Raw genomic sequence first — 54,972 nt, 5'->3', positions numbered from 1 at the left:
ACATCGCGGCCGGCAAGGCCCGCGTGGCGGCGGCCGAGGCCGCGTTGACCCAGGCGCGCACCGCGGTGGCCGATGCCACGCTGGTCGCTCCCAGCAACGGCATCGTGATCGCCCGCGTGCGCGAACCGGGCAGCATGGTGGCGAGCAGCACGCCGGTCTACAGCCTGAGCCTGCGCGACCCGCTGTACCTGCGCGCCTATGTCGGCGAGGCGGATCTGGGCCGCATCGCACCGGGCACCAAGGTACGCATTCACACCGATTCCTCCGCGACCGTCTATCACGGCCAGATCGGCTTCATCTCGCCGCGCGCGGAATTCACCCCGAAGACGGTGGAGACCGCCAACCTGCGCACCGACCTGGTCTACCGCCTGCGCGTGGTGGTGTCCGACGCCGACGAGGGCCTGCGCCAGGGCATGCCGGTGACGATCGATGTCGACACCGCCGGCAAGCCCGCGCGGGGGCACTGAGATGGGTTCGCAGCCCGCCAGCGTTGCCTCGCAGCCCGGCAAGCACGGTGCCGCGGTGGTGATCGACGGCGTCGGCAAGCGCTTCGGCGAGGTCCAGGCGCTGCGCGGCCTGAGTGCCACGATCCGCTACGGCCGCCTCACCGGCCTGGTCGGTCCCGACGGCGCCGGCAAGACCACGCTGATGCGGATCATGACCGGGCTGCTGGTTCCCGACGCCGGCAGCGTCACCCTGGCCGGCTTCGACGTGGTGAAGGACAACAACGCCATCCATGTCGCCAGCGGTTACATGCCGCAGCGCTTCGGTCTGTACGAAGACCTCTCGGTGATGGAGAACATGCGCCTGTACGCGCGTCTGCGCGGCATGGACGCGGACCGCCACACCGACCTGTTCGCCGAGCTGCTCGAGTTCACCCGGCTCGGCCCCTTCACCACGCGCCTGGCCGGCAAGCTCTCCGGCGGCATGAAGCAGAAGCTCGGCCTGGCCTGCGCGCTGATGGCGCGTCCCAAGGTGCTGCTGCTGGACGAGCCCGGAGTGGGCGTCGACCCGGTCAGCCGGCAGGACCTGTGGCGCATGGTGCAGGCGCTGACCGACGAGGGCATGGCCGTGGTCTGGTCCACCGCCTATCTCGACGAGGCCGAGCGCTGCCAGAGCGTGCTGCTGCTGAACCAGGGGCAGCTGCTGTTCGACGGCCCGCCGCAGACACTGACGGCGCAGCTCGAAGGCCGCAGCTTCCGCCTCGAGAACGTCGGCGCCGAGCGCCGGGCGGTGCTGACCGAGGCGCTCGACCTGCCCAGCGTGAGCGACGGCGTGATCCAGGGCGCCGGCGTCCGCGTCGTGCTGCGCGCGGGCGCCGGCACGGTGCAGGTCCAGTCGCTGGCCGATCGGGTGCAGGTGCGTCTGGCGCCGGTGCCGGCGCGCTTCGAGGACGCCTTCATCGACCTGCTCGGCGGCGGCCCCGGCGGTACCTCGACCCTGGCCGAGCGGCTGCCGCCGGTCGAACTCGGCACGGAAGTGGCCGTGTCCTGCCACCGCCTCACCAAGCGCTTCGACGACTTCACCGCCACCGACGACGTCAGCTTCGAGGTGCGTAAGGGCGAGATCTTCGGCCTGCTCGGCCCCAACGGTGCCGGCAAGTCCACCACCTTCAAGATGCTCTGCGGCCTGCTCAAGCCAAGCGCGGGCGAGGCACACGTGGTGGGCCTCGACCTGCGTCGCGCCACCGGCGCGGCCAAGAGCCGCCTCGGCTACATGGCGCAGAAGTTCTCGCTCTACGGCCTGCTCTCGGTGCGGCAGAACCTGGAGTTCTCCGCCGGCGTGTACCAGCTGGAAGGCGCCACGCGACGCGAGCGCATCGAGGAGATGATCGCCACCTTCGACCTGGGCGACTGGTTGTCCGCCACGCCCGACTCCCTTCCGCTGGGCCACAAGCAGCGCCTGGCACTGGCCTGTTCGCTGATGCACCGCCCGCCCGTGCTGTTCCTGGACGAACCCACCTCGGGCGTGGACCCGATCACCCGACGCGAGTTCTGGACCCACATCAACGGCCTGGCGCGCAAGGGCGTAACCATCATGGTCACCACCCACTTCATGGACGAGGCCGAGTACTGCGACCGCGTGGCCATGCTTTCGCGCTCGCGCCTGATCGCGCTGGACACGCCGGACGCGCTCAAGCGCATGGCGGTCACCCCGCAGCGGAGGGACCCGACCATGGAGGATGCCTTCATCCATCTGGTGCAATCGGCCGACCGCGACATCGAGGCTGCCGCATGAACGCCGCCGCACGCAAGCAACGCGATGGCGCGCTGCCGGCCGGCTCGCGGCGTTTCGACCGGCGGCGGCTGATGGCCCTGGTGGTCAAGGAAAGCCATCAGGCCTTGCGCGACCCCTCGACGCTGCTGATCGCGTTCGTGCTGCCGGTGGTGTTGCTGCTGCTGTTCGCCTACGCGGTGTCGCTGGATGCGAAGAACGTGCGCATCGGCGTGGTCATGGAATCGCCCGGCGCCTCGGCGCAGTCGCTGGGCGCGGCCTTTGCCGGCACGCGTTTCCTGGACGCGCATTTCGTCCATGACCGGCGCGAGGTGGCCGACCAGCTGGTCTCCGGCGCGCTGCGCGGCTACGTGGTGATCCCGCAGGATTTCGAGCAGCGCCTGGCCCGGCGCGGCAGCGAGCCGCTGGTGCAGATCATCACCGACGGCTCCTACCCCAACACCGCCAACTACGTGGAAAACTACGCCCGCGGCGTGGTGCAGTCCTGGCGCGCCGGGCGCGGCGCCGCCGCACCGGCGCAGGCCGTGGTGCTGGAGCCGCGCTACTGGTTCAACCCCGAGCTGGAAAGCCGCCGCGCGCTGATCCCCGGCGCCATCGCCATCGTCATGACCATCATCGGCACCATGCTCACCGCACTGGTGGTGGCGCGCGAATGGGAGCGCGGCACGATGGAGGCGGTGCTGTCCACGCCCGCCTCCGTGGCCGAGATCCTGATCGGCAAGCTCTTGCCCTATTTCGTGCTCGGCATGCTGTCCACGCTGGGTGCCGCGGCACTGGCGGTGTTCGTGTTCGGCGTGCCGCTGCACGGCTCGCTAGCGGCCTTGCTGCTGCTCTCGGCGGTGTTCATGGTGCCGGCGCTGGGCCAGGGACTGCTGATCTCGTCGCTGGCGCGCAACCAGTTCCTGGCAGCACAGATTGCACTGTTCACCGGCTTCCTGCCGGCCTTCATGCTGTCGGGCTTTTTGTACGAGATCGACGCCATGCCGGCGCCGATCCGCGCCGTCACCCATCTGATTCCGGCGCGCTATTTCGTCGAATCGCTGAAGACGGTGTTCCTCGCCGGCGACATCTGGGCGGTATTCGTGCCCAACCTGCTGGCGATGGCGGCGATCGGCGCGGTGTTCTTCGTGCTGGCCAAGCGCGCCACGCGCAAGAACCTGGAGTAGCACCGTGTCCGGTTCCCTGCTCAGCTTCACCCGCCTGCGCGCGCAGTTCGTCAAGGAAATCCTGAGCATCCTGCGCGACCCGCGCAGCCGCATGGTGGTATTCGTGCCGCCGATCCTGCAGCTGCTGGTGTTTGCCTTCGCCGCCACGCTGGAAGTGCGCAACGTCGATATCGCCGTCTACAACCAGGACGCCGGCCGCTGGTCGCACGAACTGGTGCAGCGGCTGGACAGCGCCCGCTTCATCACCCACGTCCGGCAGGTGGACAGCCAGCGCCGGCTGCACGAACTGATCGACCGCGGCGAGATCATCGCGGCGCTGGCCATCCCGGCGGATTTCTCGCGCACGATCGCCGCCGGCGGCAGCGGCCGTGCGCAGGTGCTGGTCGACGGCCGGCGCAGCAACTCCGGCCAAATCACCGTGGCCTATCTCTCGACCATCGCCGCCGAGGTCGGCGCCGCCGTCGTGCCGGGCACGCAGGCGCCGACGCCGGTGGTTGTGCGCCACTGGTTCAACCCGAACCTGGTCTACCGCTGGTTCATCGTGCCCGGCCTGACCGGCATCCTGGCGCTGTTCAGCGCACTGCTCATCACCTCGCTGTCGATCGCGCGCGAGCGCGAACTCGGCACCTTCGACCAGTTGCTGGTGTCGCCCACCTCGACGCCGGAAATCATCATCTCCAAGTCGCTGCCGGCACTGGCGATCGGCACCCTGCTGGGCCTGTTCATGATCAGTGCGGGCGTGTTCCTGTTCGGCATCCCCTTTACCGGCTCGTTCGCCCTGCTGCTGGCGAGCCTGGTGCTGTTCATCCTGTCGGTGGTCGGCATCGGACTGATGATTTCCGCGGTCAGCGCGACGCAGCAGCAGGCCATCCTCGGCGCCTTCGCCATCGGCGTGCCGGCGGTGCTGATGTCGGGCTTCGCCACGCCGGTGGAGAACATGCCGGTGGCGCTGCAATGGATGGCGCAGGCCATCCCGCTCACCCACTTCCTGGTCATCGTCGAAGGCACCTTCCTCAAGGCGATGCCGGCGGCGGACGTCCTCGCCAACCTCTGGCCGCTGGCAGTGATCGCGCTGGTCACGCTGACCCTGGCCACGGCGCTGGTGCGCAGCCGCCTGCAGTGACCACCCCAAGCCATGCATGAAGGAGTTGCCATGACCCGCTCATCGAATCGCCGCTACGGCGCGCGACGCGCGGCAGCCATCGCGCTGGGCACGCTGCTGCTCGGCGCGTGCGCGGCAGGCCCCGACTACCGCGGGCCGCCGAAGGTGGATACCGGCCGCGGCTGGACGCAGCCGGCCGCTTCCGCGCCGACGCCGGCCGGCCTGTCGACCTGGTGGACCACGCTGGGCGACCCGACGCTGGACCGGCTGGTCGCCACCGCGCTGTCGGACAATCTCGACCTGCGCCAGGCGCAGACGCGCATCGCCGAGGAACGCGCCCTGCGCGATCGCGCGGCCGGCGGTTACGCCCCAACCGTCGGCGCTGGCGCCAGCGTGACCCGGCGCCGGCAGAGCAAGAACGGTCCGCTGCCGATCGGCGCCATTCCCGGACTGGCACGGGACCAGACCATCCACGACGCCGGCTTCGACGCGGCTTGGGAAATCGACCTGTTCGGCGCCACCCGGCGCGCGGTGGAAGGCGCCGAGGCGCGCATGCAGGCCGCGCAGGACGATGCCGCCGGCGTGCGCATCAGCATCGCTGCCGAAGTGGCCCGCAGCTACCTCAGCCTGCGCGGCGCGCAACGCGAGCTGGCCGCGCGCGAAGCTTCGGTGCAGGCGCTCGCGCAGACGGCGGACCTGGTCGGCCAACGCTTCCGTGCGGGCGACGCGGCGCAGGCCGATGTCGATGCCGCGCAGGCGCGACTGGACGCCGCCTCGGCCGGCCTGCCTGCCATCCAGGCACGCGCGCGTGCCGCGGCGCTGGGCCTGGGCGTGTTGCTGGGCGCGCCGCCCGAGCGCGAGCTGGCCCTGCTCGACACCGCCGCTGCACCGATCACGCTGGCGCCGATCCCGGTCGGCCAGCGCGCCGACATCCTGCGCCGCCGGCCGGATGTGCGCGCGGCCGAGCGACGCCTGGCTGCACGCACTGCCGACATCGGCGTGGCGACGGCGGAGCTGTTCCCGAAGCTGTCGATCGGCGCCAGCGGCGGCTTCCAGGCGCTGCAGGCGGGCCAGCTGTTCGACTCGGCCAGCCAGCGCTTCTCGATCATGCCGCTGATCTCCTGGCGCGTGTTCGATGGCGGCCGCGTGCGCGCGCAGATCCGAGCCAGCGAGGCACGCGAGCAGCAGGCCGCGCTCGCCTACGAGAAGGCCGTGCTGACCGCGCTTGGCGACGCGGAGCGCGCGCTTGGCGACTACCGGCTGGGCGTGGAGGCGGTACGGCTGCAGCGGACCGCCCTCGACGCCGCGCGGCGCAGCTACGCCCACGCGCAGGCACGCTACGCCGCCGGCGACATCGCGCTGACCGACCTGCTGGCCGAAGAGCGCGTGCTGCGCGACGCCGAAGACGGTTACGCACGCACGCATACCGCCGCGGCGATCGACCTGGTAGCGCTGTTCAAGGCGCTGGGCGGCGGCTGGGATTCCGCCGCCGATACGCGCGGCCAGGGCGCGGCCGAGCCGCAACCACCGGTACGACATGGGGAGCCGAGCCATGGGTGAAAGGTTGCCCCTGCATGGACACCGCCCGTGCGCCGTCGGCGCGCGCCGCGCACGTTCCGGATACTCGCGCTTGGCCCTGTTTGTGTTCCTGCTGATCGCGGCGTTGGCCGGAACGCCATCGTCCCGCGCGCAGGCTGCGGCCGGCGACACGCACCGCCCCCGTGCCGCCGCCCCACGCCAGCTCCAGCTCGACCATGGCCAGCGATGGCCTGCCGATCCCGCGTTGCGCGAAGGCATGCGGCGCATCCGCGCCGTCGCACTGTGGATGCAGGAGGCGCAGGCCGAAGGTGCGCTGTCGACTCGGCAATCCCGCGCCGCCACCGCGTCGATCGAGGACAGCGTGGCCGCCATCGTCGACCACCCACCCCGCAGCGACGGCATGGACGCCAACCTGCGCCTCCTGCTCGGCCGCGTGCTCGCCGCCGACGGGTTGCCGCAACTGCTCGACGCGCTCGAACTGTACCCACGCTATTTCGACGACCCGGACTGGCCGCCAGCACCCGACGCGCCGCCCGCCCAGCGACGGCCCGACGACGCCAGGGAACCCGCCCATGCCGCCCAACCTTGACCCGCTTGAGCGCCGGCCGCGCGCCCTCGCCGGCGCGGCCAGGCCCGCGCCCGGCAAGCCGCCGCACCGTTGAACACACCCGGAGAGCACCCCCATGCACATCACTTTTCTCGGCGCCGCCCGCGAAGTCACCGGCTCATGCTTCCTGGTGGAAACCTCAACGACGAAGTTCCTGGTCGACTGCGGCGTGTTCCAGGGCGGGCGCGAAGCCGCGCAGCGCAACCAGCGGCCGTTCGGGTTCGATCCGCAAACCCTCGACTTCGTCCTGCTGGCGCATGCGCACATCGACCACAGCGGCCTGCTGCCCAAGCTGACGCGCGCCGGCTTTCGCGGCCCGATCCATGCCACCGCCGCCACCGCCGACCTGCTGCAGGTGATGCTGCCGGACAGCGCCCATATCCAGGAGACGGACGCGCAGCGCAGCACCAGCAGGTCACGCGACCCGCGCGCCGCCGCGCCGCTGTACACCCTGCGCGACGCCGAGGCGTGCCTGCGCCAGGTACGGCCGCACGGCTACGGGCGCGAACTGCGGCCGCACGCGGACATTCGCTGCCGCTTCCGCGACGCCGGCCACATCCTGGGCTCGGCGATCCTCGAGGTCTGGGTCGGCGAAGGCGAGCGGACCACCAAGCTGGTGTTCAGCGGCGACCTCGGGCAACCGGGCCGGGTGATCCTGCGCGACCCGACGCCGATCGCCGAGGCGGACATCCTGTTCGTCGAATCGACCTACGGCAACCGCCTGCACAAGGATATTGCCGCGACGCAGGAGGAGCTGATCGACGTGGTCGAACGCACCCTGCCCCGCGGCAACGTGATCGTGCCGGCCTTCGCGGTGGGCCGCACCCAGGAGGTGCTGTACCACCTGCACTACCTGAGCCGGGAAGGGTGGCTGCGCGACCTGCGCATCTTCGTCGATTCGCCGATGGCCGCCGAGGCCACCCGGATCACACGGCAGCACCTGGAGCTGTTCGACGAGAACGCCGTGCGCCTCGCCGGCTGGCACGCGCTCGGCAAGGACCTGCCCTACCTCAACTTCACCGGCAGCGTGGAGGAGTCCATCGCGCTGAACCAGATCCGCTCCGGCGCCATCATCATCTCCGCCAGCGGCATGTGCACCGCCGGCCGCATCCGGCACCACCTGCGGCACAACCTCGGGCGGGCCGAATGCAGCGTGCTGATCACCGGCTTCCAGGCCCAGGGCACGCTGGGCCGGCGGCTGGCCGACGGCACCGACCAGGTGCGGCTCTTCGGCGAGGATATTCCGGTGCGCGCCGCGATCCACACCGTCGACGGCTTGTCCGCGCACGCCGACCGGAACGCGTTGCTGGCCTGGACCGCCAGCTTCGCGCGACCGCCGGCGCAGACCTTCGTGGTCCACGGCGAAGAGGCGGCGGCCCAAGCCCTGGCCGCCGACCTGCGTGCGCGTCCGGGCTGGAACGTGAGCGTGCCCGCGGCTGGCCAGCAGGTGCCCTGGCAGGGCGGCGCCGACGGAGGCCAGGCATGAACGGCAGCGTCGAAAGCAGGCGGCGGGAGGAAGCGATCGTGCACGGCGCAGCCTACCGGCTGGCCCAGGAAGACGCCGAGTTCCTCGCCCGCGACGAACTGCGCGGCATGCGCCTGCAACTGGAACTGCTCAAGCCCGAGGTGGCCCTGCGCGAACACGCCATCCGTTCCACCGTCGTGGTGCTCGGCAGCGCACGCACCTGCGCGCCAGAGCAGGCGCAGGCCGAAGTCGTGCGGCTCGCGGCATGCGCACAGGCCCACCCGGACGAGCCGGGGCTCGCGCACGCGCTCGCCGCCGCCCGGCACCGGCTGACCGGCGCACGCTACTACGAGGAAGCGCGCCGCTTCGCGGAAATCGTCTCGTGCCGTTTCCTGTGCGAGGGGCGCCGGGACTTCGTGGTGGTGACCGGTGGCGGCCCGGGCATCATGGAAGCGGCCAATCGCGGCGCCCACGAGGCGGGCGCACGCTCGATCGGGCTCAACATCACGCTGCCGCGCGAACAGCGGCCGAACAGCTGGATCACCCCGGAGCTGGCCTTCCGCTTCCACTATTTCGCCGTGCGCAAGATGCACTTCCTGATGCGCGCGAAGGCGCTCGTGGCCTTTCCCGGCGGCTTCGGCACGCTCGACGAATTGTTCGAAGTGCTGACCCTGGTGCAGAGCGGCAAGATGCCGCGCCTGCCGATCGTGCTGGTCGGCGGCGCGTTCTGGCGCCGCGCCTGCGACCTGGCGTTCCTGATCGAACAGGGCATGCTCGACGCCCGCGACGCCGAACTGGTCAGCGTGGTCGAAAGCGCCGAGCAGGCCGTGGCCGCCATCCACGCGTTCTACGACGGCAAGCCGCCGGCATGAGCGCGGCTTCCGGCGGCGCAACGCGCCAGGCCGGCCTACCCTCCGGACACCCATCGACACCCAGCCCACAGGAGTACCGCCCATGCCCCTCACGCCACGCACTTCCACACCGCGACGCGTCGCCGCCGTCGCCCTGATGATGGTCGCCGGCAGCCTGCTGCCGGCGGCCGACGCGGCCGATGCGCCGGACCGAACCGCGCCGATGGCGTTGACGACGATCATGCGCGACCTTGGCCACGACATGCAGGGCGCCACCGACGGCATCGCGCGCGAGGACTGGCCCGCGGTGGCGACCGTGGCGACGCGCATCGCCGACCACCCGCAACCGCCGCTGGCGGAGAAGCTGCGCATCCTCGCCTTCGTGGGCAAGGACACCAGCCACTTCCGCGGCTACGACCAACAAGCCCACGACGCCGCGCAACAGCTGGCCATGGCCGCACAGCGGCAGGACGGCATCGCCGCGATCACGGCGTTCGCCAACGTGCAGAGCGCGTGCCTGGGCTGCCACCAGCAATTCCGCAAGCCGTTCCGGGAACACTTCCACGGCCAGCCCTGAACTGCCCGCAAGACCCCTGTGCGCAGCGGCGCCGGCGTCACGCGTAGTCGGGCGCATGCGGCGCAAGGGTCGCGACACGCGGAAGGCTCAGGCTGACCCGCGCTCCGCCCAGGGCGGAGCGGCCAAAGGCGAGCTGGCCGTGGTGCAGGTCGACGATCGCCTGCGCGATCGACAGGCCCAGCCCGCTGCCCTCGCCCAGGCTGCCCTCGGGACGGTGGAAGCGTTCGCCCAGCCGCGAGGTGTCGGTGGACGCAAAGCCGGTACCGTTGTCGTCCACCTCGAGGGTGACCCGGTCGGCATGGCCGCCGACGCGCACGCTGACCCGGCCGTGCTCGGGCACGTGGCGCAAGGCGTTGTCGAGCAGATTCTGCACCACGATGCCGAGCAGGCCGCGGCTGCCCTGCACGAAGTCGTTGCCTTCGTGATCCAGCGACAGCTCGATCGAGCGCGCCGCCGCGCGTTCGCTGACGTCGCACAGGGCGGCTTCGGCCACGCTCGCCAGGCGCAGGCGGCCGGCGTCGTCCAGCTCGGCCAGTTTCTCGACGCGTGCCAGCAGCAGCAGTTGGGTCACCAGCCGCTGCATGCGGTCGAGCGCCTCCTGCGCGCGCTGCAGGTGCCCCGCGCGGGTGGCCGCATCGCCGCCGCGTCCGGCGAGGTCCAGTTCCAGCCGCAGCGCCGCCAGCGGGTGGCGCAACTCGTGGGCGGCGTCGGCGGTGAAGCGGCGCTCGTGCTCCAGGCTGAGCTTGAGGCGATCGACCAGCTGGTCGATCGCCTCGGTGAACGGCGCCAGCTCGACCGGTACGCGTTCGTCGGTGAGCGTGACCGTCATCGGGCTGGCGCCGGCGGACAGGCTGCGGGTCAGCTTGCGCAGCGGTTTCAATCCACTGCGCAAGCCGGCGAACACCGTCGGCGGCACCAGCACCAGCAGGGCGAGCAGGGCCAGCAGCGCCGGCGCCACCAGCTTGCGCATCAGCTCGTCGCGCTCGTCCAGCGGCGCCGCCACCTGGATCCAGTATTGCCGCTGCGCATCCCAGCGCTGGAATACCCGCCAGCGCCGCTGCCCGTAGACGACCGAATGAAAGTGCGCATCGCCCGGATCGAAGCTCAGCGCGGGCAGTTCGGTACTGCGGACCAGCAGCCTGCCAGCGGCATCGCGCACGGTGATGGCGGGCCGATGCGCAGTGGCATCGGAATCCAGTGCCTGCCGGTCCGGCAGGCGCGCCGCCACGCCCGGCGCCGGCGTGGCCGGCATCACCGCGAACACGCTGGCGGCGGTGCGCACCAGCATCTGGTCGAAGATCTCGTCGACCTCGTGCAGGCTGCGCCAGGCCAGCCAACCGCCGGCGGCGCACCACACCAGTACGATGCCGGCCACCAGCCGCAGCACCAGCCGCCGGTTGAGCGAGGGGCGGATCATGCGGCCTGCCCGCCAGGCGGGTCGATCGCATAGCCGATGCCGCGCAAAGTGCGGATCCAGCCCGGCCCCAGCTTGTGGCGCAAATGATGGATGTGCACTTCCACCGCATTGCTGGCCACCTCGCGGTCCCAGCCGTACAGCGCGTCCTCCAGTTGCCCGCGGGAATACGCGCGCCCGGGACGGCGCACCAGCATTTCCAGCAGCGCGTACTCGCGCGCGGTCAGCTCCAGCGCCGCGCCGGCCAGCGTGGCGCTGCGCGCGGCCGGGGTGACTTCCAGCGGGCCAAGGCGTATCGCCGGCTCGATCTGGCCATCGGCCCGGCGCAGCAATGCGCGCAGTCGGGCGGCGAGTTCGTCCAGATGCACCGGCTTGACCACGTAATCGTCGGCGCCGGCATCCAGCCCGGCGACCCGGTCCGACAGTTCGTCGCGGGCAGTCAGCAGCAGCACCGGGGTGGCGTCCTTGCGCCGGCGCATGCCGGCGATGATGGCCGGCCCGCTGCTGCGTGGAAGATTCCAGTCCAGCACCGCGGCGGCGTAGGCGGTGTCGGCCAGCGCGGCGGCGGCCTGGTTGCCGTCGGTGATCCAGTCCACCGCATAGCCGAGCTGGCGCAGGCCATCGGCCAACGCCCGCCCCAGTGCCTGGTCGTCCTCGGCTAGCAGGATGCGCATGGCGTGATTCTATTCAGCGGCCCGCCTGCCAGCCGTGGCTGAGGCAATTCATCGCATCTTCCCGCCGCCGGCATCGTCCTGCTCCAGGGCGCGCTTGCGGCCGTGGATCATCGAGGCGACCAGGTTCTCGCCGTAATGCACGCTTTCGCCCACCGCCGCCAGCACGTGCACGCCGACCAGGGCCAGCACGCCGTAGGCCAGCACCTCATGCAGCTCCTCCAGCCAGCCGGTGCCGAAGAAGGCATCCGTTGTCTGAAGCCAGCCGGTGAGGCCCACCAGCAGCACGCCGGCGAGCAGGGCCAGGATCATCATCGCCGCGCCCGGGTTGTGCCCCAGCTGGCGCCGCGAACGCCCGACCAGGCGTTCGCGCAGGTAATCGCGCACGCGGCGCGGGCCGGGCACCCAGTCGCTGAAGCGCGCGTGCCGCGTGCCGACCCAGCCCCACGCGAAACGCACGGCGAGCAGGGCCAGCAGGGCGTAGCCGATCCCGCGGTGGACCAGCTCGCCGTCCTCGGTGAAGAAATTGGCGAGGAACAGGCCCGCCAGCGACCAGTGAAACACGCGTACCAGCGGATCCCAGACCTTGACCGTGGCGTTCATAGGCCTGTCCTCGCGCGGGTGCATGATCAGCCGCCCTTCTGCTTGACGATGCGGCCGTCGGTGGGGTCGAAGTAGATCTCCACCTTCTTGCCGGCCTTGTCCTTGCCGTAGATCTCGTAGCAGTTGCCCGAGACCTGGAACACCTTGATGGCGTAACCCTGGTCGAGGATCTTCTGCTTCATCGCCGCTTCGGTCAGCCACTGCGCACGCGGTGCGCTGGTGCATTGCGGTGCGGCGAAGGCGGACGCCGACAGCGCGGCCGCGGCAAGAAAGAGCGGTGCAACGAGTGAGCGTTTCATGGTGCGTCTCCGGTTTCGGCATGATTGCCTTGGGTGCCATTGCAGCCGGGACGGCTTATGCCAGTCTTAAGAACCCGGCATCCGGATTGACGCCAGTCAGTACGCCGGCACGGGCTTGATGCGAGAGTCCGGCGAGCTGCATCCCTGAGGAAACATCCGCATGATCATCTACAGCTGCCACGGTGCCGCCAAGCAGGTCACCGGTTCCTGCCACCTGGTCACCTGCAACGACCGCCGCGTGCTGATCGACTGCGGCATGTTCCAGGGCAGCGACGAGGTCGAGCGGGCCAACGCCGAACCGTTCGGCTTCGACCCGTCCGGCATCGACGCGCTGTTGCTCACCCATGCCCACCTCGACCATTGCGGAAGGATCCCGCTGCTGGTGCGCCGGGGCTTCCGCGGCCGCATCCTCACCACCGCCGCCACCCGCGAGCTGGCCCGGGTGGTGATGCTGGACGCCGCCGGCCTGCAGGAAGAGGACGCGCGCCGCGCCCAGCGCAGCAACCGCCGCGGCGAGGCGGTGGCGCCGCCGCTGTATACGCTGGACGACGCGTTGCACGCACTGGATTTCTTCGGCCCGGATGTCGGTTACGGCGAAACCGCGCACGTCGTCGACGGCGTCAGCGCGTGCTTCCTCGACGCCGGCCACATCCTCGGCTCGGCTTCGGTGCTGCTTGAACTGGACGACGGCAGGCAGCGCCGCCGCATGCTGTTCTCCGGCGACCTCGGCAACCCGGGCCGCCCGCTGCTGCGCGACCCGACGCCCGCGCCGGCCGCCGACTACGTGGTGATGGAAAGCACCTACGGCGACCGCCCGCACCGCTCGGTGCCCGATTCCGTGGACGAGATGTACCGGGCCATCCGCGAGACGGTGAACCGCCGCGGCAACGTGGTGATCCCCACCTTCGCGCTGGAACGCACCCAGGAGATCCTCTACTACCTGCACCGCGGCATCGCGGGCGGCGCGATCCCGCAGCACGTGCGGGTGTTCCTGGATTCGCCGATGGCGATCTCCGCCACCGAGATCTTCCGCCGCCACCCGGAATGCTTCGACGACGGCTTCCTGGACGAGCTGCGGCACGGCGACCCGTTCGCCATGCCCGGCCTGCATTTCACCCGCGAGACGGCCGAGTCGATGGCGATCAACAGCGTAGACGGCGGCGCGATCATCCTGGCCGGCTCCGGCATGTGCAACGGCGGCCGCGTGCGCCACCACCTCAAGCACAACCTGTGGCGCGAACGCAGCAGCGTGGTGTTCGTCGGCTATGCCGCCGAGGGCACGCTGGCACGGCGGATCATCGACGGCGCGGCCAGCGTGCGCGTGTTCAACGAGGAGATCCCGGTGCGCGCGCAGGTGTGGACGATCAACGGCTTCTCCGCGCACGCCGACCAGCCCTCGCTGCTGGCCTGGCTGGGCGACGCGCCGCGGCGCAAGGTGTTCCTGGTGCATGGCGAATACGGCCGCGGCATGCAGGCGATGCAGGAGGTGCTGGCCGCGCGCGGCGTCGCCTGCCGGCTGCCCGGCCTGCACGAGCCGATCAAGATCGACTGAGCCACCGGCTGCCGCGGCAACGACCGCGCCCGCCCGCGCCGCGCGCATGCAGGGGCGCCGCCGCCCGGCCGCGCCCGCCATACCCGCCGTCGATGTGGCAATGCTTGACCTGGATCAGATGCGCGGCCCCACGCCGTACCTATAGTCGACCCCGTCCCACGCGCGGCCCTCCGTCAGGGGAGAGGGTCCGGCGGTTTTCGGCGTTGCGCAGCCATGCGTCAAACCAACTCTCGGGGGGTAATCGTGCGATGCAACGGATCACTGATCTGACGATTTCGGTGCTGGCCTGCGTGGCCGCGTTCCTGCTTTCGTGGCCGTTCTGGCGCGATTTCGAATACTGGCCCGAATCGCATGCCGCCTGGCTGGTCTACTTCTGCGTCGGCTTCGCGCTGTCGGTATACGTCTTCTACGTCTTCATCGGCAGCCTGCGCATCCTGTTCCTGCACGACGCCGCGCCGACCCCGGCCGGCGACGACAAGGCGAAGCTGTCATGAGCTGCGGAACCGGCGGCAAGAGTTGCGAAACACCGCGGCGGCGCGGCGCGTTCGTGATGCTGGGCATCATGACGCTGGCCTTCGTCGCGCTGTCCCTGTTCTCCTTCATGAAGTCGCGCGGCCAGGTGACGCCGGACACGGTCAGCTACGGCCCGTACCGGGCCGAGGACGGCAAGCGCGTGTTCCAGGCCTACAACTGCATGGGCTGCCACACCATGGTGGGCAACGGCGCGTACCTGGGCCCGGACCTCACCCGCGAGTACGAGCAGGCCGGCCCGGCGTGGCTGGCCGCGTTCCTGCCATCGGCGGGCAGCTGGCCGACCGCGGCCGCGGTGCGCGCGCAGTTGCAGGATCCGGTGCAGCACGCCGATTCCGGCGCCGGCACGATCGAGGCCTACGAGAGCAAGTTTCCCGACGCCGCGACGCGCGTCGCGCGGCGCGGCGGCAAGCCGAGCAACATGCCCAACCTGCCGCTGACCCGTGACGAGACAGGCCAGCTGATCGCCTACCTCAAGTACACCTCGGCAATGAACACCGAAGGCTGGCCGCCGCGGGTGGAGGCCGAGGCCGGGCCCGACGAGCGCCTGCGGCTGGCGCTTGGCGTGCAGGCGATCGCGCCGGCCGCCGCCGCGCCGGTCGCCCCGCCCGCGGCCGGTCCGGCCGACCCGGTGGCGCGCGGCGCGCAGCTGGCGAAGGACAACGGCTGCACCGCCTGCCATTCGACGACCCGGCAGCGCCTGGTCGGGCCCGGCTGGGGCGGCCTGTATGGCTCGCGGGTCAGCCTCGCCGACGGCAGCAGCGTGGTGGCGGACGACGCCTACCTGGCCGAGTCGATCCGCCAGCCGAACGCGAAGATCGTGGCGGGCTACCCGGCCAGCGTGATGCCCGGCTACGACACCCTGCTCAAGAACGACGAAGTCGACGCGATCGTGGCCTACCTCCACTCCCTGGAGAAGCAGTGATGCAGATCGAATACCAGACGCAGCGGCTCAGCCTGCGCTTCTTCATGCTCATGCTGGTGCTGTTCCTCCTCCAGGTCGGCTACGGCCTGATCCTCGCCACCCAGCACATCGACCCCAGCGTGCAGGCGGGCACGATGAACTTCAACATCGCCCGCGCCGAGCACCTCAACCTGGGCATCCTGTGGATCCTGTGCGGCTTCATCGGCGCGATCCTGTTCGTCGGGCCGCTGCTGGCGCGGCGCGAGATGGTGGCGCCGTGGCTGATCAAGCTGCTGTTCTACGCGCTGATCTTCATCGCCGTGTGGAACTTCTTCACCCTGCGCCTGGCCCAGTACGGCATCGCCGGCTGGTGGCACGGGCAGCCGTGGCTGCAACAGGGGCTGGAGTACCTGGAGGCCGGGCGCATCGCTGGCGTGCTGGTGCTGGTCGGCTTCGCGATCCTCGCCTACGTGGTGCTGCGCACGTTCCCGCCGGTGCGCCAGTGGAACGAGATCCACTGGGGCCTGGGCCTCGGCGTGACCGCGTTGATGGCGGTATGGGTATTCGGGCTGTTCTACGTGGCGCGGCTGGACCTGCAGGAGTACTTCCGCTGGTTCGTCGTGCACTACTGGGTGGAGGGCGTGTGGGAGGTGATCCACATCAGCCTGGTCGGCTTCCTGCTGGTGCTGATGTTCAAGGTCGACATCAAGTCGGTGGGCTTTGCGGTGTTCTGGGGCGTGGCGCTGGTGTGGCTGTCCGGGCTGATCGGCAACGCGCACCACTACTTCTGGATCGGCACGCCGGAGTTCTGGCAGTTCTGGGGTTCGCTGTTCAGCGCGCTGGAGCCGCTGCCGCTGGTGTTCTGCTTCTGGCACATCTACCTCGACGCGCACACCAACCGGCGCCCGCTGGAGAATGCGCCGGCGTTCTACTTCATCCTCGGCTCGGTGGTGCTGGAGCAGATCGGCGCGGGCATCCTCGGCTTCAGCATGACCTTCGCGCTGACCAACGTCTGGTCGCATGGCACCTGGGTGACGCCGGGACACGCCCACCTGGCGCTGTTCGGCACCTTCGGCATGCTGGGCATCGCCGCGGCCTATTACGCCGTGCCGATCATGCGCAAGGCGCCGGACTACGACCAGCGGCTGGGCAAGCTCGGCTTCTGGCTGGTGCTCACCGGCGTGCTCGGCCTGGCGTTCGCCTTCGCATTGGGCGGCACGGTGCAGATCTACGTGTACCGCATCCTGGGCCTGGGCTGGTTCGGCGGCGACGTCTCGCGCGCCATGGGCTTGTTCAAGCTGCTGCTGCCGATGTTCGGCATCGTGTTCACGGTCGGCGCCGGCATACTTGCCTACGACCTCTTCACGCTGGGCCGGCGGGTGCGTGCGCCGGCGGGCACCGACCCGCGCGGCGCCATCCACGGCGAGGTGGCGATGCCGCGCGGCAGCACCGGCTGGGGCCGTCCGCTGAGCGGCTTCGAGGCCGGCATCTGGCTGATGCTGATGTGGGTGTTCGGCGGCGTCATCACGCTCGGCCTGCTCAGCTTCAACCTGCCGCGGGTGCGCGTGCTGGCCGACCCCACCCTGCCCTACCTGCTGGCCGGCGTCGGCTACCCGGGCCTGCTGCTGGTGACGCTGGCCTTCGTCTGGCGCTTCCTGGCCTCGCTGGAGGCACGCGCCTCGCTGCCGGCGCCCACCGTGGTGGCGGTCGATGCGCCGCTGCCGCTGCCCGCACGATCCTGAAGGCGTCGCCGTCGCGGCAAGGCCACCGTCGCCGGTGGCCTTGCCGTCACGACGCGACGCCGCCGCGCGCGCTCAGCCGGCCCGGCGCCCGGATCCCGGCAGCATGCGCAACAGGGTGTTGTCGCGCGTCCAGTAGTGGTGGAACAGCGCGGCCGCGGCATGCAGGCCGACCAGGTAGTAGCCGATCGTGCCGATGGTCTCGTGGATCTCCTTGAGCGAACCGGCCAGCGCCTTGTCCGCGCCCAGCAGCGGCGGCAGCTGCAGCCCGAAGAACGGGACCGGCTTGCCCGAGGCGCTCAGGGTGAGCCAGCCGAGCAGCGGCATGGCCAGCAGGAAGGCGTACAGCGCCAGGTGCATCAACGCGGCCAGGCGCGCCTGCCACGGCGGCAGCGCCGGCCGGATCGAGGGTGCCGCCCCGGCCGCCAGGCGCAGCGCCAGGCGCACGAAAACCAGTGCGAACACGCCCAGGCCCAGCATGAAGTGCCAGGTCTTCAGCGCCTCGCGCAGGTCGCTCCCGCGCGGGTACATGCCGCGCAGCTCGATGCAGGCGTAGACGGCCGCCAGCAACAGCAGCATCAGCCAGTGCATCGCCACCGACGGCGAGCTGTAACGGTCTGTCGTGTTCTTCCAGTTCATGATGCCTCCGCTCGTGCAAGGCCGTGGATCATGCCGGATTCGGGCATGCCGGTCATGGTCCTGACGCCCTCAGTCTGCCGACGCCGGGCTGCCGGCGACTTGAGCGTGGTCAAATGCGCGGCGAGTCGCACATGGCAACGACGCGAACGATTCGCAGCAACCGCCCTGCGCGGTTCGGCCGCACCGGTCGTGGCGCGGCGGAACGGCCTTCCGTGCTAAGTTCGGACGGCACGGATCCAACGGGACGGACCCGTCCGCGAGAACCGTTCCCAATCGAAAAATGATGCCGATGGAACACAGCGCAAACGTCCTCGACCTGAACCTGCTGCGCCGCAGCTGCAGTTCCTGCGCGCTGAACGAGCTGTGCCTGCCCGCCGGCATCGGCCGCGACGACCTGACCCGGCTGGACGGTACCGTCAGGGACAAGCGCATGCTGGAGCGCGGCGGCGTGCTGTACCGCGACGGCGACCCGTTCAAGGCGCTCTACGTGGTGCGGTCGGGCTCGCTCAAGACCTTCGTGCAGAACGAGGCGGGCGACACGCAGATCCTCGGCTTCCACCTGCCCGGCGAAATCATCGGCTTCGACGCGCTGGCCTCGGACCGGCACGCCAGCCAGGCCGAGGCGCTGGAGCGCTCCAGCATCTGCGAACTGCCCTATGCGCAATTGCAGCAGGTCACCAGCGAGGTACCGGCGCTGCACCGCCAGCTGATGCGGGTGATCAGCCGCGAGGTGGTCGAGGAGCACAGGCACCTGGTGATGATGGGCCGGCAGCAGGCGCAAGAGCAGTTGGCGATCTTCCTGAAGAGCCTCGCCGACCGTTACGAACGCCTGCAACGCGACAGCGCCGCGCTCACCCTGACCATGTCGCGCTACGACATCGCCAACTACCTCGGCCTGGTGGTGGAGACGGTCAGCCGCCTGTTCTCGCGGATGGAGGAAATGGGCGTACTCGAGGTCAACCGCAAGGCCGTGCGCATCCTGCGTCCCGACCTGCTCGCCGACCTTTGCCGCAACGGCTACCCGGCCGGCTCCCGGCGGAACGACGCCAGCTGAGCCCCGGTCGCTTGGTTGACCGAGGTCAACAGCAGGCGGCGCGGCGCGGCGTACAACTCGATCCTGCAAGGGACCGCGCCGCGACGGGCAGCCGCCGCGACACGGGAATCGAGCACGATCCATCCGCCATCGGGGCAGATCATGTCCAGCACACACCAGACCGGCCACGGCAGCCCGGCTTTCACGCCTTTCGGCGCCATCGAGGGAACCCATTGGATCGAGACCCTCGCTGACGGCAGCCCGGTACTGGTACGCCCGTTGCGCCCGGACGATCGCCAGCGCGAAACGGATTTCATCAACCGGCTGTCCGGGGAGGCCTGCCGCTTCCGCTTCCTCGGCGGCATGAAGGGCGCCAACCCGGCGCTGATCGACTCGCTGATGAACGTGGACGCACGGCGGCGGCTGGCCTTCGTGGCGCTGGCCCACGACAACGGCGAGCTGCGCGAGGTCGGCGTGAGCCGCTATGCCGCCAGCGCCGACGACAAGCACTGCGAATGCGCGGTGACGGTCGCCGACGACTGGCGCCACCGCGGCTTGGCGGTGCTGCTGATGCGGCGCCTGATCGAGGCCGCGCGCAAGAACGGCTTCCGGCAGATGTTCTCGATCGACGCCGCCGGGAACGAGCCGATGCGCGAGCTGGCCGCCTACCTGGGCTTCACCCGCCGGCTCGACCCGGACGATGCCGCGCAGGTCATCCACACCCTCGACCTCTGAACGCCGCGCCGGCCCCGACCCCCGACCCATCACATGACCAGCCACCAACAAGCCGATCCCTCGACCCGCGTCACGCGCCCCGGCGACATCCTCGCCCTGGCCACCTCGGCCCGGCCATGGAGCCCCGCCGTCACCGCGGGCATGTCGATCGCCGCACGCTGGGGCAGCAACATCACCGGCTGCTTCATCGACCCGGCATTGCGCACGCACGCCGCCGCCGAGCCGACCGTGCTGGGCCTGCTGCTCGAAACGCGCCCCGAATCGGCCGACGAGCTGGCCGCGTTCGGCGCCTTCGCGCGGCAAGCCGGCGTGCACGGCGCCGACTGGATCGTGGCCCGCAGCGGCATCGCCGACACGCTGCGCTGGCTCGGCGCGCGCCACGACCTCGCGGTGATCGAGCGGGACATGGTGCAGGCATCCGGCCTGCTCGACGTCCTCGGCGAGGCGATCCTGGCCTGCCGGATGCCCTGCCTGATCCTGCCCCCCGGCTGGAACCGGGAGATCCGCTTCGAGCGCATCGTGGTCGGCTGCAACGGCAGCATCGAGGCGATCCGCGCGATCCACGCCGCCCTGCCGTTCCTGCGGGTGGCGAAACAGGTCACCCTGGTCGATGGCGACGTGCGCGACGGCGACGAGGGGCGCCCGCGCTTCGATCCGTTCGTCTACCTGCTCCGCCACGGCATCGCCTCGAAGCCGAGCTACGTGCGCTCGTCCTCCGCGATGGCCGGCGAGATTCTGCTGCAGGAAGTGGGGAACATCCGCGCCGACCTGCTGGTCATGGGCGCCTACGGCCGTTCGCGCATGCGCGAACGCGTGTTCGGCGGCGCCACCCAACGGGTACTGGAAGACGCCGCCGTGCCGGTGCTGATGCAGCACTGATCCCGCCCGCGGCGGGTCCGGCGGCCGGCCCTATTCGCGCAGCAGCGTCTGCCCGATCTCGCGCAACCGCGCCGGGTTCAGCAGTTCCAGCTCGCGTCCCTCGATCGAGATCAGCTTCTGCGCGCGGAAGCGGCTGAGCACGCGGCTGACGGTTTCGGCGGCCAGGCGCAGGTAGTTGGCGATGTCGCCGCGCGACATGCTGAGGTGGAAGCGGGTGGCGGAGAAGCCGCGCGCGGCATAGCGCCCGGCCAGGTCGAGCAGGAACGCGGCCACGCGTTCGTCGGCGCTGTGGTCGCCGGCCAGCAGCGAGGCTGTGCCCAGCTCCTTGCTGAGCATGCGGAACAGGTGCTGCTGCACCGCCGGCACGCGCGAGGCCAGCGCGCTCATCGCGGGGAACGAGAAGCGGCAGAAGAAGGTGGTGTCCAGCGCCACCGCGTCGCACGGGAAGTGCTCGGGATAGATCGCGTTGAGGCCGATCACCTCGCCGGGCAGGTAGAAGCCGAGCACCTGCTCGCGGCCTTCCTTGTCGACCATGCGGGTCTTCACGGTGCCGCTGCGCACGGCGAAGATCGCGCGGAACGGGTCGCCGGTGCGGAAGATGTGCTCGCCGGCGCGGAACGGCCCCACGTGCTCGACCAGGCATTGCAGCGCCGCCAGCTCGGGCTTGTGGTAACCCGCCGCGATGCAGGCGCTGGAAAACGCGCAGGTACCGCAGAAATGCGTCTCGTCGCCGTCGTCGGCAATCGGGCTGGGCGGATCGGGCAGGCGACCTGCCGGGTACTTGGATTGCATGATGTCGGCCGTGCCGGTGGAGGCTGCGTTGGTCAGATCACGCGCGAGTATCGCGAGGCCCGGGCATTGTCGCCCAAGTAGGCATCGAAGCACATGGCGATGATACGCAACAGCAGCCGCCCCCGCGAAGTCACCCGGATCTCGCGCGGGCTCTCCAGCACCAGCCCGTCGTCCTGCAGCAGCGCCAGGCGCTGCCGCTCACGCACGAAATACTCGTCGAACAGCAGCCGGTGGCGCGCGCCGAAGGCCTGCTTGTCGAGCACGCCGTGGCACATCAGCTCGTTGATCAGCTCGCGCCGGATCAGGTCGTCCTCGTCCAGCTGCAGGCCGCGCATCACCGGCAGCCGGCCCGCGTCCAGCGCCGCGTAATAGCCGATCAGGTCGCGCGCGTTCTGGCTGTAGCTGTCGCCGATGCGGCCGATCGCGCTGACGCCGAGGCCGACGATGTCGCAGTCGCCATGGGTCGAGTAGCCCTGGAAATTGCGCTGCAGGGTGCCGCTGCGCTGCGCCTGCGCCAGTTCGTCGTCGGCGCGGGCGAAATGGTCCATGCCGATGTAGACGTAGCCGGCCGCGCTGAGCTGCTCCAGCGCGCGCCCGAACAACGCCAGCCGGGTGGCCGCGTCGGGCAGCTCGGACGCCTCGATCTGCCGCTGCGCCTTGAACATCTCCGGCAGGTGCGCGTAGCCGTACACCGCCACGCGGTCGGGATTCAGCGCCGCCACCTGCTCCAGCGTGCGGCTGAAGCCGTCCACCGTCTGCAGCGGCAGGCCGTAGATAAGGTCGACGCTGGCCGAGCGGAACGAGGCCGCGCGCGCCGCCTCGATCACCTCGCGGGTCTGCTCGAAACTCTGGATCCGGTTGACCGCCTTCTGCACCGCCGGGTCGAAATCCTGGATGCCCACCGAGATCCGGTTGAAACCCAGCTCGCCCAGGTGGCGCACGTAGGCGCCGTCGGCAAAGCGCGGGTCGATCTCGATGCCGTATTCGCGATCCGCCTCGTGGCTGAAGCTGAAATGCCGCGCCAGCGACTCCAGCAGCTCGCCCATGTGCGCCGCGTCGAGGAAGTTCGGCGTGCCGCCGCCGAAGTGCAGCTGGCGCACCGGGCGGTCGCGGTCGAACAGCGGCGCGATCAGCTCGATCTCGCGGTACAGCCGTTCCAGGTAGCGGTCCGCCTGGGTCACGTCGCGGGTGATCACCCGGTTGCAGCCGCAGTAGAAGCACGGGCTCATGCAGAACGGCACGTGCACGTACACCGACAGGGGGCGCGGGATCGGCTCCTCGTTGGAGGCGCGGATCACCCCGCGCAGGGCCGCCTCGTCGAAGTCGGCGCGGAACTGCGGCGCCGTCGGGTAGCTGGTGTAACGCGGCCCCGCCACGTCGTAGCGGGCGATCAGCGCCGGGTCGAATTCGGGAGGAGTGATGGGAATGGCCATGGTGGCGAGTCTGTCGACGCGCCTGCCGGCGTGCCTTGATCCGGGTCAATTGCCGCCATGTCGCGGCGAGATGCCGCAGCAACCCGGCGCTGGCGGACTACGGCCTGTACGGGACGACCTGCTGCTCGATCGAACCGAAGATCGAGGCCCCGGCGGCGTCGATGACGTCGATCTTCAGGCGGTCGCCGAACTTCAGGAACGGCGTGGTGGGATGGCCGTCGCGCAGGGTTTCCACGGTGCGCTGCTCGGCCAGGCAGGAGGCGCCCTTGCCGGTGTCCTCGTTGGCGATGGTGCCGGAGCCCACGATGGTGCCGGCGGTGAGCGGGCGGGTCTTGGCCGCGTGCGCCACCAGTTCGGCGAAGCTGAACTGCATGTCGACGCCGCACTCGGCCTCGCCGAACCAGCGGCCGTTGAGCCAGGTGCGCATCGGCAGGTGCAGCTTGTCGCCGGCCCAGGCCTCGCCCAGCTCGTCCGGCGTCGCCAGCACCGGCGACAGCGCCGAGCGCGGCTTGCTCTGCAGGAAGCCGAACCCCTTGGCCAGCTCGGCGGGGATCAGCCCGCGCAGGCTGACATCGTTGATCAGGCCGATCAGCTGGATGTGTCCGGAGGCTTGCGCCGGCGTCGCCGCCATCGGCACGTCGTCGGTGACCACCACCACCTCGGCCTCGAGGTCGATGCCGTAGTCCTCGCTGGGCACCACCACCGGGTCGCGCGGCCCGAGGAAGCCGGCGCTGGTGGCCTGGTACATCAGCGGATCGGTGTAGAACGACTTCGGCACCTCGGCGCCGCGGGCGCGGCGCACGCGCTCGACATGCGGCAGGTAGGCACTGCCGTCGACGAACTCGTACGCGCGCGGCAGCGGCGAGGCCAGCGCGGCCATGTCCAGCGCGAACGCGCCCGGTGCCGTGCCGGCGTTCAATGCATCGGACAGCGCGTTGAGCCTGGGCGCCGCGTTCGACCAGTCGTCCAGGGCAGCCTGCAGCGTCGGCGCGATGCCGGTGGCCTTGGCCGCGCGCGCGAGGTCGCGGCTGACCACGACCAGGGTGCCGTCGCGGCCGCCTTCCTTGAGGGATGCGAGTTTCATCGGGGTGCCTTGTGTCGGGTGCGTGGGTCGGTCGCGTTCACGGCGCGAAGTGCTTGCGGATGTCCTGCCAGCACCGATAGTAATCATGCTGCAATTGCGGCGCGTCCAGCGCCTGCTGCGTGGGGCGGATCACCTTGCGCGTCTCGAACATGAAGGCCATGGTGCCGCCGATCGCGTCCGGCTTCGACAGGTCGGCGTTCGAGGCCTTCTCGAAGGTGGCCGCGTCCGGGCCGTGGGCGCTCATGCAATTGTGCAGCGAGGCGCCGCCGGGCACGAAGCCCTCGGCCTTGGCGTCGTACACGCCGGCGATCAGGCCCATAAACTCGCTGGCCACGTTGCGGTGGAACCACGGCGGGCGGAACGTGTGCTCGGCCACCAGCCAGCGCGGCGGGAAGATGGCGAAATCCACGTTCGCCGTGCCGGGCGTGTCGCTGGCCGAGGTCAGCACGGTGAAGATCGACGGGTCGGGGTGGTCGACGCTGATCGAGCCGATGGTGTTGAAGCGGCGCAGGTCGTACTTGTACGGCGCGTAGCTGCCATGCCAGCCCACCACGTCCAGCGGCGAGTGGCCGATCTTCGCCGTCCACAGCGCGCCCTGGAACTTCGCCACCAGCTCGAACGCACCTTCGACGTCCTCATACGCCGCGTGCGGGGTGAGGAAGTCGCGCGCGTTGGCCAGGCAGTTCGAGCCGATCGGGCCGAGTTCCGGCAGGCGCAGCAGCGCGCCGAAGTTCTCGCAGACGTAGCCGCGGGCCACTCCTGCGCCTCCTGCGCCCGTGGCACTCGCACTTCCGTGTGCATCGGCCGCGCCGTCGGGCAGGTCGACGCGGAAACGCACGCCGCGCGGGATCACCGCGATCTCCTGCGGCTCGATCTCGATCACGCCCAGCTCGGTGGCCAGCCGCAGCCGGCCCTGCTGCGGCACGATCAGCAGTTCGCCGTCGGCGTCGTAGAAGAAGCGCCGCTGCATCGAGCGGTTCGCCGCATAGACGTGGATGCCGATGCCGCCCTGCTCGGCCGGGCCGCCATTGCCGGCCAGGGTGACCAGGCCGTCGACGAAATCGGTCGGCGTTTCAGGCAGCGGCCACGGATCCCAGCGCAGCTGGTTCGGCGTGGCCGGCGCCTCGTCGAAGCGGTTGTGGAAGCTGGCGTGCGCCAGCGGCCGGAACGGCTCGTGCACCGCCGCCGGGCGGATCCGGTACAGCCAGCTGCGCCGGTTCGCATGCCGCGGCGCGGTGAACGCGGTGCCGGACAGCTGCTCCGCGTACAGCCCGTGCGCCACGCGCTGCGGCGAGTTCTGGCCGACCGGCAGCACGCCGGGAATCGCCTCGCTGGCGAACTCGTTGCCGAAACCGGATTGGTAGTTCATGCGTCGTCTTTCCGTCTGGTTGGACGCGTAACGGCATCATCACCGTTCGCGCTGAGCGTAGCTCGCACAGCGAGCGGAGTCGAAGCGCCTTCCCGCACTCGCTGATGCTTGTGCTTTCCTTTGGACAAGAGACTCACCGCCTCCCAATCCCCCACCATGTACGCCTGCTTCTTTGCCCGACTCCAGCCCTTGAGTTTGCGCTCCATGGCCAAGGCCTCGCCCCGAGTTTCGAAGCCCTGTGCATGTACCAGCTTCACCGGACACCGTGTGGCGGTGTATGCACAGCCTCGGCCCGTGTCATGCTGCTCGATTCTTCGATCCAGGTCATCCGTGTGGCCGATATAAAAGCTGCCGTCGGCGCATTCGAGGATGTAGAGAAAGAACTCCATTCCTGATCTCCGGTAGCAGCCGGGCATCAATCCTCAACGACAAATATTCGTTCGGGCCTCGACTGCCCTTCGACTTCGCCGCTGCGCGGCTACGCTCAGGGCGAACGGTGAGGCAAGCCCGTTCGCTCTGGGCTCTTCGACAGGCGCGGGACAGGCGAAGTCGAAGGGCCCCGTTGCGTCACAGCACTCCACGCTTCATCTGGTCGCGCTCGATCGACTCGAACAGCGCCTGGAAATTGCCCTCGCCGAAGCCCTCGTTGCCCTTGCGCTGGATGATCTCGAAGAAGATCGGGCCGATCGCGTTCTGGGTGAAGATCTGCAGCAGCTTGCGTTGCTTGGTCTCCGGGTCGGCGTCGATCAGGATCTTGTTCCTGGCCAGCCGCGGCACGTCCTCGCCGTGGTCGGGGATGCGCAGGTCGATCACGTCGAAATACGTGTCCGGCGTATCGAGGAATTCCACGCCGGCCGCGTGCATCTGCTCCACCGTGGCGTAGATGTCGTCGGTGAAGCAGGCGATGTGCTGGATGCCTTCGCCGTGGTAGGCGTCGAGGTACTCGTTGATCTGGCTCTTCGGGTCACTCGACTCGTTCAGCGGGATGCGTACGATGCCGTCCGGCGCGGTCATCGCCTTGGAAACCAGGCCGGTCTTGGCGCCCTTGATGTCGAAGTAGCGGATCTCGCGGAAGTTGAACAGCTTCTCGTAGTAGTCCGACCACTTCTGCATGTTGCCGAAGTACAGGTTGTGGGTGAGATGGTCGATGAAGGTGAGGCCGAAACCCTTCGGATTCTGCCCGGCGCCCTCGATCGGCGCGTAATCGCCGTCGTAGATGCTGCCGGCGCTGCCATAGCGGTCGACCAGGTACAGCATGCAGTCGCCGATGCCCTTCACCACCGGCGCGTTCACCGCCTTGCTGGCCTCCTTGTCGGTGACCGCCTCGCCGCCGTTGCCGAGCACCGCCTGCAGCACCCCGGCCGCGGGCTTGCGGAAGCGGATCGCGAAGCCGCAGGCGCTGGGGCCGTGCTTCGCGGCGAAATCGGCGGCGAACGAGTCCGGGTCCTCGTTGACCAGGAAGTTCACGCCGTTCTGCCGGTATACCGTGATCGGCCGGCGCTTGTGCTTCAGCACCGCGCTGAAGCCCATGCGTTTGAACAGCGCGTGCAGCTCGCCTGCGCGGCCGGCCGGGGCGGCGAACTCGACGAACTCGAAACCGTCGATCCCCATCGGGTTCTCGAACGTGGTGACCTGCATGCCTGGGTTCGGCTGGGCGTTCATGCGATCTCTCCGGGGGCTACGATGAGGGCAGGCGCGCTGCCAATGCGGGCTTTTGCACAACGCGCGCTAAATTGACGCGTGCTTTCCATGAAGAGTGCCGCCGTGGATGGCTGCTTTTGGCTCTTGCGGTCACGGACGACCGCACAAGTTATAGTTTCGTATGAAACCATTTGCAAGGACCACCGCCGCAATGTCCGCCAAGCACAAGCCCGCTCCCGCCACGGCCGAGCATGCCCCGCTGCAACTGGAACACTTCCTGCCGTACCGGCTGTCGATCCTGTCCAACACGATCAGCCAGACGATCGCCGACGACTACCAGAGCCGCTACGACATCTCGGTGACCGAATGGCGGGTGATGGCCGTGCTGGGGCGCTACGCGGGGCTGTCTGCGCGCGAGGTGGCCGAACGCACGGCGATGGACAAGGTGGCGGTGAGCCGCGCGCTGGCACGGCTGGTCGAGGCCGGCCGGGTCCACCGGGCCACCCACGACAACGACAAGCGGCGCTCGGTGCTCAGCCTCACCGATGCCGGCTGGGCCATGCACGACGAGGTGGCGCCGATGGCCCGCGCGCGCGAGCGCGAAGTGCTGGCCCGGCTCGACGCGGAGGAACGGGCCTGGCTGATGCGGATCCTGGACAAGCTGCAGCCGTGAACCGGCCATGGCGGGAAGCGGGAACGTCCCGGCCTCCCGCCCCGTTCCCCGTCACTTCACCCCGTGCATCAGCCGGTTGATCAGCGGCGCGATCAGGAACAGCAGCACGCCGGCGCCCAGCAGCGACCAGAAGCCGAAGGTGTAGCCGTCCAGCGCCGACTGCACGGTCATCCCGCTCTCGCCGCTGACGTGGCCGGCGAAGATCCCCGACAGGTTGTTGCCGATGCCGGTGGAGAGGAACCAGCCGCCCATGCCGAAGCCAACCAGGCGCGCCGGGGCCAGCTTGGTCACCATCGACAGCCCGATCGGCGACAGGCACAGCTCGCCCACCGACTGGATCACGTAGACCATGAACAGCGTCCAGAACGGGATCTTGCCGGCATCGTTCACCAGGCTCGACAGGGCAAACATCAGCAGCAGGAAGGCGAAGCCGTTGAAGACCAGGCCCAGGCCGAACTTGCGCGGGATCGACGGGTTGCGGCCCTTCATCGCCACCCAGATCCACGCGATCAGCGGCGCCAGGAAGATGATCGCCAGCGAGTTCACCGACTGGAACCACGCGGTGGGGAAGCTGAAGCCGCCGAGCTGGCGGTTGACGATCTGGTCGGCGAGGAAGGTGAACGAGCTGCCGGCCTGCTCGAAGAACATCCAGAACAGCACGTTGAACGCGAACACGATCAGCATGGCGATCACGCGGTCGCGCTGCACCCTGCCCTCGCGGATGCCTTCCACCATCAGCAGCACGGCCAGCGCCACGAACAGCAGGCTCAGCACCCACTGCAGGAAACCCGCGCCCGCGGCGAGCAGGAAGTACACGCCGGGGATGCACACCAGCATGCCGAGCAGCACCCAGGCCACGCGCGCCAGGCTTTCGCCGCCGGCGGGCACCAGCCCCACGCCCTGCAGGCCGCGCCGGCCGATCCAGAACCACACCAGGCTGATCAGCATGCCCACGCCCGAGGCGATGAACACGTACTTGTAGCTCGGCATCGCCTCGGTGCCGAACACGGCCTTGGCCAGGTATTCGGTGATGATCGGCGAGATCAGCGCGCCGGCGTTGATGCCCATGTAGAAGATGGTGAAGCCGCTGTCGCGGCGCTCGTCGCCGGTCCTGTAGAGGCGGCCCACCATGGTGGAGATGTTCGGCTTGAACAGGCCGTTGCCCACGATGATGGTGGCCAGGCCCAGCTCGAACACCTGCTGGCTCGGGATGGCGATCATGAACAGGCCCGCCGCCATCACCGCCGCGCCCACCAGGATCGAGCGCTGGTAGCCGAGCACGCGGTCCGCGATGTAGCCGCCGAAGATCGCCGCGGCGTAGACCAGCGCCAGGTAGGCGCCGTAGGTGCGGCTGGCCGGCTGCTGGCCCGCCCCCTCGCCGCCGAAGAACTGCGCCACGATGTACAGCACCAGCGCCCAGCGGATGCCGTAGAACGCGAAGCGCTCCCAGAACTCGGTCATGAACAGCATCCACAGCGGACGTGGATGGCCGAGACGCTGCGGATACTCGGGTACGGCGGGCGGCGCCGTATCGGTGACTTGACTCATGGATGCTCCCCGGTGGCGGATCGGCACCTCGCGCGCGGACCCGTAAATTCTTTCGGGAAGGTGTAACCGCTGACCGCGGGCCGCGTCAAATGCACTGCAACACGCAGCGCTCGCGTCGCATCGCCAGGCGCGCCGTCAGCGCACCCCGTGCATCAGCCGGTTGATCAGCGGCGCGATCAGCAGCAGCAACACGCCGGCACCGGCCAGCAGCCAGAAGCTGAAGCTGAAGCCGGCAAGCGCCGACGCCGCGGTCATGCCGCTGTCGCCGCTGATGCGTCCGGCCAGCAGGCCCGAGAGATTGCCACCCACCGCCAGCGACAGGAACCAGCCGCCCATCGCCAGCCCGACCAGCCGCGGCGGCGCCAGCTTGGTCACCATCGACAAGCCGATCGGCGACAGGCACAGCTCGCCCACGGTCTGCAGCACGTAGCACAGCGCCAGCGGCCAGAACGGAATCAGGCCGCGGCCGTCGAGCAGGTGCGACAGCCCGTACATCAGCCCCGCGAAGCCCAGGCCGTTGAAGACCAGCCCGAGGCCGAACTTGCGTGGAATCGACGGCTCGCGCCGGCGCGCGGCGAGGAAGGCCCAGACCAGGGTCACCAGCGGCGCCAGCAGGATGATCGCCAGCGGGCTGACCGACTGGAACCAGCCCACCGGGAACTCCCAGCCGCCGAACATGCGGCGATCGACCAGGTTCTGCGCCAGGAAATTGAACGACGTGCCGAGCTGGAAATAGAACATCCAGAACAGCATGTTGAAGGCGAAGATGATCAGCATCGCGATCACCCGCTCCACCTGCACGCGATCGTGGCGCACGCCCTCGACCAGCAGCATCGCCGCCACCGCGGCGAACAGCACGCCCAGCACCCACGACAGGTAGATGGCGCCCACGTACGCCAGCAGCAGGTAGACCAGCGGGACGGACAGCAGCACGCCGAGCAGCACCCACGCCACGCGCGTGCGGCTGGCGTGGCCCGGTGCCGGCCGGCCCACCGCGCCGAGCTGGCGCCGGCCGATCCAGAACCACAGCAGGCTGAGCAGCATGCCCACGCCGGCCGCGCCGAACACCGCCTTGTAGTTCTGCTCCAGCGGCGTATCGGTGAGATAGCCGGCCAGCCAGCCGGTGAACAGCGGCGCCAGCAGCGCGCCGCCGTTGATGCCCATGTAGAACAGGGTGAAGCCGCGGTCGCGGCGCTCGTCGTCGCGCGCGTAGAGCTGGCCCACCATCGTGGAGATGTTCGGCTTGAACAGGCCGTTGCCCACGATCACCAGCGACAGCCCGACCAGGAACAGCCGCTTGTCCGGCAGCATGATCGCGAACAGCCCCAGCGCCATCACCGCCGCGCCGATCAGGATCGAGCGCTGGTAGCCGATCACCCGGTCCGCGATGTAGCCGCCGAAGATGCCCATCGCGTAGATCAGCGCCACCCACGCGCCGTAGATGCCGCTGGCCCAGCCCTGGCCGGACGGGTCGCCGTGGAAGAACTGCGCCACGATGTACAGCGCCAGCGCCCAGCTCACGCTGTAGAACGCGAAGCGCTCCCAGAACTCGGTCATGAACAGCATCCACAGCGGGCGCGGATGGCCGAGCAGCTGCGGGTAGCCGGGTACGCCGGCCTCGATGGTCTGGCTCATGACGTTCCCTGGCGACCCGTCAGCTGCCGAGCACGGTGCGCACGTCCAGCAGTTCCGGGAAGAATTCAAGGTCCAGCGCCTTCTTCAGGAACGCCACGCCGGACGAACCGCCGGTGCCGCGGCGGTGGCCGATGATCCGCTCCACCGTCTTCATGTGGCGGAAACGCCACAACTGGAAGCTCTCCTCCACGTCCACCAGCTGCTCGCACATGTGGTACTCCGGCCAGAACTGCGCGCGCCGCTCGTAGATGCGCTTCAGCGCCGGCAGCAGCGCCTCGTTGCGCCGGTAGGCCCCGGTCCAGTCGCGCTGCAGCAGTTCGGCCGGCACCGCATGGCCGCGGCGCGCCAGGTAGCGCAGGAATTCGTCGTACAGGCTGGGCGCCTCCAGCACCGCGCGCAATTCGGCCTGCGCCGCAGGATCATGCGCGAACACCTTCAGCATGCCGGCATTCTTGTTGCCCAGCATGAATTCGATCGTGCGGTACTGCAGCGACTGGAAGCCGGAGGACGGCCCCAGCACGCCGCGGAACTCCAGGTACTCCGACGGGGTCAGCGTCTCCAGCACCGCCCACTGCTCGAACAGCTGGCGCTGCACCTGCTTCACCCGCGCGAGAATCTTCAGGCAGGCATCGATGTCGTCCAATCGCAGGTGCGCCAGCGCCGCCTTCAACTCGTGGATCAGCAGCTTCATCCACAGCTCGGCCACGTGGTGCTGCACGATGAACAGCATCTCGTCGTGATGCGGCGGCTGGCTCAGCGGCCGCTGCGCGGACAGCAGCGTGTCCAGGCGCAGGTAGCCGCCATAGGTTATCTGTCCGTCGAGGTCGGTCCGGATGCCTGCTTCGAGATCGCGCTGGTTGTCGCTCATGCTGTTCCGTCACCTGCCGAAAGGATCATGGTAGCGGCTGGACGCGCTGCCGGGCCTGATCGGAAGCAGGAATCCCGCGCGCACGCACTCCCGTACGGCCCCGCATGCTGCGCTGTACCTTGCAGCGCAACATGCCTGCCTGCTATCAAGCGCGGTCTTGTCCGGTCGTCTTGTGCCCGCCGCAGGCCCCGGACACCAGTTCCAGGCTTTCCCCATCCTCACTCCGGAGCGAGTCGTGACCATCGCCGCCAAGTTTGAAATCGAATACCTGCAATACCTCGATGCCGAGGGCAAGCAGGTACGTGATGATCTGCCCGAGTTCGCGAAAGACCTCGGCCACATGGTCGAGCTGTACAAGCTGATGCTGTCCACCCGCGTGTTCGACGCCAAGTCGATCGCCCTGCAGCGCACCGGCAAGCTGGGCACCTACGCCAGCTGCCTCGGCCACGAGGCCGCGCACGTGGGCATCGGCAGCGCGATGCGGCCGGAAGACGTGTACGCGCCGAGCTATCGCGAATACGGCGCGCAGCTGTACCGCGGCGTACAGCCGCGCGAGGTGTACATGTACTGGGGCGGCGACGAACGCGGCAACGACTACCAGAAGGAACCGGCGCGGCACGACTTCGCCTGGTCGGTGCCGATCGCCACGCAGTGCCTGCATGCGGCGGGTTCCGCGCTGGCGTTCAAGATTCGCGGCGAGAAGCGCGTGGCGGTGTGCACCATCGGCGACGGCGGCTCGTCCAAGGGCGACTTCTACGGCGCCATCAACATCGCCGGCGCGCAGAATCTGCCGCTGGTGGCGGTGATCGTGAACAACCAGTGGGCGATCTCGGTGCCGCGCAAGATCCAGTCCGGTGCGCCCACGCTGGCGCAGAAGGGCATCGCCGCGGGCCTGTTCTCGATCCAGGTGGACGGCAACGACATCATCGCCGTGCGCAAGGCGATGGAGGACGCGCTGGAGCGCGCCCGCAGCGGCCAGGGCGGCAGCGTGCTCGAGCTGGTGACCTACCGCCTCGGCGACCACACCACCGCCGACGACGCGCGCCGCTACCGCGGCGAACAGGAAGTGAAGGACGGCTGGAACAAGGAACCGATGAAGCGCCTGCGCAACTGGCTGGTGGCGAAGAAGGTATGGGACGACGCGAAGGAAGAGGCCTGGAAGGCCGAGTGCGACGAGTGGATGGACAACGAGGTGAACGCCTACCTCGAGACCAGGACACAGCCGGTCTCGGCGATGTTCGACTACACCTTCGCCGAAATCCCCGCCGATCTCGCCAAGCAGCGCGATTACGTCCTCTCGCTTGAAAACAAGGGCCACTGAGTCATGGCACAGATCACTCTCATCGAAGCGGTTACCCAGGCGCTCGCCTACGAAATGGCCCACGACGACAGCGTCGTGGTGCTGGGCGAGGACGTGGGCGTCAACGGCGGCGTGTTCCGCGCCACCCAGGGTCTGCAGGAAAAGTTCGGCGAGCTGCGCGTGCTCGACACGCCGCTGGACGAAACCACCATCGCCGGCGTCACCGTCGGCCTCGCCGTGCAGGGCATGAAGCCGGTGGCCGAGGCGCAGTTCGAGGGCTTCATCTACCCGATGATGGAGCAGATCGCCTGCCACGCCGCACGCATGCGCAACCGCACCCGCGGCCGCCTCACCGTGCCCGCCGTGTGGCGCGCGCCGTGGGGCGGCGGCATCCGCGCGCCGGAACATCATTCGGAAGCGAACGAACACCTGTTCACCAACATCCCCGGCCTGCGCGTGGTGATGCCGTCGTCGCCCGCGCGCGCCTACGGCCTGCTGCTGGCCGCGATCCGCGATCCGGATCCGGTGATGTTCTTCGAGCCCAAGCGCATCTACCGCCAGTACAAGGAAGAAGTGCCGGACGACGGCGAGGCGCTGCCGCTGGACGTGTGCTTCGTGCTGCGCGACGGCACCGACGTGACCCTGGTGACCTGGGGCGCGCAGGTGAAGGAAGCGCTGGAAGCCGCCGACGCGCTGGCCGCCGACGGCATCAGCGCCGAGGTGATCGACGTGGCCACGCTGACCCCGCTGGACTTCGACACCATCGCCGAATCGGTGCAGAAGACCGGCCGCTGCGTGATCGTGCACGAGGCCCCGAAGACCGCCGGCTTCGGCGCCGAGATCGCCGCGCGCGTCGCCGAGGAATGCCTGTACGACCTGCTCGCCCCGGTCGAGCGCGTCACCGGCTTCGACACCCACATCCCGCTGTTCCGCCTGGAAATGAAATACCTGCCGAGCGTGGAGCGCGTCGTCGACGCGGCCAAGCGCACGCTGGCGGCGAGCTGACGCCCTTGCTCCTCCCCCTGCTTGCAGGGGGAGGCTGGGAGGGGGTAAAGCTCTTGATCTGAAGTCCGGAACAAAGAGCACCCCACCCCAACCCTCCCCTGCATGCAGGGGAGGGAACCAAACCAACACATATTCTGGAAATCCGCCCATGGCTGACATCAAGACGTTCTACCTCCCCGACCTCGGCGAAGGCCTGCCCGACGCGACCGTGGTCGAATGGCACGTGAAGGTGGGCGACAGCATCAAGCTCGACGCGCCGCTATGCTCGATGGAAACCGCCAAGGCGGTGGTCGACGTGCCCTCGCCGTACACCGGCAAGGTCACCAGGCTGTACGGCGCACCCGGCGACATCATCGAGACCGGTGCCGCACTGGCCGATTTCGAGCCCGACCCAAACGCCAAGCAGCGCGCCGAGGCCGAGGCCACCGGCCACCACCACGGCCCGAAGAAAGCCGAGCCGGCGAAGGCCGCGGAAGCGAAGCCGGCCGCCAAGGCCGAGCGCGAGGACGAGGGCACCGTGGTCGGCGCGATGGTCAGCGGCAACACCGTGCACGTCGAGCAGGCCGCCAGCATCGGCGGCGTGAAGGCGGTGCCGGCGGTACGCGCGCTGGCGAAGAAGCTCAAGGTCGATCTCGCCCGCGTGCGGCCCAGCGGCGCCGATGGCGTGGTCACCATGCAGGACGTGAAGAACGCCGCCGCCAACGGCAGCGCCGCGCTGGGCGCCGCCCCGGCGCGCGCGGTGCCCGCCTCGGCCGGCCGCCACCTGGCGCCGGAACTGCCCGAGCCGCAGCGCGGCCCCGTCTCCCTGGCCGGCAAGCCGGTGCGCACCGCGCCGCCGAGCGTCGCGGCCAGCGGCCAGCCGGAGCAGCTGAAGGGCGTGCGCCGCAACATGGCCCGCGTGATGGCCGACGCCCATGCCCAGGTGGTGCCAACCACCCTGGTGGACGACGCCGACCTGCACGCCTGGATCGGCAAGCAGGACATCACCGCGCGCCTGATCCGCGCCATCGTGTTCGCCTGCAAGACGGTGCCGGCGCTGAACGCGTGGTTCGACGGCAAGAACCTCAGCCGCACGCTGCACCCGCACGTCGACATCGGCATCGCGGTGGACACCGACGACGGCCTGTTCGTGCCGGCGCTGCGCAATGCCGACGTGCTCGACGGCGCCGGCATCCGCGCCGCGATCAAGCGCCTGCGTTCGCAGGTGGAGGATCGCTCGATCCCGGCCTCGGAGCTGTCCGGCTATACCATCAGCCTCAGCAACTTCGGCATGTTCGCCGGCCGCTACGCCACGCCGGTGGTGGTGCCGCCCACCGTCGCCATCGTCGGTGCCGGCAAGCTCAGCCACGACGTGGTGGCGGTGATCGGCGGCATCGAGGTGCACCGGCGCATGCCGCTCAGCCTGACCTTCGACCACCGCGCCGCCACCGGCGGCGAAGCCGCGCGCTTCCTCAAGGCGATGCTGGACGATCTGGCGCTGCCGAACTGAGTTGTGATCGCTTGCACAACAAAGATGAGGGCGCCCTCGGGCCGAGACGTTCTCGCTAGTTGTCGAGATCGCTTGCAGTCGCGAAGTCGCTATTGACCCAAGCCCCGGGCATCCGCCCGGGGCTTTTCTTTGGTGCGCCCGCACAGCCTCGGAATTGCAGGCCATCTGCTCGCCTGGCAGCGGGCAAAGTCGGCCAGCCTCCGCACTTGCGCGGCGAGCTTGTCGAGATCGACGGGATGCAGATGCCTGGCGTGGTCTTGCCGGGCACATGCAGGCGATGCCTCGACGGGCGCGCTGTGGCTCGCTCGCGAGCTTGGACCGCTGCCGCTTCGCCACCTGGCAACGCTGTGGGCCGACTTCCGCTTGCGCGCACGTCAATGACGAACGTGCGCCTGACGATCCCGCCGGTTCCCACCTATTTGAAGCGCTCATGGGTCCAGCGGACAGCGCATCGTGAGCGAGCGGGATTCAGAATCGCGCGCACGTGGCCCGTTCCGGGAGGAACCCATCATGCGGTCGGCGCACCGCGCGCGTCCGGCCAGCGCTCGCAGAAATCTGCTGGCCTTTGCAGAGGAACTGCCGCCATGCGGCGCCTGCCTCCGGACTACGGCCGGTCCGGCGAGGAAAGTTTCGTATCAGTGCCGAACGTGTACGACCCGAACAAATCTCCTGTCGAGGGCTCTTCGGGAAGAATGTAGACGATGCCACTGGTGTGTGCGAATGCGGGACTGATGAACTTCTCGTAGAACTTCAATGGAACGTTGATGCATCCGTATGAGATGCGTTTGTCCGCTGCCGCGGGGCTCTTCAGGCGCTCGGCGCGTCGTTCCCGCGGCGTCCCCTTGACGACCGGATGAAGAGCTATCGCATCCTTGTAGTCAATCCAAAGGATCTCTTTTCCTTGCGAGTTGTGACCCAACGACGCCGTGAAACGGCCTGCCGGCGTGATGCGATCCTGTGGCCGAATGGTCGACATCTTCCGGTCGCCGATCCCCTCGACCGAGCGGTCACCCCGTGCCCAGCCAAGCAAGGCAGGCGCGGCCGCTTGCAGGTGGCCGGCCGGATCGAACACGAATACCTGAGCGTTGACCTTGTCGATGATCACGTATGGCATGCCGGCGTTGTCGCGCGACGCAACCACCCACTGCGCCAGGCTGGTGACTTTTGATGACGCCGGCTCCGGTCCTGCATCGGATATCCGGAGATGCGTGGCAACCGCCAAGGCCTGCCTCGCGGAGCTCGATGGGGTGGATGCCAGGGTGTTGTTCGCAGGGCTTGTGGTGGCGACCGCCCCTTGGCATGCAACAACGAACGTCAACGCTGCCAGTCGACGAAAACCGGCACGCGTCAGATGTCTAGTCGCACAAGTCAAATCCATCGGCGGCCGACCCGCAGCATAAATCGCATCAGTTTCGCTCTGGTTTCGGCTTGTAAAACGGTGCGACGTAAGGAACGACCTTTGTAGTCGGCGGCGGCGGCGGCGGAATCATCACCATCATCATGGCGGGCGACGATGCGGGGACCACTTCAACCAGCGTGGCTGGCGTTGCAGTCCACTGCGGAGCAGGCGGCGGCAGGACCCCCAGAACCGGCGCCCCTACCGGCAGCGCAGGCGGTGGCGGTGGCGGTGGCGGTGGCGGTGGCGGTGGCGGGGCTGGGGCTGGGGCTGGAGCTGGAGCTGGAGCTGGAGCTGGAGCTGGGGCTGGAGCCGGGGCTGGGGCTGGGGCTGGAGCCGGGGCTGGGGCTGGGGCTGGGGCTGGGGCTGGGGCTGGAGCTGGGGCTGGGGCTGGGGCTGGGGCTGGGGCTGGGGCTGGGGCTGGGGCTGGGGCTGGGGCTGGGGCTGGGGCTGGGGCTGGGGCTGCTGCAGTGATCGTTCCGGTGGTATGGGCGAACACCGGTCCACAGCAATTCAGCGGCAGCGCGTAGGCACCTGCGTTGGGGCCTGCCAAGGTGTAACCGCTATAGGAGATTCCTTTGGCCACACCCACGTCAGGTGAAGCGAAGTTTGCGCTGCTGCCGCTACCGGCGACCAACGTCACCCCTGTCGGGCCACCCGCCAACCCGGTCAGCCGGGTTGCCGTGGTTCCGTCATAGGTCTTGTCGCCACCGGTGGCGAAAACCAGCATGTATTGAGTGAGTGCCGCGCCCTCGGTGAGAGTGAACTTGGTCGAATAATCCGTGGGTGCCGTATAGGAAACCGGGTTGTAGTAGATATTGACCGGCGCTTTGGTGACAGCTGCCGGCGGAGCCAAGGGAGCGAATACGACCGTACCGCCCGGGGTACCAGGGCCGATGCCGTTGGTATCGGCGCTCAGGGTCATGCCTAGCGGCAGGCCAAGGCTCCGGGTCGGGTCAGCGGTGCCTCGGGTCAGCGTGAGCGCAGCAAAAACATTGACGTTGTTGCCCGCGCACAGCAGCAGGTTGCCGTCCGTCACCGTGATCGCCGCGTCCTGATTGACATCGTGGCCCGCATTGAGCTTGACGCTGCCGTTGGTGGTGGTAATGGCTTTGCCGACGTTGATGTCACGCCCGCAGCAGACCGAAAAATTGCCATCGGTGGCAGTGACCGAAGCGTTGATGTTCACGTCGCGATTGGCATTCAGGGTCAGGGTGGTGGGCGCACCGCTGGCTGTCCAGCTCACCGCATCGTTGATGAATATATCGCCGTTGCCCGTTCCTGTATTGGAGGTAGTGTCGATGGTGATGTTGTTGGTGACCAGCGAAGCCGAGAGCGTTGCGCCTGAAATGTTGTCGGTCGGCGCGCTGCCTACCGTGAAGTCCTGTGGATCAATCCGCCACTGTCCGGTCCGTCCCAAGGGCGCGAATGTATTGACCAGCGCTCCGCCGCCGACGTTGACGTGGGCCGCCGAGGTTTCGACCACTCCCCCGGAACCGCCATTCGGCGCGCTTGCATCCAAGGTCCCGCCGACATCCACGCTGCCGCTTTGCATGTCCCCCAGAAGCATGATCGTGCCACCGTGATTCTCGATCGTCTGCGCCTGGATGATCCCGGTGTTGTTGACGACGGTGTCGAGCAGGTTGCCGGCCGCCTGCGTCGTCAGCAGCGCATGACCCCCATCAGCCAGGATCATGCCGCCGTTGCTCACCAGCGCATTGACTGCGCCTCGCGATACGGACACGTTCAACAGGCCATCACCTGCCATGTCCAAAGTGATCGCCTCCCCGCCGGCCAAGGCCACATTGCCCAGCCGGGCCGAGATGACGCCCTGGTTGCTGACCCTGCCTCCCATCATTGCCACATAGCCACCATCGGCTGCATTGATGTGACCCTGGTTGACGACCGAGCCGGCACTGGCGCCGCTGAATGCGTAGTGCCCAGCCATGAAATCTGCATCGCTGATGCCCAGGGTGGACGCCACCAGGCCGCCCACATTCACCGATGCGCCCTTGCCGAACAGGATGCCGTTCGGATTGATCAAGAAGACCTTGCCATTGGCGGTGAGGCTTCCATCGATAAGCGACGAACCACCACCCATCACGCGGTTCAATGCCACCGACGTACTGCCGGGTTGCACGAACTGCACAGTATTGCCGGCGCCAATGCTGAAACTCTGCCAATCGATGATGACGTTGGCACTGGACTGAACGATCGTCGTGGTGGTGACGTTGCCGCTGATGTTGGCGCGTCCCGCGATTACCACGCCGCCCACGGGATTGGTCGCGTGGACCATGGTGGCCAGCGCCAGCATCTGCGATCCGGCCAGCGCCCGCACGGCCAGTGACGCCAAGCCACCGCCCTTGGCGGCGCCCGACCGGGTGTTGATACGAGGTGGTGGTGTGGCGGTCGCGGAAGGCGATGCTGCGCTAGCGGCGTGTTTGTTCTGGAAAGGACGATCAATGGGTTTCATGGCGAATTCTCGAATGCTTTGAGGGACGTGCGTCGCGGCCGGACGGGATCAGAAGTACTTGACCACCTGAACCCAGAAGCGCCCTGGCCTGTCAGGGGCCGATAGAGCCGGACCGCTGCCAAGCTTCTGCGCGTAGTACATCCTGACCAGGAAATTGCCCGGATCCTCCCAAGTCGCACCGACGCCAACGCTGCTCAGCGTTCTGCTGTTGGGTCCGGGATACCAGGGATGTTCGTTGATCACGACGTGCCCGTTATCCACAAAACCAAGCAGATGCACCTGACCTGGCACATGGCCGGAAAGGCCGGCGAGCAGCAGGCGCGCTTCCAGGCTGGCCAGGTAGCCATGGTCGCCATAGCCTTCCCCTTGCGGATAGGCGCGGATACCACCCATGCCACCAAGAACCATCTGTTCCGAGGGATCCAGATTCTTCGACGCGAGCTGCCCGGTGAAGCTGCCGTACAGCGACACCAGGTCAGTGACACGCTGCAGCCGCGTCACGTCGAACCACAACTTGCCATACCGACCGTTGGACTGCGCACCGATGGCATCCGCAGCTCGTGCCGCAGGCGTGCGGATGTCGACCGAGCCGCCCGAGATGCTTACAAAGAAACTGGTCAAGCCACCGCCCGCGAAGTTGTCCTGATGGTTGCCGTACAGCTGTGCGGCCGCTACGTGCAACTTTCGCTCATTGACGGAATGAAACAGATCGATGTCGTCCCGAAGAGTTCTGTCCTCGTAGACGAATCCGGCGGTGAGGTTGGTAGCCCGCGATCGCAGCAGCGGATAGAAACCATAGACGCTGGCCACCTCCGCCGAACCGTGCGCGTCGAGCGCTCTGAAGTGCCCGCCCAGTTTGTAGGCAAGCTTGCTGTAGGACACCCCCACCGTGGCCAGACCGATCTGCGTCTGGTAGGACGCGAGTCCGTAGCGAAGCCCCCTGCCCGACGTCAGCGCACTCACGCTGGCGACGTCGCCACGCCCGAAGGGATCATTGACGTTGACTGTCGCTCCAATGCGGTACTGGCCGGTATAGGGGTTGCCTGCATTGTCCGCAAACACGCTCCCCGTAACCCGCCGCCCGGGCGTGATATCGACCATCAGATCCGAACTACCCGGATCGGCCCCTGGTGCCAGCGTCGAGGAGACCTTCACACCAGGCACATCCGAGAGCAGCAGCAGACGGCTTTCCAATGGCTTGATCGTAATCGGATCGCCACGGTTCAACCCATCCAGCTTGCTCTGGGCAAGCGTATCGGACAGATTCGTGCTGTTGTGCACGGTCACCTTGCCATATCTGCCTTCGCTGACAGCGATGGTCACCGCATTGTCGGAAACCTTCTGTGCCGGCAGATACGCCCGCGCCACAAAGTAGCCTTGACGGTGGTAGAAATCGGTGATGCGAGCAGCCATCTCCTGCATATCCGCCAGAGACAACTGTGCCCCAGGCCTGAAGCCGGCGGCAGCCATCAGCTTCGCTTCTGAAAAAACGCGCGCGCCGGTGACGTGCAAGACCATGACCCGCACCCTGACCGAGCCCGAATCAGGCGTGGGCTGTGCAGGCGCCTCTTCGATACGGATATCGGGTGCGGTCGGCTGCGATGCCGGGATATGCGGCAGTTGCTGCAGCTGGCTGCCGGCACCGGGAAGTGCCTGGGCCAGCACACCTTGATTGATTGCCAGCAGTATCAGCGGAAATAGTGCGGCTCTTTTCATGACAGACATCCTGGCGAGGGCTTCGCTTACCTATATGCGTGGCCCTGCGGCAAAGACGCTGATAGGTTCTGCGGCGGCAAATTTCGGGGCGACGGACGCAGTTCTGGGTTCCGCGACATGAAATCAGGTCACGAACAGCCCGTGCGCCCTCACCATGTAGTGAGGCCACTTCAAATTGAAGTTAGAGAGTGCGAGGAAACGCTGGCGATGCCGGACATCCGCCATCGAAAACGCAGCCGCCAATCAAGCCTTTGATGCTCTGACCGAAGCGGTCTGCTTCATGAATTCGCCGGTGCCCCTTGCGCCAGCCACACGAAACATCTGCGTCGTTTGCGCCCTTCCCTAGAATCTGGAGCGACAGAGTTCTATTGAGGCCGAACACATGCGTGTCACGATAGGACGTCCTTTGTGCAGCCGACGTGAGTCCATTCGCCATGGCACCATCGAAAGTGAGATGGCCGTTTCACATGTGTCTTGCGCACAACCGGCAAGCGGACAAAGTTCGTCCGTTACCCGTGACATCCCCCATCCGAGCAGCGCGACGCTTCGAACCTCGGGTACCGCGATCTTTTTTATCCATCGATCAGTAGTCGCGCACGTCCAGCAGCAGGAAGCAGCGTGCGCTGTAGTCGCCGCCGTGCGGCCACGGAACGGCGGTCAATGCCAGCGTTCCCGCCGTCCATGGTTCGTTGTCGAGCAGCGCCTCGCAGCACGAATCGCCCTCGGCGCCATGGCTGTGCACCAGCCGCAGCCAGTGCAGTTCGGGGGTCAACGCCTCGTGTTTCAGTGCCGCCTCGATCGACAGCAGCGCTTCGGCCGGCATGCTCGCGGCGTCCGCGCCGCGCACGCTGAACGGGCCGATGAACACGTCCCACGTGCGCACGCCGATATCCCACGCGGCGATTCGCATCTTGCGGTCGTCGGTGACGTACCAGCAGGCGGCCCGCAGTGGGTGGAACACATTCTGCTCCAAGGTGCGCAGCGCGTCGCGGCAACCGGCTTCGCCGTCGCCGATGCCGGCGAAGCTCTCCTCGATGCGGCGCTCCTCGTCCAGCACCACGTCGACATCCAGGCGCCCCGGCTCGCCCGCCTCGCCCTCGTGCCACTGGGCGCGGATTGCCGGGAAATCACCGTCGGTGACCAGCCAGCCGTCCTCGCCCGCATCGAGTTCCACGTCGTGGCGTTCGAACAACCGCAACAAGTATTTCTGCAACGCTGCGCTGTCCATCGTCACTCCCGGTTGCCCGCGGCGTTCGTCGAAGGCAGTTCGCGCCAGGTCAGGTAGACACGCAGGTCGAACTCCCACTGGTGGTAGTCCGGCAGCATGTACGTGCACACCTGGTAGAACGCCTTGTTGTGATCGAGTTCCTTCAGGTGCGCCAGTTCGTGCACCACGATCATCTGCAGGAACTCCGGCGCGGCGGCCTTGAACAGGCTGGCCACGCGGATCTCCTTCTTCGCCTTGAGCTTGCCGCCCTGCACGCGCGAGATCGCGGTGTGCAGGCCCAGCGCGTTGCGCAGCACGTCGAGCTTGCTGTCGTACAGCACCTTGTCGATGCCCGGCGCGTTCTTCAGGTGCTGCTGCTTCAACACCGCCACGTAGGCGTACAGCGCCTTGTCGCTCTGCACCTCATGGCGGTCCGGATAACGCTTCGCCAGGTGCTCGCCCAGGCGCTCCTGCGCGATCAGGTCGCGCACCTTGTCCTGCAAGGTGGCGGGGTAGGCCTGGAGATATTTGAGCGGGATCATGCGGCGTATTCTCGCACTGCATCGCTGCGCACGTATCGACCACCCGACGGAGGCATCCCATGCACCACAGCCGACTCTGCACCATCGTCATCGACTGCCAGGTCGACGAGCTCGCGCCGGTCACCGATTTCTGGAGCCGGGCGCTGGGCAAGCCGATCGCCAGCGTCGATCAGGACGGCGACGGCAAGTACGCGGAGCTGCAGACCGCCCCCGACGAACCGATCATCCTGCTGCAGAAGGTGGATCATGCCAGCCGCGTGCACCTGGACATCGAGACCGACGACCTCGACGCCGAGGTGGCGCGGCTGGAGCAGCTGGGCGCACGCCGCATCGCGTTCGTGCGCGGGCGCTGGTGGGTGCTGGAGGCGCCGAGCGGCCATCGCTTCTGCGTGGTGCGCCGGCAGCGCGAGGCATTCGGCCCGCACCTCAACCGCTGGGAGTGAGGCCCCGCGAAGCCGCCGGCGGTGAATGACCCGCAAAAAAACGAGGCCGCCCGAAGGCGGCCCCGTCTCCTTTCGTCTGCAAGACTCCCGTCCCGCACTGCGTGCGGGACGGAAGCTCCGACTTACTGGCAGGTCGGGAACTTGAACGACGCGATCCGCGTGCTCCAGTTGAACGCACCGGTGGTGTTCAGGTACTCGCTGGTGTACCAGAACGTGCAGTCGTCCACCGGATCGATGGTCATCGCACTGTAGTCGCCCCAGCGCGACAGGTTGCTGCCGCTCTGCGAGCCCAGGCCTTCGATGATGCTGTTCTCGGCCTGCATGGTGCTCAGCGCATCGGTCGCCAGGCGGCCGGTGTAGCGGATGGCCGGATGGATGCCGCTGCTGGAAGCGCTGTAACCCAGCGCCATGTTGCCCTGCTTGTCCATCGCCACCGAGCCCAGCCAGCGATAGGTGTTGTCGGGCGAGAAGGTGGACTGCTGGTAGACCACCGGCGTGGTGCCCGGGCTGCGGACTTCGTACCAGCGCACGCCTGTGTACGGGTTCTGCCTGGTCGTGCCGACCTTCACCGAGTGGGTGACCACCAGCGATTCGTGGTCGGTGAAGTGGCGGTAGGCCAGGCGGAACATCAGGCGGTCGGCCAGCGAGTCGAGCTTCTGCGATACGCCAGCCTGCGGCACGCAGGTGCCGCCGCCGCACGCCGTGGCGAACGATGCCACCGGAATGGCGACCGGGCCGGTCAGCGTGGTGTTGGCGGTGTTGCTCCAGTCGACGTGGAACTTCCACAGGTTGAGCTGGTTCGCGGTGAAGTTCATCAGGTAGTTCGGCGAACCCGCCGGCGGCGCGGTGGAGCCGTCCAGGTCGGCCGGCAGCACGCCACCGTAGGAGGTGGAGAGCTGGAAGCACTGCTGGGTGGCCGCGGCGCCGCTCAACATGGCATTGCGGTCGTAGGCGCACAGCTTCGCGCCGGCGAACGTGTTGCCGTTGAACATGTTGAACGTCTCGTAGTACGCATCCGGCCATACACCCATCTTCGGGTAGTCCGGGAACGTGCTGCCGTACGGGAACGCGTAGCGGTAGTAGGCACCGGTGGCGTCGCTGGTGGCGGAGACCGCCACGCACTCGAAGTAGGGCGCGGCGGTGACCGCGAACTGCGAGATCACCCAGCGACCGGCCGCCTTGTCGTAGACCACGGTGGCGTCACCGTCGTTGTCCGCTTCGCAAGGACCGCCGAAGCCGGACCACAGGGTCTTGGTGAGCACCGGGCCGTAGGTCACCGACTTGGTCGCCTTGTCGAACACCGCAAAGCCGCTGTTGACGATCTGCACGTACTGGGTGGCGCCGACGGCGCCATTGGTGTCCGGCGGCGCGCTGTTCACGGTAAACGTGCCTTGCGGCCCGCTGAAGCCATTGCCGACGCCATCGATGCCGGAACCGAGCGTGGGCGCGGCAACGCCGGTGGTCGTGCTTTGCACGGCGCCGTCGCTCGGGGTGCCGGGGCCATCCAGCCAGGGCAGCGGGCGTGCCGGATGGTTGCGCCCGCTCTTGGAGAAATCGTCCGGCCGCGGCATGGTGCCGCGCAGCGAATGCAGCGTGTCGTGTTTCGCCGAAGTGACTTCGGGTGATCCGATGGTGTCGGCGCGGGCGGTGCCCACGGCGGCCAGGCTGACGGCTGCGCACAGCACGACGCCCACGCCTCCCAATTTGCATGGTGACATGTATTCCCCTCCAGTGAAGATGCATGGATCTGTCTAATGGATCGGATCACGCATACGGCACCCGCACGGCTGACAATCGGGCGCTACGCGCAAACCGATGACGACCAGCCGTCCCGCGACATGCTTGTCATGGCTCCCCACGGCTGGCGGCCGAGTATCCCACGGAAAATCCTGCCGGTGTCCAGCAAGTGCATGATTCGCAAGATATTACGATCCGCTTTGTGCGCCACTGCCGATTCCCTGCGGACAGACCCACGGCGCGGGGATGGATGCCGATACCGCGTGGCCGGTTTGCGGCCGCGGGCGCCGTTCGAGCCGCGATGCGTCCGCTGCTGGCCGGGATATCGACCACACCGGACGCATCGCCCGGCCCGGCTCAGCCCGCGCCGCGGCGGAAGATGACGTGGCGCACGATCATCGCCACCGCCAGTACGGCGACGCAGGCGCCATAGCCGTACAACGCCGGCAGCACCTGCTGCCAGATCGCGCCGCTGGCCGGACCGAACTCGCCGGCGACCGGCTTCCCGGCTCCCTCGAATCCCAGCACGGCGCCTTGCACCGTGGCCACCGCGGCCAGCAGCAGGGCGGTGAAATCGAAGATCCGCCGCCCCGACGTGCGCGGCAGGTTCTTCGGGTAGGCCCAGTAGGCCCAGCCGAGAATCAGCAGCCACGGGGCGAGCAGCAGGATGGCGAGAAAGCGCATGGGTTACGGACTCTGCGGAAAAGGGGACACGCCGCGCATCACTCCTGCGCGGCGAGGGCGAGCAGATCCAGCGCTTCGCGCAGACGCGCCAGCGCTTCGTCGCGTGCCTGCTCCTCGTGGTACTCCGGCGTCGTGGCGACCGGCGCGCCATCCAGCTCCAGCACCAGGGCCCGAGGCTGGACCTGCAGCACGGCGGCGGTGCCCAGCCCCTTGAGGCGTTTCTGCAGCGCACCGGCGGCCTTCGGATCGGCAAACGGCTTCGACAGCAGCAGCTCCTCGCCATCCGCGGAGAACAGGCGGAAGCGGAAACTGCCGTCGGCGTCGCGGAAGCTGGCGAAGCGCGGCATCTTGCCTGGCTTCGGCGCAGCCTTCGGCTGGCCGGCGCGTGCCGGCGCGGTGGTCATCGCGCGCAGCCCCAGCACGCCGCGCAATGCGGCCACCTTCGGCGTGGCGATTGCGCGCGCCTTCTGCGCGCCCTGCCGCAGGATCGCCTCGATCGCGGCGGGGTCCGCCATCAGCGCCTCGTAGCGTTCGCGCATCGGCGCCACGTCGGCCTCGACCCGTTCGTACAACACCTGCTTCGCCTCGCCCCAGCCGATGCCCTCCAGCAGGGCCTGGCGGAACGCCGCGGTCTCGGCCTCGCTGGCGAACGCGCGGAAGATGGTGAACAGCGCGGAGCTGTCCGGATCCTTCGGCTCGCCGGGCGCCCGCGAGTCGGTGACGATGCGCATGATCGTCTCGCGCAGCTGCTTCCCGCCGCCGGCGAACAGCGGGATCGTGTTGTCGTAGCTCTTCGACATCTTGCGGCCGTCCAGGCCCGGCAGCGTGGCCACCTGCTCCTCGATCAGCGCCTCCGGCAGCACGAAGAACTCGTCGCCGTGCAGATGGTTGAAACGCTGGCCGAGGTCGCGCGCCATCTCGATGTGCTGGATCTGGTCGCGCCCCACCGGCACCTGGTTCGCGTCGAACGCCAGGATGTCGGCCGCCATCAGCACCGGGTACATGTACAGCCCGGCGGTGATGCCGGCATCGGCGTCCTCGCCCGCCGCGGTGTTCTTGTCCACCGCGGCCTTGTACGCATGCGCGCGGTTGAGCATGCCCTTCGAGGCGATGCAGGTGAGGAACCAGGTCAACTCCGGGATTTCCGGGATGTCCGACTGGCGGTAGAAGGTGACCCGCCGCGGGTCCAGGCCGGCGGCCAGCCAGGTGGCGGCGATCTCCAGCCGCGAGCGCTCGATCCGCGCGGCGTCGTCGCTCTTGATCAGCGCGTGGTAGTCGGCAAGGAAGAAGAACGCGTCCACGTCGTCGCGCCGGCTGGCCTCGACGGCCGGGCGGATCGCGCCCACGTAATTGCCCAGGTGCGGCGTGCCGGTGGTGGTGATGCCGGTGAGGACTCGGGTATTCATGCTGTGCCGCACAGGTAAAGCGCCAGTCTACGACATCCGGCAAAACCGCTCGACCGGCCAGCCGCGGCGACTGGCAGCATCCTTCCCAAAAAAATCACGCGAACCGGTCCAGATTCTGCCGACCCGACCATGGCAAGGAGATCGAAGCTGATGAGCGGCAAATTCACGATGTTCACCGGCAAGAACGGCGAGACGTACTTCAACCTCAAGGCCGGCAACGGCGAGATCATCCTCAAGAGCGAGGGATACAAGGACAAGGCCGGCGCGCGCAACGGCATCGAGTCGGTACGCAAGAACGCGCCGGATGCGGCGCGCTACGAGAAGAAGATCTCGACCAACGGCAAGTTCCACTTCAACCTGAAAGCCGCCAATCACCAGGTCATCGGCAGCAGCGAAATGTACGAGAGCGAGCGCTCGCGCGATGCCGGCATCGCCTCGGTGGCGGCGAACGCGCCGGACGCCAGGCTCGTCGAGGAATGAGCGACCCTCCGGCGCGGCCCCTCGGGTCGCGCCGGAACCTATCCGTTCCGCTTCAGCGGATCAGCGTGGACTTGCCGAACAGCGACTCGACCAGGTCCACCGCCAGCTTCGCGGTCTGGTTGCGCTTGTCGAAGGCCGGGTTCAGCTCGACGATGTCCAGCGACGCCACGCGCCCCGCATCGGCGATCATCTCCATGCACAACTGCGCCTCGCGGTAATTCGGCCCGCCGCGCACGGTGGTGCCCACGCCCGGCGCGATGCTGGGGTCGAGGAAGTCGACGTCGAAGCTCACGTGCAGGTGGGTGTGCTCGTCGAGCCCGGCCAGCGCCTCCTCCATCACGCGCTTCATGCCGATCTCGTCGATATGGCGCATGTCGTGCACCTGCATGTTCGCCTCGCGTACCAGCTGCTTCTCGCCCTCGTCGACCGAACGGATGCCGATGTAGCGGAACACGTCCGGCGTGGTCGCCGGCGTGCTGCCGCTGAGCCCGGTAAGACCTTCCGGGCCGACGCCGCACAGGCAGGCCACCGGCATGCCATGGATGTTCCCGCTGGGCGTGGCTTGCGCCGTGTTGAAATCGGTATGCGCATCCAGCCACAGCACGCGCAGCCGCTTGCCCTCGTCGTGGCAATGGCGCGCCACCGCCGAGATCGAGCCGATCGCCAGGGAGTGGTCGCCGCCGAGCATGATGGGCAGACGCCCGGCCTGCAGCTCCTGGTGAACAGCCGCATAGACGGCCGTATTCCATGCAACCACCTCGTCCAGGTGGCGATAGCCGTGTTCGGGCGGCTGCCACGGGTTGAGCGGGCCCTGCAGGTTGCCGCGGTCGATCACCTTCAGCCCGCGACGCTCCAGTTTTTCCGCCAGCCTGGCCACGCGCAGCGCCTCCGGCCCCATCGCGGCACCGCGATGGCCGGCGCCGATGTCGGTCGGCACGCCGATCAATGAAACGGTCTGTTTGTCCATATGCCTGTGTTTACCTGATGCATGACGGCAGACGCCGACCCTGGCCAGACGAAAGCGGCCTCATGCCGCTCCGAACAACTCGTCGCCGTTCCTGCCGGGAGGGGGCTGCGCGACCGGCTCGTTGCGGATCCTTCGGAGTCTACCGGAACGCCCCCGCCCCGCCGAGGGACACGCCCCGGCCCGCAGCAACCGGGCCCACGCAGGTGCGCGACCGTCACGGGGCCACGGCCGGCCCGCCCGAGCGCTGCCGGCGCATCCGCTCAATGTTTCTGCTGGCTCGCGGCGTAGTCGCCGCCACCGGTACGTTCGCCCGCATGCGTCGTGTCCATGAGCATGCCGTGACCACCGACGCTGCTGTCCGCATGGACACTGCCGCGGATGTTGCCGCCGGCGGCAGTTCGAAGCGTGCGTCACCGGCCGTCATCGGCGGATCGCCGCCACAGGTCGCGTGGCGGCTGACTGCATCGCCGCCTGCCGGCAGTCGCTGACGGCGCAGTCCCTCTGCCGCTGCGGCATCGCGCGCATGCCGCGATTCCCGGACATGCCTGCGAACTGGCCGGTGGTCTGCGCCGGCATGTCGCCCGCACCCGGCATCCGCATCTTCACGGTGACGTTCATCTTCATCATGTTGCCGGAATCCGACCGTGCCGACGCGGCTGCGGCCAGCGACGAACACGCGCGCAGTGCCGAAGCGGACCGGCAACGGCCGCGACGCGATGGACATGACTCCCGTGACCGAAACCGAGACGAACCGCCACGCGCGATCACGCGATCACGCCTGCCGTCGCACCGCCGATACCGGAGGTGTTCGTCTAGGGGAGCCCGATCTGGCGACTTCGCACCAGCTCGTCTTCGCGGCGCGAACGCGCGCCCGGATGCCAGGACACCAGATCCCCGCCGTGATAGACCCCGCCGGAATTCTTGTTCCTTGCGATCTTGCCGAACAGCATCCCTGCAAACAGCGACACTCCACGCCAGAAGGCGGAATGTACAAACAACGTTTGCATACCAGTCACCCCGAGCTGCCCCTGCGCAGCCGTCGGCGCCGATCCTAGCAAGCTTTCACGCTACGTGCACACGCATTTCTCATTTTGGACGGGCATGTCCACGTCCCGGCACGGGAACGCCGCGAGCAGCCAGCACCGCCGCGCCGCGAAACCGTCCGGGGCGGCGGCGGCCGAAGGCGGCCCTCACGCCGCGGCGCGGCGGGATGCGCCCGGCCCCGCGTACTGCACCAGGGCGATGGTGAACTCCGCGCAGCTCAACTCGACGCTGACCGTGCGGCCCGAGCTGGCATGCTCATCGCGCGCCAGCCCGCGAGCCAACCGGATCGCAGGCGCGAAGCGCAGCTGGTCGTACAGCAGTGCTTTTCCGCTGCAGATGCGCCACAGGCCGTGGCTGCTTTCCTTGATGGTCAAGACAACACGCATCGCCATATCCCCGGACAAGGACGTCGCCCGGAACACCCACCGTCGCCTCCCCATGGGCGGAAGATCGTGTATTCCCAGCGTCGCCCAGTCTGGCGGAAACCGCTCGACGCGTATGTCGGCGCCGACCTACGCCTGCTGTGCGCATGCGTCCCGGGACGCGGGGCACCGCTAGCCCGACCGGCCCAGGCTCTGCCGTTCCGGATGCGGCACGCGGCCGTACTTGGCCAGGATGACCGGCTCGGAATATTCGCCACGATCGACGTCGGCCGCCTGCGCGTACACCAGCACGCCATCGAAATGATCCGCCAGCATCTGGCCGCGCGTCAGCGCCAGCTGCTCGAGGCCATGCAGGATCGGCTTGTCCGCGACGACATCCCCGTCCATCTCGTGGAAACCCTGCACCACGTACAACGTGCCCATGTGACGTGCCCTCGCGCCAGTCGAATGCCTGAGGGTGGATCGACCGAAGTCGACGATACGCGATGGTCGCGTTAAGGGCGATCGGATCCATTCAGCATCCACCCGGAACGACGAAGGCCGCCCGGGGGCGGCCTTCGAAACCTGCATTCTGGTGCCGGCAGCAGGAATCGAACCCGCGACCTACTGATTACAAATCAGTTGCTCTACCAACTGAGCTATGCCGGCGGAGGTGGCGGATTCTAGCAGGCCGCGTGGTGGCGCGCTCGGCGGCCGGCCAGCGGCTCGTCAGAAGCAGACGGTGCTGTGCGAGCCGATGCCGTTGGTGCGGACGCGGCTGCGCCAGTCGAAGTTGCCGCCGCCGGCGACCACCAGGTCGAGCCAGTATTCGGGCACGCTCTCGCTGCGCTCGCTCATGCGGGCCGGAAAGCCGGCCGCGGCGATCTCGTCGCGGCGCTTGCGCGCGTTCGCCGGATCCCGGAACAGGCCCAGCGAAATCGTGTTGGGCTGGTCGCCGGAGTTGACCACGAAGTAGTCGCTGATGTCGTGCGCGGCGAGCTGCCGGGCAGTTTCCAGCGCCTGGGCGCGGCTGCCGGCCGCCGGCAGGTAGACCCACCAGCCACTGGTCTGGCTGGTCTGCTCCTGGCGCGAGCGCATGCGCGTGGCCTGCGCAGCCAGGGCCTGCCGCGCATTGCGCAGATCCTGCGGAGTGGCGAACGGCCCCAGCGCAAGACAGCTGTAGCTGGGGTTGCGCGGCGCCGCGGCGGCAACGGCGGGCGGCGCGGCAACCGGCGGCGCGGTCTGGGCCGGCACCGGCAACTCCGACAGCAGGCGCAGTTGCGCCACGCCCGGATCGCTGGGGCTGCCGCCGCGGGCATACGGTTGCCCCAGCAGCAGCCATGCGCCTACCGCGATATTCAGCGCGATCAACAGAACGAACAGCAGACGCAGCAACATCGGATCCCCTCAACCGGCAACTGTCGTCATTCTAGAGGGGCGCCGCCGGCCTCGGACGCACGGGCCCACACGGCCAGGCCGCGCAGCACGCCGTCCTGGCTGAGCCGGGCCGGCAGCGACAGCAGCGGCAACAGCTGCGCCGCATCGCCCCCACCGAGGATCAGTTCGGGCGTGGCGCCGAGCCGGGGCGCCGCGCGCAGGGCGAAGCGCTCGACCAGGGCGGCGGCGGCCTGCCAGCAACCCGAGGCCACCGCGTCGGCGGTGTTGTCGGCCAGATCCACGATCGCGCCGGGCCGTTCCGGCCGCACCTGCGCCGTGGCGTCCCGCAGCGACTGCTGCATCAGCTGCGGACCCGGCGCGATCAACCCGCCCAGGTGCTGCCCGTCGGCCGCCAGCGCATCCAGCGTGAGCGCGGTGCCGACGCCGGCCAGCACGCAGGGCGCGTGACCGCCGGCATGCGCCGCGACCATCACCAGGAAACGATCGACGCCCAGCCGTGCCGGCTCGGCGTACGCATTGCGCACGCCGCAGGCGCCGGATGGCGTGCGCAGCCATTCCGGCGCGCGGCCGAAGCAGCGTTGCGCCACGGCCGCCACCTGCGCCTCGCGCGCGGCATCGACGACCGACGCACCGATCACCCGCAACGGTGCCGGCAGACCGGCCCAGGCGGTCTCCAGCACGCGTGCCGCGTCTTCGCGCCAGTCCACCGCGCCGCGCGCCAGCCAGCCATCCGCCTGCACCTGCAGCGCCCACTTCAGCCGGGTGTTGCCCAGGTCGAGCAGCAGCCTCATGAACGACGCACCGTGACGTCCGCGCTGTCGATCCGCCGCACGCTGCCGTCGGCCATGCGCACCTGCAGGGCACCGCGTGTGTCCACGCCCGCGCCGACGCCGTCGAACGCACCCAGTGCGCCGCTCAGCTGCAACGGCTGCCCGTGCAGCAGGTCGTATCTGGCGTAGTCCGCGCCGAACGCGGCGAAACCGTCGCGCTCGAACTGCCGCAGACCGTCGACCAGCGCCGCGATCAGCGCCGCCGCCACGCGGTTGCGATCCGGCGAAATGCCGCCGGCCAGGCCAGCGAGGTCGCAGGCCGGCTGGCCGGCCTGCGCGCGCAGTGCCGGGGTCAGCCGCAGGTTGAGGCCGATGCCGATGATCGCCGCGCACGGCCCTTGGTACTCGCCGTTCAGCTCGACCAGGATGCCGCCCAGCTTGCCGCCCGCGGCGGCCAGCACGTCGTTCGGCCACTTCAGGCCGGCGCCGGCGATGCCGAGGTGCTCCAGCGCACGCAGCACGATCACCCCGACCGCCAGCGACAGCCCGCTCAGCGCGGCAAAGCCCGCATCGAAGCGCTTGAGGCAGGACATATAGAGATTGAGCCCCGGCGGCGACAGCCACTCGCGGCCACGCCGGCCGCGTCCGGCGCTCTGGGTCTCGGCCAGCACCACGCTGAAATCCCCGGCGGCGGCGCCGCGGCGCTGCAGCTCGCTGGAGGTGGAATCCAGCTCCCAGTGCACCTCCAGCGCACCCAGCGCGCGCGCCTCCGCCGCCGGCAGGGCGGCACGAATCCGCGCGGCATCGAGCATCTGCAACGGCCACGGCAGCTGGTAGCCGGCCGCGCCGCGCGCCTCGACCGGCACGCCACGGGCACGCAACGCCTCGACCTGCTTCCAGATCGCCGCACGGGTCATCCCGGCTTGCGCGGCGAGACGGGCGCCGGACAAGGGTTCGCCATCGGCCAGCAGCGCCAGCAACTGCACCGGCTGCATCAGCAGGCCCCGCGCACGAGGGCGGCGGGCCGGCGGCCGGGGAATGGAGAGGGTCGGATCGGGCTGAACATCGGCGAATTCTAGCCCGGGTGACCCAGCATGCGGCATCCGCCGGCCATGCCCGGGCCGCGTCCGGCACAGCCGGCAGCACTGGCAGGGCGCCGGGGTTTCTGAGACGATCGAGGCCTTCGCTTGTGAGGTCAAGGAGTTTGATCGCCATGCGTGTCACCCACTGGCTTATCGGTTGCGCCTTGGGCATCGCCGGGATCGGCGGCGCCGCGGCGGCAAGCGCGGGCACCCAGGATCTGGACAATTCCCCGCACGCCGCACTCGACGGCGCCGGCACCCGCGACGGCAACGCCGGCAGCGGCGGCGATGCCGTTGGACTGGCCCGCGACTGCCCGCAGACCGACAGCCGCGACAACTCCGGCAGCGGTTCCGGCAACGGCAACGACCGCTCCGGCGGCGCCTCCTCCGCCCCGGCGTCAACCCGCCGGCCGCATCTGGGCTGGCAATCGCTGCTGCCTGGATCCATCCAGTAAGCGCTCGGCGTCATGCCGGGGTCTTGGTGGCAATCCCTGCGGGCGCATCTTGAACCTGCACCGATTGCCGATCCGCTGTGGCGACGCGCCATCGCCGGCTGCCCGCTGGCGCGCCGGCTGGATCCGGAGCGGCAGTTGCAGCTGCGCCGGCTCTCCGCGCTGTTCCTCGCCCGCAAACGCTTCCACGCGCTGGCCGGCGCCGTGCTGGACGACTACTGGCGCCTGCTGATCGCCATGCAGGCCTGCCTGCCGGCGCTGCAGCAGGGCGCAGCCAGCCTGCGCGGCTGGCGCGAGGTGCTGATCTATCCGGGCGAGTTCAAGGTGCGCCGCAGCCACCACGACGACCGCACCGGCGTGGTCACCGAGGGCGACGAGGTGCGCATCGGCGAGGCGTGGGAACACGGCCCGCTGGTGCTGTCGCTGGCCGACGTGCAGCTGGACCTGGAGCAGCCATGGGACGGCTACAACGTGGTCGTGCACGAGATGGCGCACAAGCTGGACATGCTCGATGGCCCGCCCGACGGCGTGCCGCCGCTGGTGGACATCCCGCGGCGCCGCTGGATCCATCAGTTCCAGCAGGCCTACGACCGGCTGGCCGCGATGCCGGAACACGGCTACGACAGCCCGATCGACCCGTACGCCACCGAGAGCGCCGCCGAGTACTTCGCCGTGGTCAGCGAGCTGCACTACTCGCAGCCGGCACTGCTGCGCGAGGCGGAGCCCGGGGTCGCCGAATTGCTGGAAAGGTTCTACGGCCGCTCGCCGGCCGAAGGCTGCGAACCAGCCGGCTTCTGCCGCGCGCGCTGAAACAACCGGCTCAGCTCGCCGCCAGGCTCACGCAGAAGCGCGCGCCGCCGAACTCGGGCGAGCGGTCCACCACCAGCTCGCCGCGGTAGGCGTGCACGATGTCCTGCACGATCGACAGGCCGATGCCGTGGCCCTGCACCCGCTCGTCGCCGCGCACGCCGCGCTGCAGCACCTTCTCGATCTTGTCTTCGGCGATGCCGGGGCCGTCGTCTTCCACACTCAGCCACAGGCCGGGCCGCTGCCGGCCCGCCTGCGCGCGCATCTTCACCACCAGCAGCACGCGGTGACCGGCCCACTTGAACGCGTTCTCCAGCAGGTTGCCCATCAGCTCCAGCAGGTCGCCCTGCTCGCCGTAGAACACCGCGCCATCCTCGATGTCGAATTCGCACAGCACGTTCTTCGCCGCGTAAACCTTCTCCAGGCCCTGCACCAGGTCCTCGGCATGGCCGGCGATCGGCACCGCGCTGGCGAAGGTCTGCCGGCCGGAGGTGGCCGCGCGCGACAACTGGTAGGCGACCAGCTCGTTCATCCGCCGCACCTGGTCGAGCACGCTGGCGCGCCGCGCCGCCTCGTCTCCCGCCGTCGGCGATTCCAGCTGTGAGCGGATCACCGCCAGCGGCGTCTT

The 54,972-nt window shown here is 68.7% G+C and carries 55 protein-coding genes and 1 tRNA gene (2 of these 56 running past the window's edge); 24 read left to right on the top strand and 32 right to left on the bottom strand.

Features of this window, described 5'->3' with window-relative positions; all coding sequences use genetic code 11:
* From hlyD to AC3WRN_RS03010, 9 genes are all read left to right on the top strand, one after another.
* Positions 1-467, top strand: partial view of a secretion protein HlyD gene (hlyD, locus tag AC3WRN_RS03050; protein WP_492621834.1) — the 3' end only. 559 nt of this gene lie to the left of the window's left edge; only the last 467 of its 1,026 coding nucleotides appear in the window; its start codon lies beyond the left edge, outside the window; the stop codon is at positions 465-467.
* Position 468: 1 nt separating this feature from the next.
* Positions 469-2,238, top strand: coding sequence for an ATP-binding cassette domain-containing protein (locus AC3WRN_RS03045; RefSeq protein WP_492621833.1), 1,770 nt, complete (start codon positions 469-471; stop codon positions 2,236-2,238).
* Entirely contained in the window at positions 2,235-3,401 is a 1,167-nt protein-coding gene (locus AC3WRN_RS03040) for an ABC transporter permease (protein ID WP_492621832.1), read from the top strand. The genes AC3WRN_RS03045 and AC3WRN_RS03040 overlap by 4 nt, the downstream gene beginning before the upstream one ends.
* A 4-nt stretch (positions 3,402-3,405) precedes the next feature.
* Positions 3,406-4,524, top strand: coding sequence for an ABC transporter permease (locus AC3WRN_RS03035; RefSeq protein ID WP_492621831.1), 1,119 nt, complete (start codon positions 3,406-3,408; stop codon positions 4,522-4,524).
* Between the two features lie 30 nt (positions 4,525-4,554).
* Positions 4,555-6,063 carry an efflux transporter outer membrane subunit gene (locus AC3WRN_RS03030; protein WP_492621830.1) on the top strand — a complete coding sequence of 503 codons (1,509 nt, stop codon included), beginning with the start codon at positions 4,555-4,557 and terminating at the stop codon, positions 6,061-6,063.
* Positions 6,064-6,133: 70 nt separating this feature from the next.
* Positions 6,134-6,631 (top strand): hypothetical protein, encoded by a 498-nt coding sequence (locus AC3WRN_RS03025; protein WP_492621829.1) that lies wholly within the window; start codon positions 6,134-6,136, stop codon positions 6,629-6,631.
* Positions 6,632-6,725: 94 nt separating this feature from the next.
* The gene (locus tag AC3WRN_RS03020; RefSeq protein ID WP_492621828.1) at positions 6,726-8,135 is read left to right on the top strand and encodes an MBL fold metallo-hydrolase RNA specificity domain-containing protein; all 1,410 of its coding nucleotides are present in this window, start codon (positions 6,726-6,728) and stop codon (positions 8,133-8,135) included.
* On the top strand, positions 8,132-8,986 hold the full coding sequence (locus AC3WRN_RS03015; RefSeq protein ID WP_492621827.1) for an LOG family protein: 855 nt from the start codon (positions 8,132-8,134) through the stop codon (positions 8,984-8,986). The genes AC3WRN_RS03020 and AC3WRN_RS03015 overlap by 4 nt, the downstream gene beginning before the upstream one ends.
* An 82-nt stretch (positions 8,987-9,068) precedes the next feature.
* Entirely contained in the window at positions 9,069-9,542 is a 474-nt protein-coding gene (locus tag AC3WRN_RS03010) for a cytochrome c (protein WP_492621826.1), read from the top strand.
* Between the two features lie 37 nt (positions 9,543-9,579).
* Here AC3WRN_RS03010 and AC3WRN_RS03005 read toward each other — a convergent pair whose 3' ends face one another.
* The 4 genes from AC3WRN_RS03005 to AC3WRN_RS02990 are packed head-to-tail and all read right to left on the bottom strand — an operon-like array spanning position 9,580 to position 12,529.
* Positions 9,580-10,959 (bottom strand): ATP-binding protein, encoded by a 1,380-nt coding sequence (locus tag AC3WRN_RS03005; RefSeq protein WP_492621825.1) that lies wholly within the window; start codon positions 10,957-10,959, stop codon positions 9,580-9,582.
* Positions 10,956-11,630, bottom strand: a complete 675-nt coding sequence (locus AC3WRN_RS03000) for a response regulator (RefSeq protein ID WP_492621824.1) — start codon at positions 11,628-11,630, stop codon at positions 10,956-10,958. The genes AC3WRN_RS03005 and AC3WRN_RS03000 overlap by 4 nt, the downstream gene beginning before the upstream one ends.
* A gap of 48 nt (positions 11,631-11,678) precedes the next feature.
* Complete coding sequence (locus tag AC3WRN_RS02995; RefSeq protein ID WP_492621823.1) at positions 11,679-12,230, bottom strand: cytochrome b/b6 domain-containing protein; 552 nt, start codon at positions 12,228-12,230, stop codon at positions 11,679-11,681.
* Positions 12,231-12,256: 26 nt separating this feature from the next.
* A complete protein-coding gene (locus AC3WRN_RS02990; protein WP_063089599.1) occupies positions 12,257-12,529 on the bottom strand; it encodes a PepSY domain-containing protein in 273 nt (90 codons plus the stop codon).
* A 160-nt stretch (positions 12,530-12,689) separates the two neighbouring features.
* Here AC3WRN_RS02990 and AC3WRN_RS02985 point away from each other — a divergent pair, with 160 nt between their 5' ends.
* From AC3WRN_RS02985 to AC3WRN_RS02970, 4 genes are all read left to right on the top strand, one after another.
* Positions 12,690-14,081, top strand: coding sequence for an MBL fold metallo-hydrolase (locus AC3WRN_RS02985; RefSeq protein WP_492621822.1), 1,392 nt, complete (start codon positions 12,690-12,692; stop codon positions 14,079-14,081).
* 248 nt (positions 14,082-14,329) lie between these two features.
* Positions 14,330-14,575 carry a hypothetical protein gene (locus tag AC3WRN_RS02980; RefSeq protein ID WP_068097388.1) on the top strand — a complete coding sequence of 82 codons (246 nt, stop codon included), beginning with the start codon at positions 14,330-14,332 and terminating at the stop codon, positions 14,573-14,575.
* Entirely contained in the window at positions 14,572-15,537 is a 966-nt protein-coding gene (locus AC3WRN_RS02975; RefSeq protein ID WP_082823623.1) for a c-type cytochrome, read from the top strand. The genes AC3WRN_RS02980 and AC3WRN_RS02975 overlap by 4 nt, the downstream gene beginning before the upstream one ends.
* Positions 15,537-17,258 (top strand): cbb3-type cytochrome c oxidase subunit I, encoded by a 1,722-nt coding sequence (locus AC3WRN_RS02970; RefSeq protein ID WP_068097390.1) that lies wholly within the window; start codon positions 15,537-15,539, stop codon positions 17,256-17,258. Before AC3WRN_RS02975 ends, AC3WRN_RS02970 begins: the two co-directional genes overlap by 1 nt.
* A gap of 72 nt (positions 17,259-17,330) precedes the next feature.
* On the opposite strand, the gene AC3WRN_RS02965 is transcribed toward AC3WRN_RS02970, so the two are convergent.
* Positions 17,331-17,894, bottom strand: coding sequence for a cytochrome b (locus AC3WRN_RS02965; RefSeq protein ID WP_068097393.1), 564 nt, complete (start codon positions 17,892-17,894; stop codon positions 17,331-17,333).
* 289 nt (positions 17,895-18,183) lie between these two features.
* Here AC3WRN_RS02965 and AC3WRN_RS02960 point away from each other — a divergent pair, with 289 nt between their 5' ends.
* The 3 genes from AC3WRN_RS02960 to AC3WRN_RS02950 all read left to right on the top strand — a co-directional run bounded on the left by AC3WRN_RS02960 (position 18,184) and on the right by AC3WRN_RS02950 (position 20,541).
* Positions 18,184-18,948 carry a cyclic nucleotide-binding domain-containing protein gene (locus AC3WRN_RS02960; protein WP_492621821.1) on the top strand — a complete coding sequence of 255 codons (765 nt, stop codon included), beginning with the start codon at positions 18,184-18,186 and terminating at the stop codon, positions 18,946-18,948.
* Positions 18,949-19,089: 141 nt separating this feature from the next.
* Positions 19,090-19,662 carry a GNAT family N-acetyltransferase gene (locus AC3WRN_RS02955; RefSeq protein ID WP_068097402.1) on the top strand — a complete coding sequence of 191 codons (573 nt, stop codon included), beginning with the start codon at positions 19,090-19,092 and terminating at the stop codon, positions 19,660-19,662.
* Between the two features lie 33 nt (positions 19,663-19,695).
* Positions 19,696-20,541: a universal stress protein gene (locus AC3WRN_RS02950; protein WP_068097406.1), complete on the top strand. Its 846-nt coding sequence runs from the start codon at positions 19,696-19,698 to the stop codon at positions 20,539-20,541.
* A gap of 30 nt (positions 20,542-20,571) precedes the next feature.
* Here AC3WRN_RS02950 and AC3WRN_RS02945 read toward each other — a convergent pair whose 3' ends face one another.
* The 6 genes from AC3WRN_RS02945 to hppD all read right to left on the bottom strand — a co-directional run bounded on the left by AC3WRN_RS02945 (position 20,572) and on the right by hppD (position 26,881).
* The gene (locus AC3WRN_RS02945) at positions 20,572-21,333 is read right to left on the bottom strand and encodes a helix-turn-helix domain-containing protein (RefSeq protein WP_068097408.1); all 762 of its coding nucleotides are present in this window, start codon (positions 21,331-21,333) and stop codon (positions 20,572-20,574) included.
* Positions 21,334-21,365: 32 nt separating this feature from the next.
* The gene (gene hemN / locus AC3WRN_RS02940; RefSeq protein ID WP_492621820.1) at positions 21,366-22,766 is read right to left on the bottom strand and encodes an oxygen-independent coproporphyrinogen III oxidase; all 1,401 of its coding nucleotides are present in this window, start codon (positions 22,764-22,766) and stop codon (positions 21,366-21,368) included.
* 97 nt (positions 22,767-22,863) lie between these two features.
* A complete protein-coding gene (locus AC3WRN_RS02935) occupies positions 22,864-23,850 on the bottom strand; it encodes a fumarylacetoacetate hydrolase family protein (protein ID WP_492621819.1) in 987 nt (328 codons plus the stop codon).
* Between the two features lie 37 nt (positions 23,851-23,887).
* Entirely contained in the window at positions 23,888-25,219 is a 1,332-nt protein-coding gene (gene hmgA / locus AC3WRN_RS02930) for a homogentisate 1,2-dioxygenase (RefSeq protein WP_492621818.1), read from the bottom strand.
* Complete coding sequence (locus tag AC3WRN_RS02925) at positions 25,216-25,608, bottom strand: GIY-YIG nuclease family protein (protein ID WP_082823622.1); 393 nt, start codon at positions 25,606-25,608, stop codon at positions 25,216-25,218. Before AC3WRN_RS02925 ends, hmgA begins: the two co-directional genes overlap by 4 nt.
* Positions 25,609-25,786: 178 nt before the next feature.
* Positions 25,787-26,881: a 4-hydroxyphenylpyruvate dioxygenase gene (gene hppD / locus AC3WRN_RS02920; RefSeq protein ID WP_492621817.1), complete on the bottom strand. Its 1,095-nt coding sequence runs from the start codon at positions 26,879-26,881 to the stop codon at positions 25,787-25,789.
* Positions 26,882-27,071: 190 nt separating this feature from the next.
* On the opposite strand from hppD, the gene AC3WRN_RS02915 reads away from it, so the two are divergent.
* Positions 27,072-27,533 (top strand): MarR family winged helix-turn-helix transcriptional regulator, encoded by a 462-nt coding sequence (locus AC3WRN_RS02915; protein WP_492621816.1) that lies wholly within the window; start codon positions 27,072-27,074, stop codon positions 27,531-27,533.
* 51 nt (positions 27,534-27,584) lie between these two features.
* Here the strand turns inward: AC3WRN_RS02915 and AC3WRN_RS02910 are convergent, their stop codons facing one another.
* The 3 genes from AC3WRN_RS02910 to AC3WRN_RS02900 form a co-directional block, all read right to left on the bottom strand.
* Positions 27,585-29,081, bottom strand: a complete 1,497-nt coding sequence (locus tag AC3WRN_RS02910) for a peptide MFS transporter (protein ID WP_492621815.1) — start codon at positions 29,079-29,081, stop codon at positions 27,585-27,587.
* A 135-nt stretch (positions 29,082-29,216) separates the two neighbouring features.
* Positions 29,217-30,716: a peptide MFS transporter gene (locus AC3WRN_RS02905; RefSeq protein ID WP_492621814.1), complete on the bottom strand. Its 1,500-nt coding sequence runs from the start codon at positions 30,714-30,716 to the stop codon at positions 29,217-29,219.
* A gap of 19 nt (positions 30,717-30,735) precedes the next feature.
* Complete coding sequence (locus AC3WRN_RS02900; RefSeq protein ID WP_492621813.1) at positions 30,736-31,584, bottom strand: tryptophan 2,3-dioxygenase; 849 nt, start codon at positions 31,582-31,584, stop codon at positions 30,736-30,738.
* 235 nt (positions 31,585-31,819) lie between these two features.
* On the opposite strand from AC3WRN_RS02900, the gene pdhA reads away from it, so the two are divergent.
* The 3 genes from pdhA (at position 31,820) to AC3WRN_RS02885 (ending at position 35,378) form a co-directional block, all read left to right on the top strand.
* Positions 31,820-32,905, top strand: coding sequence for a pyruvate dehydrogenase (acetyl-transferring) E1 component subunit alpha (pdhA, locus tag AC3WRN_RS02895; protein ID WP_068097423.1), 1,086 nt, complete (start codon positions 31,820-31,822; stop codon positions 32,903-32,905).
* A gap of 3 nt (positions 32,906-32,908) precedes the next feature.
* Entirely contained in the window at positions 32,909-33,889 is a 981-nt protein-coding gene (locus tag AC3WRN_RS02890; RefSeq protein ID WP_068097426.1) for an alpha-ketoacid dehydrogenase subunit beta, read from the top strand.
* Positions 33,890-34,037: 148 nt separating this feature from the next.
* Entirely contained in the window at positions 34,038-35,378 is a 1,341-nt protein-coding gene (locus AC3WRN_RS02885; protein ID WP_492621812.1) for a dihydrolipoamide acetyltransferase family protein, read from the top strand.
* 604 nt (positions 35,379-35,982) lie between these two features.
* Here AC3WRN_RS02885 and AC3WRN_RS02880 read toward each other — a convergent pair.
* The 5 genes from AC3WRN_RS02880 to AC3WRN_RS02860 all read right to left on the bottom strand — a co-directional run bounded on the left by AC3WRN_RS02880 (position 35,983) and on the right by AC3WRN_RS02860 (position 42,712).
* On the bottom strand, positions 35,983-36,600 hold the full coding sequence (locus AC3WRN_RS02880) for a L,D-transpeptidase (RefSeq protein WP_201028771.1): 618 nt from the start codon (positions 36,598-36,600) through the stop codon (positions 35,983-35,985).
* Between the two features lie 184 nt (positions 36,601-36,784).
* A complete protein-coding gene (locus tag AC3WRN_RS02875) occupies positions 36,785-39,247 on the bottom strand; it encodes a two-partner secretion domain-containing protein (protein ID WP_492621811.1) in 2,463 nt (820 codons plus the stop codon).
* Positions 39,248-39,295: 48 nt separating this feature from the next.
* Entirely contained in the window at positions 39,296-40,963 is a 1,668-nt protein-coding gene (locus AC3WRN_RS02870) for a ShlB/FhaC/HecB family hemolysin secretion/activation protein (protein WP_492621810.1), read from the bottom strand.
* Positions 40,964-41,546: 583 nt separating this feature from the next.
* Positions 41,547-42,191, bottom strand: coding sequence for a DUF6348 family protein (locus tag AC3WRN_RS02865; RefSeq protein ID WP_492621809.1), 645 nt, complete (start codon positions 42,189-42,191; stop codon positions 41,547-41,549).
* 2 nt (positions 42,192-42,193) lie between these two features.
* The gene (locus AC3WRN_RS02860; protein WP_068095835.1) at positions 42,194-42,712 is read right to left on the bottom strand and encodes a M48 metallopeptidase family protein; all 519 of its coding nucleotides are present in this window, start codon (positions 42,710-42,712) and stop codon (positions 42,194-42,196) included.
* A gap of 59 nt (positions 42,713-42,771) precedes the next feature.
* On the opposite strand from AC3WRN_RS02860, the gene AC3WRN_RS02855 reads away from it, so the two are divergent.
* Complete coding sequence (locus AC3WRN_RS02855) at positions 42,772-43,155, top strand: VOC family protein (protein ID WP_492621808.1); 384 nt, start codon at positions 42,772-42,774, stop codon at positions 43,153-43,155.
* A gap of 122 nt (positions 43,156-43,277) precedes the next feature.
* Here AC3WRN_RS02855 and AC3WRN_RS02850 read toward each other — a convergent pair whose 3' ends face one another.
* The 3 genes from AC3WRN_RS02850 to AC3WRN_RS02840 form a co-directional block, all read right to left on the bottom strand.
* Positions 43,278-44,873, bottom strand: a complete 1,596-nt coding sequence (locus tag AC3WRN_RS02850; RefSeq protein WP_068095837.1) for a hypothetical protein — start codon at positions 44,871-44,873, stop codon at positions 43,278-43,280.
* 376 nt (positions 44,874-45,249) lie between these two features.
* Positions 45,250-45,576 (bottom strand): hypothetical protein, encoded by a 327-nt coding sequence (locus AC3WRN_RS02845; protein ID WP_068095838.1) that lies wholly within the window; start codon positions 45,574-45,576, stop codon positions 45,250-45,252.
* Between the two features lie 38 nt (positions 45,577-45,614).
* A complete protein-coding gene (locus tag AC3WRN_RS02840; RefSeq protein WP_492621807.1) occupies positions 45,615-46,982 on the bottom strand; it encodes a tryptophan--tRNA ligase in 1,368 nt (455 codons plus the stop codon).
* 150 nt (positions 46,983-47,132) lie between these two features.
* Here AC3WRN_RS02840 and AC3WRN_RS02835 point away from each other — a divergent pair, with 150 nt between their 5' ends.
* A complete protein-coding gene (locus tag AC3WRN_RS02835; protein WP_068095841.1) occupies positions 47,133-47,462 on the top strand; it encodes a YegP family protein in 330 nt (109 codons plus the stop codon).
* Positions 47,463-47,514: 52 nt separating this feature from the next.
* Here AC3WRN_RS02835 and rocF read toward each other — a convergent pair whose 3' ends face one another.
* From rocF to AC3WRN_RS02790, 9 genes are all read right to left on the bottom strand, one after another.
* Positions 47,515-48,429, bottom strand: coding sequence for an arginase (rocF, locus tag AC3WRN_RS02830; RefSeq protein ID WP_068095842.1), 915 nt, complete (start codon positions 48,427-48,429; stop codon positions 47,515-47,517).
* Positions 48,430-48,849: 420 nt separating this feature from the next.
* Positions 48,850-49,056: a hypothetical protein gene (locus tag AC3WRN_RS02825; protein WP_492621806.1), complete on the bottom strand. Its 207-nt coding sequence runs from the start codon at positions 49,054-49,056 to the stop codon at positions 48,850-48,852.
* A gap of 185 nt (positions 49,057-49,241) precedes the next feature.
* Positions 49,242-49,436: a hypothetical protein gene (locus AC3WRN_RS02820; protein ID WP_153021739.1), complete on the bottom strand. Its 195-nt coding sequence runs from the start codon at positions 49,434-49,436 to the stop codon at positions 49,242-49,244.
* Between the two features lie 183 nt (positions 49,437-49,619).
* Positions 49,620-49,859, bottom strand: a complete 240-nt coding sequence (locus tag AC3WRN_RS02815; protein WP_068095885.1) for a hypothetical protein — start codon at positions 49,857-49,859, stop codon at positions 49,620-49,622.
* A gap of 168 nt (positions 49,860-50,027) precedes the next feature.
* Positions 50,028-50,279, bottom strand: coding sequence for a hypothetical protein (locus AC3WRN_RS02810; protein ID WP_068095844.1), 252 nt, complete (start codon positions 50,277-50,279; stop codon positions 50,028-50,030).
* A 149-nt stretch (positions 50,280-50,428) separates the two neighbouring features.
* Positions 50,429-50,504: transfer RNA gene (locus AC3WRN_RS02805), tRNA-Thr, on the bottom strand.
* A 60-nt stretch (positions 50,505-50,564) separates the two neighbouring features.
* Entirely contained in the window at positions 50,565-51,233 is a 669-nt protein-coding gene (locus tag AC3WRN_RS02800; protein ID WP_492621805.1) for an SPOR domain-containing protein, read from the bottom strand.
* Between the two features lie 26 nt (positions 51,234-51,259).
* Entirely contained in the window at positions 51,260-52,024 is a 765-nt protein-coding gene (locus AC3WRN_RS02795) for a type III pantothenate kinase (protein ID WP_492621804.1), read from the bottom strand.
* Positions 52,021-52,998, bottom strand: a complete 978-nt coding sequence (locus AC3WRN_RS02790) for a biotin--[acetyl-CoA-carboxylase] ligase (RefSeq protein WP_492621803.1) — start codon at positions 52,996-52,998, stop codon at positions 52,021-52,023. Before AC3WRN_RS02790 ends, AC3WRN_RS02795 begins: the two co-directional genes overlap by 4 nt.
* Before the next feature lie 218 nt (positions 52,999-53,216).
* Here AC3WRN_RS02790 and AC3WRN_RS02785 point away from each other — a divergent pair, with 218 nt between their 5' ends.
* Both AC3WRN_RS02785 and AC3WRN_RS02780 read left to right on the top strand, forming a co-directional pair.
* Positions 53,217-53,540 carry a hypothetical protein gene (locus tag AC3WRN_RS02785; protein WP_068095887.1) on the top strand — a complete coding sequence of 108 codons (324 nt, stop codon included), beginning with the start codon at positions 53,217-53,219 and terminating at the stop codon, positions 53,538-53,540.
* 12 nt (positions 53,541-53,552) lie between these two features.
* Positions 53,553-54,347, top strand: a complete 795-nt coding sequence (locus tag AC3WRN_RS02780) for a M90 family metallopeptidase (RefSeq protein WP_492621802.1) — start codon at positions 53,553-53,555, stop codon at positions 54,345-54,347.
* 10 nt (positions 54,348-54,357) lie between these two features.
* On the opposite strand, the gene AC3WRN_RS02775 is transcribed toward AC3WRN_RS02780, so the two are convergent.
* A protein-coding gene (locus tag AC3WRN_RS02775; RefSeq protein WP_068095852.1) for an ATP-binding protein crosses the window boundary here: on the bottom strand, positions 54,358-54,972 show its 3' portion. Its footprint extends 804 nt past the window's final position; 615 of the gene's 1,419 nt are visible here — the last part of the coding sequence; its start codon lies beyond the right edge, outside the window; the stop codon is at positions 54,358-54,360.

It is taken from the genome of Rhodanobacter sp. FW101-FHT13A11 (genome assembly GCF_058790335.1).
Note: the sequence above shows the minus strand (reverse complement) of the source record. Positions and strands in the feature narration are given on the sequence as shown.

Excerpts from the sequence above, each read along its gene's own strand:
- AC3WRN_RS02810 (WP_068095844.1), bottom strand. The coding sequence starts at position 50,279 with ATGGGCACGTTGTACGTGGTGCAGGGTTTCCACGAGATGGACGGGGAT.
- AC3WRN_RS02870 (WP_492621810.1), bottom strand. The coding sequence starts at position 40,963 with ATGAAAAGAGCCGCACTATTTCCGCTGATACTGCTGGCAATCAATCAA.
- AC3WRN_RS02910 (WP_492621815.1), bottom strand. The coding sequence starts at position 29,081 with ATGAGTCAAGTCACCGATACGGCGCCGCCCGCCGTACCCGAGTATCCG.
- AC3WRN_RS02905 (WP_492621814.1), bottom strand. The coding sequence starts at position 30,716 with ATGAGCCAGACCATCGAGGCCGGCGTACCCGGCTACCCGCAGCTGCTC.
- AC3WRN_RS02815 (WP_068095885.1), bottom strand. The coding sequence starts at position 49,859 with ATGCGTGTTGTCTTGACCATCAAGGAAAGCAGCCACGGCCTGTGGCGC.
- AC3WRN_RS03030 (WP_492621830.1), top strand. The coding sequence starts at position 4,555 with ATGACCCGCTCATCGAATCGCCGCTACGGCGCGCGACGCGCGGCAGCC.
- AC3WRN_RS03010 (WP_492621826.1), top strand. The coding sequence starts at position 9,069 with ATGCCCCTCACGCCACGCACTTCCACACCGCGACGCGTCGCCGCCGTC.
- AC3WRN_RS02995 (WP_492621823.1), bottom strand. The coding sequence starts at position 12,230 with ATGAACGCCACGGTCAAGGTCTGGGATCCGCTGGTACGCGTGTTTCAC.
- AC3WRN_RS02965 (WP_068097393.1), bottom strand. The coding sequence starts at position 17,894 with ATGAACTGGAAGAACACGACAGACCGTTACAGCTCGCCGTCGGTGGCG.
- hemN (WP_492621820.1), bottom strand. The coding sequence starts at position 22,766 with ATGGCCATTCCCATCACTCCTCCCGAATTCGACCCGGCGCTGATCGCC.
- AC3WRN_RS02915 (WP_492621816.1), top strand. The coding sequence starts at position 27,072 with ATGTCCGCCAAGCACAAGCCCGCTCCCGCCACGGCCGAGCATGCCCCG.
- hmgA (WP_492621818.1), bottom strand. The coding sequence starts at position 25,219 with ATGAACTACCAATCCGGTTTCGGCAACGAGTTCGCCAGCGAGGCGATT.
- AC3WRN_RS02845 (WP_068095838.1), bottom strand. The coding sequence starts at position 45,576 with ATGCGCTTTCTCGCCATCCTGCTGCTCGCCCCGTGGCTGCTGATTCTC.
- AC3WRN_RS02885 (WP_492621812.1), top strand. The coding sequence starts at position 34,038 with ATGGCTGACATCAAGACGTTCTACCTCCCCGACCTCGGCGAAGGCCTG.
- AC3WRN_RS02890 (WP_068097426.1), top strand. The coding sequence starts at position 32,909 with ATGGCACAGATCACTCTCATCGAAGCGGTTACCCAGGCGCTCGCCTAC.
- AC3WRN_RS02820 (WP_153021739.1), bottom strand. The coding sequence starts at position 49,436 with ATGCAAACGTTGTTTGTACATTCCGCCTTCTGGCGTGGAGTGTCGCTG.
- AC3WRN_RS02875 (WP_492621811.1), bottom strand. The coding sequence starts at position 39,247 with ATGAAACCCATTGATCGTCCTTTCCAGAACAAACACGCCGCTAGCGCA.
- AC3WRN_RS02835 (WP_068095841.1), top strand. The coding sequence starts at position 47,133 with ATGAGCGGCAAATTCACGATGTTCACCGGCAAGAACGGCGAGACGTAC.
- AC3WRN_RS02860 (WP_068095835.1), bottom strand. The coding sequence starts at position 42,712 with ATGATCCCGCTCAAATATCTCCAGGCCTACCCCGCCACCTTGCAGGAC.
- AC3WRN_RS02960 (WP_492621821.1), top strand. The coding sequence starts at position 18,184 with ATGGAACACAGCGCAAACGTCCTCGACCTGAACCTGCTGCGCCGCAGC.
- AC3WRN_RS02980 (WP_068097388.1), top strand. The coding sequence starts at position 14,330 with ATGCAACGGATCACTGATCTGACGATTTCGGTGCTGGCCTGCGTGGCC.
- AC3WRN_RS02990 (WP_063089599.1), bottom strand. The coding sequence starts at position 12,529 with ATGAAACGCTCACTCGTTGCACCGCTCTTTCTTGCCGCGGCCGCGCTG.
- rocF (WP_068095842.1), bottom strand. The coding sequence starts at position 48,429 with ATGGACAAACAGACCGTTTCATTGATCGGCGTGCCGACCGACATCGGC.
- hppD (WP_492621817.1), bottom strand. The coding sequence starts at position 26,881 with ATGAACGCCCAGCCGAACCCAGGCATGCAGGTCACCACGTTCGAGAAC.
- AC3WRN_RS02825 (WP_492621806.1), bottom strand. The coding sequence starts at position 49,056 with ATGATGAAGATGAACGTCACCGTGAAGATGCGGATGCCGGGTGCGGGC.
- AC3WRN_RS02955 (WP_068097402.1), top strand. The coding sequence starts at position 19,090 with ATGTCCAGCACACACCAGACCGGCCACGGCAGCCCGGCTTTCACGCCT.
- AC3WRN_RS02950 (WP_068097406.1), top strand. The coding sequence starts at position 19,696 with ATGACCAGCCACCAACAAGCCGATCCCTCGACCCGCGTCACGCGCCCC.
- AC3WRN_RS03005 (WP_492621825.1), bottom strand. The coding sequence starts at position 10,959 with ATGATCCGCCCCTCGCTCAACCGGCGGCTGGTGCTGCGGCTGGTGGCC.
- AC3WRN_RS02795 (WP_492621804.1), bottom strand. The coding sequence starts at position 52,024 with ATGAGGCTGCTGCTCGACCTGGGCAACACCCGGCTGAAGTGGGCGCTG.
- AC3WRN_RS02780 (WP_492621802.1), top strand. The coding sequence starts at position 53,553 with ATGCCGGGGTCTTGGTGGCAATCCCTGCGGGCGCATCTTGAACCTGCA.
- AC3WRN_RS02790 (WP_492621803.1), bottom strand. The coding sequence starts at position 52,998 with ATGCAGCCGGTGCAGTTGCTGGCGCTGCTGGCCGATGGCGAACCCTTG.
- AC3WRN_RS02800 (WP_492621805.1), bottom strand. The coding sequence starts at position 51,233 with ATGTTGCTGCGTCTGCTGTTCGTTCTGTTGATCGCGCTGAATATCGCG.
- AC3WRN_RS02865 (WP_492621809.1), bottom strand. The coding sequence starts at position 42,191 with ATGGACAGCGCAGCGTTGCAGAAATACTTGTTGCGGTTGTTCGAACGC.
- AC3WRN_RS03015 (WP_492621827.1), top strand. The coding sequence starts at position 8,132 with ATGAACGGCAGCGTCGAAAGCAGGCGGCGGGAGGAAGCGATCGTGCAC.
- AC3WRN_RS02925 (WP_082823622.1), bottom strand. The coding sequence starts at position 25,608 with ATGGAGTTCTTTCTCTACATCCTCGAATGCGCCGACGGCAGCTTTTAT.
- AC3WRN_RS02785 (WP_068095887.1), top strand. The coding sequence starts at position 53,217 with ATGCGTGTCACCCACTGGCTTATCGGTTGCGCCTTGGGCATCGCCGGG.
- AC3WRN_RS03040 (WP_492621832.1), top strand. The coding sequence starts at position 2,235 with ATGAACGCCGCCGCACGCAAGCAACGCGATGGCGCGCTGCCGGCCGGC.
- AC3WRN_RS03000 (WP_492621824.1), bottom strand. The coding sequence starts at position 11,630 with ATGCGCATCCTGCTAGCCGAGGACGACCAGGCACTGGGGCGGGCGTTG.
- AC3WRN_RS02855 (WP_492621808.1), top strand. The coding sequence starts at position 42,772 with ATGCACCACAGCCGACTCTGCACCATCGTCATCGACTGCCAGGTCGAC.
- AC3WRN_RS02935 (WP_492621819.1), bottom strand. The coding sequence starts at position 23,850 with ATGAAACTCGCATCCCTCAAGGAAGGCGGCCGCGACGGCACCCTGGTC.
- AC3WRN_RS03020 (WP_492621828.1), top strand. The coding sequence starts at position 6,726 with ATGCACATCACTTTTCTCGGCGCCGCCCGCGAAGTCACCGGCTCATGC.
- AC3WRN_RS02840 (WP_492621807.1), bottom strand. The coding sequence starts at position 46,982 with ATGAATACCCGAGTCCTCACCGGCATCACCACCACCGGCACGCCGCAC.
- AC3WRN_RS02985 (WP_492621822.1), top strand. The coding sequence starts at position 12,690 with ATGATCATCTACAGCTGCCACGGTGCCGCCAAGCAGGTCACCGGTTCC.
- AC3WRN_RS03045 (WP_492621833.1), top strand. The coding sequence starts at position 469 with ATGGGTTCGCAGCCCGCCAGCGTTGCCTCGCAGCCCGGCAAGCACGGT.
- AC3WRN_RS02900 (WP_492621813.1), bottom strand. The coding sequence starts at position 31,584 with ATGAGCGACAACCAGCGCGATCTCGAAGCAGGCATCCGGACCGACCTC.
- AC3WRN_RS02970 (WP_068097390.1), top strand. The coding sequence starts at position 15,537 with ATGCAGATCGAATACCAGACGCAGCGGCTCAGCCTGCGCTTCTTCATG.
- AC3WRN_RS02850 (WP_068095837.1), bottom strand. The coding sequence starts at position 44,873 with ATGTCACCATGCAAATTGGGAGGCGTGGGCGTCGTGCTGTGCGCAGCC.
- AC3WRN_RS02945 (WP_068097408.1), bottom strand. The coding sequence starts at position 21,333 with ATGCAATCCAAGTACCCGGCAGGTCGCCTGCCCGATCCGCCCAGCCCG.
- AC3WRN_RS02975 (WP_082823623.1), top strand. The coding sequence starts at position 14,572 with ATGAGCTGCGGAACCGGCGGCAAGAGTTGCGAAACACCGCGGCGGCGC.